The organism is Bradyrhizobium sp. BRP56, from assembly GCF_020194035.1.
Lineage (GTDB): Bacteria > Pseudomonadota > Alphaproteobacteria > Rhizobiales > Xanthobacteraceae > Bradyrhizobium > Bradyrhizobium australafricanum.
This window is the reverse complement of sequence record NZ_JADYVV010000005.1, coordinates 115344-172795: the sequence shown is the minus strand read 5'-3', so window position 1 is coordinate 172795 and position 57452 is coordinate 115344. Positions and strand designations below refer to the sequence as shown.

The 57452-nt window shown below is 61.0% G+C and carries 54 protein-coding genes and 3 pseudogenes (1 of these 57 only partly in view); 10 read left to right on the top strand and 47 right to left on the bottom strand.

The features are described 5' to 3' along the window. Positions 1–196 precede the first annotated feature (196 nt). From I6F38_RS06175 to I6F38_RS06165, 3 genes are all read right to left on the bottom strand, one after another. Positions 197–376, bottom strand: coding sequence for a hypothetical protein (locus I6F38_RS06175; RefSeq protein WP_069277449.1), 180 nt, complete (start codon positions 374–376; stop codon positions 197–199). Beyond that, positions 373–690 (bottom strand): hypothetical protein, encoded by a 318-nt coding sequence (locus I6F38_RS06170; RefSeq protein WP_141713415.1) that lies wholly within the window; start codon positions 688–690, stop codon positions 373–375. The genes I6F38_RS06175 and I6F38_RS06170 overlap by 4 nt, the downstream gene beginning before the upstream one ends. A 398-nt stretch (positions 691–1088) precedes the next feature. Further along, positions 1089–1544 carry an Hsp20 family protein gene (locus I6F38_RS06165; RefSeq protein ID WP_028344369.1) on the bottom strand — a complete coding sequence of 152 codons (456 nt, stop codon included), beginning with the start codon at positions 1542–1544 and terminating at the stop codon, positions 1089–1091. Between the two features lie 1179 nt (positions 1545–2723). Here I6F38_RS06165 and I6F38_RS06155 point away from each other — a divergent pair. From I6F38_RS06155 to I6F38_RS06145, 3 genes are all read left to right on the top strand, one after another. Then, positions 2724–3173 carry an Hsp20 family protein gene (locus tag I6F38_RS06155; protein WP_028344419.1) on the top strand — a complete coding sequence of 150 codons (450 nt, stop codon included), beginning with the start codon at positions 2724–2726 and terminating at the stop codon, positions 3171–3173. An 84-nt stretch (positions 3174–3257) separates the two neighbouring features. Continuing rightward, positions 3258–3755, top strand: coding sequence for an Hsp20/alpha crystallin family protein (locus I6F38_RS06150; RefSeq protein ID WP_026193316.1), 498 nt, complete (start codon positions 3258–3260; stop codon positions 3753–3755). 19 nt (positions 3756–3774) lie between these two features. Next, entirely contained in the window at positions 3775–4383 is a 609-nt protein-coding gene (locus tag I6F38_RS06145) for a hypothetical protein (RefSeq protein ID WP_225159453.1), read from the top strand. A 1588-nt stretch (positions 4384–5971) separates the two neighbouring features. On the opposite strand, the gene I6F38_RS06140 is transcribed toward I6F38_RS06145, so the two are convergent. The 18 genes from I6F38_RS06140 to I6F38_RS06055 all read right to left on the bottom strand — a co-directional run bounded on the left by I6F38_RS06140 (position 5972) and on the right by I6F38_RS06055 (position 23769). Next, on the bottom strand, positions 5972–6439 hold the full coding sequence (locus I6F38_RS06140; RefSeq protein ID WP_225159452.1) for a heme-binding protein: 468 nt from the start codon (positions 6437–6439) through the stop codon (positions 5972–5974). Next, a complete protein-coding gene (locus I6F38_RS06135; protein ID WP_225159451.1) occupies positions 6436–7635 on the bottom strand; it encodes an amidase in 1200 nt (399 codons plus the stop codon). The genes I6F38_RS06140 and I6F38_RS06135 overlap by 4 nt, the downstream gene beginning before the upstream one ends. A 55-nt stretch (positions 7636–7690) precedes the next feature. After that, positions 7691–9304, bottom strand: a complete 1614-nt coding sequence (locus tag I6F38_RS06130) for an ABC transporter substrate-binding protein (RefSeq protein WP_225159450.1) — start codon at positions 9302–9304, stop codon at positions 7691–7693. A gap of 45 nt (positions 9305–9349) precedes the next feature. Next, a complete protein-coding gene (locus tag I6F38_RS06125) occupies positions 9350–10804 on the bottom strand; it encodes an amidase (RefSeq protein ID WP_225159449.1) in 1455 nt (484 codons plus the stop codon). Beyond that, entirely contained in the window at positions 10794–11837 is a 1044-nt protein-coding gene (locus I6F38_RS06120) for an ABC transporter ATP-binding protein (RefSeq protein WP_225159448.1), read from the bottom strand. The genes I6F38_RS06125 and I6F38_RS06120 overlap by 11 nt, the downstream gene beginning before the upstream one ends. Beyond that, positions 11783–12745, bottom strand: a complete 963-nt coding sequence (locus tag I6F38_RS06115) for an ABC transporter ATP-binding protein (protein ID WP_028344976.1) — start codon at positions 12743–12745, stop codon at positions 11783–11785. Before I6F38_RS06115 ends, I6F38_RS06120 begins: the two co-directional genes overlap by 55 nt. Continuing rightward, positions 12745–13596: an ABC transporter permease gene (locus I6F38_RS06110; protein ID WP_069277456.1), complete on the bottom strand. Its 852-nt coding sequence runs from the start codon at positions 13594–13596 to the stop codon at positions 12745–12747. The genes I6F38_RS06115 and I6F38_RS06110 overlap by 1 nt, the downstream gene beginning before the upstream one ends. Before the next feature lie 3 nt (positions 13597–13599). Further along, on the bottom strand, positions 13600–14616 hold the full coding sequence (locus I6F38_RS06105; RefSeq protein WP_028344978.1) for an ABC transporter permease: 1017 nt from the start codon (positions 14614–14616) through the stop codon (positions 13600–13602). A 299-nt stretch (positions 14617–14915) separates the two neighbouring features. Next, positions 14916–15491 (bottom strand): cupin domain-containing protein, encoded by a 576-nt coding sequence (locus I6F38_RS06100; RefSeq protein ID WP_225159470.1) that lies wholly within the window; start codon positions 15489–15491, stop codon positions 14916–14918. 774 nt (positions 15492–16265) lie between these two features. Continuing rightward, on the bottom strand, positions 16266–16478 hold the full coding sequence (locus I6F38_RS06095) for a tautomerase family protein (RefSeq protein ID WP_028344980.1): 213 nt from the start codon (positions 16476–16478) through the stop codon (positions 16266–16268). An 18-nt stretch (positions 16479–16496) separates the two neighbouring features. After that, entirely contained in the window at positions 16497–16727 is a 231-nt protein-coding gene (locus tag I6F38_RS06090; RefSeq protein WP_069277457.1) for a tautomerase family protein, read from the bottom strand. A gap of 26 nt (positions 16728–16753) precedes the next feature. Further along, on the bottom strand, positions 16754–18178 hold the full coding sequence (locus I6F38_RS06085) for an MmgE/PrpD family protein (protein WP_081334694.1): 1425 nt from the start codon (positions 18176–18178) through the stop codon (positions 16754–16756). A 30-nt stretch (positions 18179–18208) separates the two neighbouring features. After that, positions 18209–19762: a sodium/solute symporter gene (locus I6F38_RS06080; RefSeq protein ID WP_196238265.1), complete on the bottom strand. Its 1554-nt coding sequence runs from the start codon at positions 19760–19762 to the stop codon at positions 18209–18211. 55 nt (positions 19763–19817) lie between these two features. Then, positions 19818–20099 (bottom strand): hypothetical protein, encoded by a 282-nt coding sequence (locus I6F38_RS06075; RefSeq protein WP_069277460.1) that lies wholly within the window; start codon positions 20097–20099, stop codon positions 19818–19820. A gap of 189 nt (positions 20100–20288) precedes the next feature. After that, positions 20289–20858, bottom strand: a complete 570-nt coding sequence (locus I6F38_RS44200) for a GNAT family N-acetyltransferase (RefSeq protein ID WP_081334696.1) — start codon at positions 20856–20858, stop codon at positions 20289–20291. A 38-nt stretch (positions 20859–20896) separates the two neighbouring features. Beyond that, positions 20897–21880, bottom strand: coding sequence for a nitronate monooxygenase (locus I6F38_RS06065; protein WP_225159447.1), 984 nt, complete (start codon positions 21878–21880; stop codon positions 20897–20899). A gap of 244 nt (positions 21881–22124) precedes the next feature. Beyond that, positions 22125–22547, bottom strand: coding sequence for a VOC family protein (locus I6F38_RS06060; RefSeq protein WP_069277462.1), 423 nt, complete (start codon positions 22545–22547; stop codon positions 22125–22127). Positions 22548–22881: 334 nt separating this feature from the next. After that, positions 22882–23769, bottom strand: coding sequence for a LysR family transcriptional regulator (locus tag I6F38_RS06055; RefSeq protein WP_225159445.1), 888 nt, complete (start codon positions 23767–23769; stop codon positions 22882–22884). A gap of 100 nt (positions 23770–23869) precedes the next feature. On the opposite strand from I6F38_RS06055, the gene I6F38_RS06050 reads away from it, so the two are divergent. After that, positions 23870–25369: a CoA-acylating methylmalonate-semialdehyde dehydrogenase gene (locus I6F38_RS06050; protein ID WP_225159442.1), complete on the top strand. Its 1500-nt coding sequence runs from the start codon at positions 23870–23872 to the stop codon at positions 25367–25369. 273 nt (positions 25370–25642) lie between these two features. Here I6F38_RS06050 and I6F38_RS06045 read toward each other — a convergent pair whose 3' ends face one another. From I6F38_RS06045 to I6F38_RS06030, 4 genes are all read right to left on the bottom strand, one after another. Then, positions 25643–26533 carry a LysR family transcriptional regulator gene (locus I6F38_RS06045; RefSeq protein ID WP_035634220.1) on the bottom strand — a complete coding sequence of 297 codons (891 nt, stop codon included), beginning with the start codon at positions 26531–26533 and terminating at the stop codon, positions 25643–25645. Positions 26534–26874: 341 nt separating this feature from the next. After that, positions 26875–27912, bottom strand: coding sequence for an esterase (locus I6F38_RS06040; protein ID WP_225159441.1), 1038 nt, complete (start codon positions 27910–27912; stop codon positions 26875–26877). Between the two features lie 92 nt (positions 27913–28004). Further along, positions 28005–29156: a mandelate racemase/muconate lactonizing enzyme family protein gene (locus I6F38_RS06035; protein WP_225159439.1), complete on the bottom strand. Its 1152-nt coding sequence runs from the start codon at positions 29154–29156 to the stop codon at positions 28005–28007. 109 nt (positions 29157–29265) lie between these two features. Continuing rightward, a complete protein-coding gene (locus I6F38_RS06030) occupies positions 29266–30573 on the bottom strand; it encodes an MFS transporter (protein ID WP_225159438.1) in 1308 nt (435 codons plus the stop codon). Positions 30574–30988: 415 nt separating this feature from the next. Between I6F38_RS06030 and I6F38_RS06025 the strand changes: the two genes are divergently transcribed. Beyond that, positions 30989–31594 (top strand): glutathione S-transferase N-terminal domain-containing protein, encoded by a 606-nt coding sequence (locus I6F38_RS06025; RefSeq protein ID WP_225159437.1) that lies wholly within the window; start codon positions 30989–30991, stop codon positions 31592–31594. Positions 31595–31638: 44 nt separating this feature from the next. Here I6F38_RS06025 and I6F38_RS06020 read toward each other — a convergent pair. From I6F38_RS06020 to I6F38_RS06005, 4 genes and pseudogenes are all read right to left on the bottom strand, one after another. Further along, positions 31639–31878: pseudogene (locus I6F38_RS06020) on the bottom strand (LysR substrate-binding domain-containing protein); the annotation flags it as partial. A gap of 231 nt (positions 31879–32109) precedes the next feature. Continuing rightward, positions 32110–32277: an AraC family transcriptional regulator gene (locus tag I6F38_RS06015; protein WP_225159436.1), complete on the bottom strand. Its 168-nt coding sequence runs from the start codon at positions 32275–32277 to the stop codon at positions 32110–32112. A gap of 143 nt (positions 32278–32420) precedes the next feature. Further along, positions 32421–32909 (bottom strand): annotated as a pseudogene (locus I6F38_RS06010) (tyrosine-type recombinase/integrase). A 277-nt stretch (positions 32910–33186) separates the two neighbouring features. Beyond that, a complete protein-coding gene (locus I6F38_RS06005; RefSeq protein WP_069277465.1) occupies positions 33187–34161 on the bottom strand; it encodes an AraC family transcriptional regulator in 975 nt (324 codons plus the stop codon). 961 nt (positions 34162–35122) lie between these two features. On the opposite strand from I6F38_RS06005, the gene I6F38_RS06000 reads away from it, so the two are divergent. Then, complete coding sequence (locus I6F38_RS06000) at positions 35123–35653, top strand: hypothetical protein (protein ID WP_225159435.1); 531 nt, start codon at positions 35123–35125, stop codon at positions 35651–35653. Between the two features lie 217 nt (positions 35654–35870). On the opposite strand, the gene I6F38_RS05995 is transcribed toward I6F38_RS06000, so the two are convergent. The 4 genes and pseudogenes from I6F38_RS05995 to I6F38_RS05980 form a co-directional block, all read right to left on the bottom strand. Next, positions 35871–36551: a cupin domain-containing protein gene (locus I6F38_RS05995; RefSeq protein ID WP_225159434.1), complete on the bottom strand. Its 681-nt coding sequence runs from the start codon at positions 36549–36551 to the stop codon at positions 35871–35873. A 91-nt stretch (positions 36552–36642) separates the two neighbouring features. Beyond that, on the bottom strand, positions 36643–37953 hold the full coding sequence (locus I6F38_RS05990) for a tetratricopeptide repeat protein (protein WP_225159433.1): 1311 nt from the start codon (positions 37951–37953) through the stop codon (positions 36643–36645). Beyond that, positions 37950–38825: a glycine reductase gene (locus tag I6F38_RS05985; RefSeq protein WP_225159432.1), complete on the bottom strand. Its 876-nt coding sequence runs from the start codon at positions 38823–38825 to the stop codon at positions 37950–37952. The genes I6F38_RS05990 and I6F38_RS05985 overlap by 4 nt, the downstream gene beginning before the upstream one ends. A gap of 19 nt (positions 38826–38844) precedes the next feature. Continuing rightward, positions 38845–40021, bottom strand: a pseudogene (locus I6F38_RS05980) (MFS transporter). Positions 40022–40055: 34 nt separating this feature from the next. Here I6F38_RS05980 and I6F38_RS05975 point away from each other — a divergent pair. After that, a complete protein-coding gene (locus tag I6F38_RS05975; RefSeq protein WP_346657092.1) occupies positions 40056–41081 on the top strand; it encodes a helix-turn-helix transcriptional regulator in 1026 nt (341 codons plus the stop codon). 134 nt (positions 41082–41215) lie between these two features. Here I6F38_RS05975 and aspT (I6F38_RS05970) read toward each other — a convergent pair whose 3' ends face one another. Together aspT (I6F38_RS05970) and aspT (I6F38_RS05965) are read right to left on the bottom strand one after the other, a co-directional pair. Further along, entirely contained in the window at positions 41216–42910 is a 1695-nt protein-coding gene (gene aspT / locus I6F38_RS05970; RefSeq protein ID WP_225159467.1) for an aspartate-alanine antiporter, read from the bottom strand. A 26-nt stretch (positions 42911–42936) separates the two neighbouring features. After that, positions 42937–44628, bottom strand: coding sequence for an aspartate-alanine antiporter (aspT, locus tag I6F38_RS05965; protein WP_225159431.1), 1692 nt, complete (start codon positions 44626–44628; stop codon positions 42937–42939). Between the two features lie 354 nt (positions 44629–44982). On the opposite strand from aspT (I6F38_RS05965), the gene aspD reads away from it, so the two are divergent. Next, the gene (aspD, locus tag I6F38_RS05960) at positions 44983–46608 is read left to right on the top strand and encodes an aspartate 4-decarboxylase (protein ID WP_225159430.1); all 1626 of its coding nucleotides are present in this window, start codon (positions 44983–44985) and stop codon (positions 46606–46608) included. A gap of 103 nt (positions 46609–46711) precedes the next feature. On the opposite strand, the gene I6F38_RS05955 is transcribed toward aspD, so the two are convergent. From I6F38_RS05955 to I6F38_RS05900, 12 genes are all read right to left on the bottom strand, one after another. Further along, entirely contained in the window at positions 46712–47449 is a 738-nt protein-coding gene (locus tag I6F38_RS05955; protein ID WP_225159429.1) for an outer membrane beta-barrel protein, read from the bottom strand. Between the two features lie 212 nt (positions 47450–47661). Next, positions 47662–47892, bottom strand: a complete 231-nt coding sequence (locus I6F38_RS05950) for a hypothetical protein (protein ID WP_028344998.1) — start codon at positions 47890–47892, stop codon at positions 47662–47664. 244 nt (positions 47893–48136) lie between these two features. Continuing rightward, a complete protein-coding gene (locus tag I6F38_RS05945) occupies positions 48137–48430 on the bottom strand; it encodes an HdeA/HdeB family chaperone (protein ID WP_225159428.1) in 294 nt (97 codons plus the stop codon). A gap of 23 nt (positions 48431–48453) precedes the next feature. Next, entirely contained in the window at positions 48454–48750 is a 297-nt protein-coding gene (locus I6F38_RS05940; RefSeq protein ID WP_168856810.1) for an HdeA/HdeB family chaperone, read from the bottom strand. A 53-nt stretch (positions 48751–48803) separates the two neighbouring features. After that, positions 48804–49232, bottom strand: a complete 429-nt coding sequence (locus tag I6F38_RS05935; RefSeq protein ID WP_225159427.1) for a universal stress protein — start codon at positions 49230–49232, stop codon at positions 48804–48806. A gap of 177 nt (positions 49233–49409) precedes the next feature. Then, complete coding sequence (locus I6F38_RS05930) at positions 49410–49832, bottom strand: hypothetical protein (protein ID WP_225159426.1); 423 nt, start codon at positions 49830–49832, stop codon at positions 49410–49412. A gap of 29 nt (positions 49833–49861) precedes the next feature. After that, on the bottom strand, positions 49862–50794 hold the full coding sequence (locus I6F38_RS05925; protein WP_225159425.1) for a DUF2950 domain-containing protein: 933 nt from the start codon (positions 50792–50794) through the stop codon (positions 49862–49864). Continuing rightward, a complete protein-coding gene (locus I6F38_RS05920; protein ID WP_225159424.1) occupies positions 50791–52518 on the bottom strand; it encodes a DUF3300 domain-containing protein in 1728 nt (575 codons plus the stop codon). The genes I6F38_RS05925 and I6F38_RS05920 overlap by 4 nt, the downstream gene beginning before the upstream one ends. A 99-nt stretch (positions 52519–52617) precedes the next feature. Further along, entirely contained in the window at positions 52618–53928 is a 1311-nt protein-coding gene (locus tag I6F38_RS05915; RefSeq protein ID WP_225159423.1) for a TAXI family TRAP transporter solute-binding subunit, read from the bottom strand. 91 nt (positions 53929–54019) lie between these two features. Continuing rightward, entirely contained in the window at positions 54020–54433 is a 414-nt protein-coding gene (locus I6F38_RS05910; RefSeq protein WP_225159422.1) for a hypothetical protein, read from the bottom strand. A 24-nt stretch (positions 54434–54457) separates the two neighbouring features. Next, on the bottom strand, positions 54458–55690 hold the full coding sequence (locus tag I6F38_RS05905) for a biotin/lipoyl-binding protein (RefSeq protein WP_225159421.1): 1233 nt from the start codon (positions 55688–55690) through the stop codon (positions 54458–54460). Next, entirely contained in the window at positions 55683–56120 is a 438-nt protein-coding gene (locus I6F38_RS05900; protein ID WP_225159420.1) for a hypothetical protein, read from the bottom strand. The genes I6F38_RS05905 and I6F38_RS05900 overlap by 8 nt, the downstream gene beginning before the upstream one ends. 156 nt (positions 56121–56276) lie before the next feature. On the opposite strand from I6F38_RS05900, the gene I6F38_RS05895 reads away from it, so the two are divergent. Together I6F38_RS05895 and ppk2 are read left to right on the top strand one after the other, a co-directional pair. Continuing rightward, positions 56277–56732 carry a hypothetical protein gene (locus tag I6F38_RS05895; protein ID WP_225159419.1) on the top strand — a complete coding sequence of 152 codons (456 nt, stop codon included), beginning with the start codon at positions 56277–56279 and terminating at the stop codon, positions 56730–56732. A 22-nt stretch (positions 56733–56754) separates the two neighbouring features. Next, positions 56755–57452, top strand: the 5' portion of a protein-coding gene (ppk2, locus tag I6F38_RS05890; protein WP_225159418.1) for a polyphosphate kinase 2. It continues 103 nt past the right edge of the window; the window shows 698 of its 801 coding nt (coding positions 1–698); it begins with the start codon at positions 56755–56757; its stop codon lies off the right edge, out of view.

Sequence of the window (57452 nt, the reverse complement as noted above, 5' to 3'; positions counted from 1 at the left end):
CCCGCCGCCGTCAGAACGGGGAGCATGTTATGTTTTCGACGTAGCCCATCTGGGTGAGATTCTGAACGTCAGCCGGACCGAGCGGGTTGACGATAAAGCGCCTGGCTCTGATGTCCCGCAAGACCCAGCGAAGTCGGATGGCTTCGTCCAGGGGCAAGCTCTTCAATTCACCCATGCGGCCATGTCATCCGTTCTGTCACGCTGCGCGAGCGGGTTGCTCAGGCTGCCGACGCTTGTCCAGCAGCAGCTGCTCTTCGTTGATGCGTTGGCGAAAGCGCTCGCGCTCCCGTTCCGAGGTCGCGGTAGCCAGGAGATACTGGTATTGGTCGATGATCTTCTCGCTGCCGCGAATAAGTGTCATTTGAAGGTCGATCATGGATGGCCTTTTCCCGATGTTCTGGCCGTCGGGATAGACGTCAGACACGTACCGATGGGGGGTACGTCAGACGCCACGCGTTGCACGGCTTCGAGCTCCTCGCCGATGCGCCTTTCGATGAACTGACGCTCCAAGTCGGAAAGCTGCGTTTTCGGGAGTCGCCGATAACGCCAGATGTTGTTACGATGCGATCGAAGTTGCTCGAGCCGCTGATCGATCAATCTGGAGTGTCGCTTCTCCATCGGGCCGTATCTTGAGGACCAGCGGGCTTCAATCCTGTCCACGACTTGCTTGGGCAGCGTGATGTCGGTCATGGCAACCTCCTATGCGGCAACAGGACGCGCCGTCGAGCGCAGACGGGCTGACTTTCCTCCCGGCAGTGGGCGTAGATCGCCGTCCAGACTGCGAAGTGCAGCCAGGATCGCGTCGACGCGAAGGGACGCTGACAATCCCTTCGACGACACAAGGTAAGATTGGATGGAATGGCAGCGACGGAAGCTCGGCGCGCCAGAATGGCTCGCCCCTCAGCCATGATCAGTGGGGGATCCGAGAATACATCCCGGGGACGTTCGAACCGTCGCTCGTTTGGGATCAATGACTTCAAAGCGTCCAGATTCGTATACGCGGTCGCCGGCCGCATGGTTGCCTCCGTTCTGTAGACGATATCGATGTGAAGGCTGCGTGCCGGATTGCCGACACACGGCTAGGCCGGTTAGGCAACAGATTCGAGCTGTCGGGGCGCCTTCGTCGACGCTGCATTGATCGCGATCCGCCGCGGCTTCATGGCCTCGGGAATCTCGCGCGCAAGCTCGATCTTGAGAAGCCCGTTGTCGAATGCAGCACCCTTTACCTGAACGTAGTCGGCCAGGCTGAACTGCCGCTTGAACCTCCGGGTCGAGATCCCCTGGTATAGGTATTCGCGCTCGGCCTTTTCGAGCTTGTCGCCTTCGATCGTGAGGACGTTCTGCTCGGCCGTCACCGAAATCGCGTCAGGTGCGAAGCCTGCGACCGCAAGCGCAATCTGATAGCGGTCCTCGGCCAGCTGCTCAATATTGTAGGGAGGATAGTTGTCGTCGCCACCGGCCCGGTTGGCCATTTCGGCAAGATCGAAAAGACGATCGAAGCCGATAGTGGAGCGGAAAAGAGGGGAGAGGTCGCATGTGCGCATAGCCAAATCCTCCAGAGAGCAAGATGGATATGAACGGCACCGGGACACAACCGGCGCCCGTCTCGTCTGGGGCCCTAATGGGCGCCCCGACACCGCCCCAAAGCGGGCTGGCGCGGCAAAAATTATGCGGCGGAGTGACGGCGTCAAGAGCCGCTCAGAAAAAATTTGCGATCTGCCGGCGGTCCGACCCGCCAATGGTGAGCGAGCGGAAGCATCGCGGAGTCGAGGCGCGCCTGCTCTCCGATGAACCGAAGACCTTGGACGAACCTGCGCAGGAGCGCGGCGTTTCGCGCGAGCGGATCCGTCAGATCGAAGCGCGTGCCGTCGAGCTGATCAGAGCGCGGTCCAAGCCCGTTCCGCCGAAACCCAAGCTCCGTCCAGCCTTAGAGCCGCGGCGGCACGCTCTCGAACAATGGAGCCACCTGTGCATTCTCATTTCAACCTCCTGAGCCTGCCGTAGGCTCTGAAGCCGCTTTCATTTGGTGCACCGTCAGCGTTGTAGGGGTGTCCTCGTTCCGGTGATCGCTTGCGATGCAATCGCTCAGCGCATGACTTCCGCAAGTATCGCAAATAGATGGGGTGGCGCATCCGGCGTTCGCAAGAGATCGGCGGGACTTGAAACGTTAGAGGCTAGCTGCAAGCAAGGGTTGCGCGCCGGCTGCGCAACCGATCTCGCATGGCGCGTGCCTTCGTGATAAGCCCGTTTGCACGGCAGCCGACTCCAGAGCAAATGGAAATACCGCAATGGGGCCGGCACGCCATCAGACGGCCTCCCACGACGAGTGATTTACCGTGGACGGCGCCGTTCTCTCGTTGTCTTGATCCGGATCAAGAAATCCAGGTCCCCGCGGCCACAGTGCAAACTTCTCCGGCCCCCGCGATGTCCCCGTATTGAGCGGTCTCCCGACCCGGCGCAGATGGCGGGCGTGCCTCGCGAGCCAACTGCCCGAACTCGGTTCCGGTGCGCGGGCCGGAATAACCCGACTAAAACCAAGCCAAAAAATTTTTGCGAACGCTCTTGAAACTGATCGCCGTTTTTCTAATTGGATTTTTGCCGCTTTACGGGCGGTGCCGGGCGCCAGGTTGGGCTCGGCAAAGCAACCAGGGCGCCGGACAGGTGTCTTGCACCGATCGTCTTGCGCTCCTTCGTATCCATCTTGCTCTCTGGAGGACTTGGCTATGAGGACATACGATTTCACTCCCCTGTGGCGTTCGAGTATTGGATTCGACCGCCTCATCGATCTGCTCGACGAAACCCAGCATCGGTCCGAAGACAACTACCCGCCCTACAATATCGAGCGGCTCGGAGAGGACCGCTACCAGATCTCGGTCGCACTGGCCGGCTTCAACCAGGACGAGATTTCGGTGACGGCTGAGCAGAACGTGCTGACCGTGGAAGGCCGCAAGGGCGACAAGGACCAGCACGAATACCTCTATCAGGGTATCTCGGCGCGTCCGTTCAAGCGACAGTTCAACCTCGCCGACTACGTGCAGGTCAAGTCGGCAATGGTCGAGAACGGTCTGCTGCGGATCGAGCTCGTGCGCGAAATCCCCGAGGCCATGAAGCCTCGGCGTATTGCCATCGGAAGTGGCGCTCCTGGCGGACAAATCACGCAGAAGGCGGCCTGAGCCCGCTTCCTATTGGGCCAAAACACGCACGGACGGTAACCGTCCGTGCGCTGACCAGCTGCATGTCAAGTTAAGGAGGATATCATGGGTATTCGGGATCTCGTTCCCTGGGGCAAAGGGCAAGAACTCTCAACCGGACGAGAGGCATTCGATCCGTTTCTCACGCTTCACCGTGAGATGAACCGTCTGTTCGATGACGCCTTTCGCGGCTTCGGCTCATTCGGTCGCATCAACGCTCCGTTGATGGAGGGCCAGTTTAGTTGGCCACGCCTTGAACTGAATGAAACCGATAAGGAGGTTACGGTTTCCGCCGAGCTTCCAGGCCTCAGCGAAAAGGATGTCCAGGTTGAAATCGCCAATGGCATCCTGTCAATCCGGGGTGAAAGGAAAGCCGAACGCAGCGACGATTCCAAGTTCGTCAGCGAGCGATACTACGGCTCTTTCGAGCGCCAGATTCCGCTTGATGGCGTCGAGGAAGATAAGGCAAAGGCCGACTTCAAGAACGGCGTCCTCACCGTGACGCTGCCGAGGTCCGAGCAGTCAAGGTCGAACGTCAAGCGTATCGCGATCAACAGCAACTAACGTCAGAGGTCGGCGGCGTATGACCGTCGCCGACCTCTATATTCAAGCCTTTAGCAACGCGTCTCTGGACGAAAGGAGAAACAGGAGACACGCCATGAGCCAAGCCAATCGTAATGCCAACCTCAATGAGCCGATTTTCCATCCAGTATCTCACTATAATTCACCTGGCGATGTATTGAATGACGCGCGGCTCTCGACAGACGAGAAGCGGGTCATCCTATCGTCCTGGGCATCGGATATGTACGTCATCGAATCCCAGCCGGCTCTTCGGGAGGTGCCCGGCATTCCGCATCGGTTGCGCCTTGCCGATATCCTGGCGGCGCTGAAGCGGCTGGACGACGAGGAGGATCCGCCGCCGCGCGGTGGAATGGCGATGCAGCTGCCTCGAGTGAGCAAGCCGGTGCGCGCCGTTTGCGATTCCGAACGACATGCTGCGACGAAGCGGCATCGGCCGTTGAGAGTATCCCACGCGGATGCTCGGTGGACTCGCGAAGCAAATGTACGGCGGTACCGACGGCTGTTGGACACTCAACTGACTGACGCAGAACGCAACTTCATCAGGCGGCGTCTTGTCGAGGAATTAAAGGGCTTGATCGCCTCCAGGAGCGAGCGTCGTCACACAAACTGAGCCTCGGGGATCGGGCGTGTACGATTAAAACTGTCGATGGAGGCAGGAAAAGATGGCAGCAGATCCGTTAGCTCAAGCGAAGATGGGTGTGGAGGCCCTTGCACTGTGTATCGCAGGTGTCTTGTGCGAACGTGACCCATCGCTTTTGCCCGTATTCCAAGAAAGTGCGAGGACGCTTCATCGCATTCTCGATGATCGTGGAGATCATGAGGCCGCAGCAATGATCGGCGCATTTGGTCGAGCATTAATCAAACGTCCTCCAATCCCAAATTGACAATGGTGACCATAGCAATGTCCCATCGCTTGAATTCGCCGAATGAGACGTTATGGAAGAAGTCGGCCGATGGCCGATAGCGCCAGCTGGGTATGACGTTAGTGCCACGTGCCTTCGATCCCGGACTAGTTCGTTTAGCAACGAGCCATAGCCCGTATCTCGGGCGTCGTGTCAGCAAATGACTTCGCGGGATCTCCTCGCCAATTCTCGAGCCGGATGCTCGGCCAGTGTGAAGCCCATGGCGACGACGTAACTCAGTTTTGCGCGCTCGGAGGGCGGTCCCATTTGCTGCGATTTCAATGATTTGCCTCGCTTTGTGGACCATAGGGTACATTTCGAGGCCAAAAGTACCTTTCAGAAATGCTACCCACTCAATCATTGGGACAGCGTATCGTCGTTGATTTGCCAGCACAATTCTCCAAGTCTGACGGACAAATGCCGACGGTATACCCGCCGCAATTTTGTGGTCTTGAATTCACAAAAAAATTTGAGCCATTCGCGCTCTTGGCGAATTCGCCATCTATCGGAGTCAACCGACTGATCAACTCTGCCAGCGTGGTCAAGACTGCCATTACGGCCTTGGTTGGGCGTATGTTCAAATACCGTCAGAGATCGGGAGCGCGCCGCTCCGGCCGTTCGATGCCCGCAGCTGCCGTCGCGGCCATGCCGCGACCGGAATGCGACCAGTTGGGGTGGGCTACCTTCAAGTTTTCGGCTGAGGACCGCGAACCCTGACTAAAGATCTTGGCTCTCGATTGGAGGGCCCCTTTTTCGGCGGAACGGGTGTCTGGCCAACCCCGTTGAAGTAACTCGGCCTTTCTTTCGCCTCGAACAAATTGCTACGGTGTTCGCAACGGTCCCCTCCGCGCCATCTGAACCGTAGCTTTCCACTGCAATTGCGATGCGACTACACCGCGAGCACCCCGGCGCGTTACATGGTGCCAGCCGTCTACTTCAACCGCTAATTTGTTTAATCTGGCGAGCTCATTGGTTACGGCAACGACCATGTTGAGCTGCTTCGTCAAGCGGCGCGACATGTAGACCGGGTCCTCGAGGTGAACATCCCGGTGACTAGCCGATCGAGTTGCCGGCCAAGTTCCAACTAGCGATCAATCTCAAGACCGCCGAAGCGATCGGGCTCGAGGGGCCGCCAACGTTCATGGCTAGCGCCGACGAAGTCGTACAATGAGCGATTAACGGAGCGGATTTGGTTCCGCTTGTGGGCCCTTAGCTGTCTTCAGCCGCGCCGAGAGCGGACGAAAGTCGTGCTGCGCCTGTAAACTACACGAATGATTCAGATCCTCGGCTGAGGCGTCATCCCCTGATGATCCCGGTATCCTCCGCTCCCATCGGCTTGAAATCGGGGCACATGTCTGCGCGCGGGATCGCAGCGGCACCGGCTCGAGCCACGGCGAGATCCTGCATGCCCGACCCGGAGCCCGCCACTGCGCCAAGAATGAATCCATCGACGCGGATGGGCAAACCACCGATCAGATTGGTCCAACGACTTTCGTGCGCCAAGGTGACCTGAATCTCCACATCTGCGTGAGCGCCGCCGGTCGGCACGCCGGACAGCGCCGACGTTCGCGCTTTGTTGATGGATGACGTAACGCTCAGTCCTTTCGAGCCGTCCATGCGTCCGAACGCCAAGAGATTGCCGCCGGTATCGACCACCGCGATACACATCGGTTGCCCGATACGGTTAGCCTCCGTGATGGCCGCGTGGAGCACCTTGAGCGCACCATCGAGCGTGAGCGTCCTTGTGTCCCTGACGTCAGTCATCGGGGCTCCTGGAACAGTCCTACCGAGAATTCCCGGGCCAGGGTGCGTGCCGCAGCAATAAGCGGTGCATCACCGCCACGCCAGCCGATAAGAGACAGCCCGACCGGAATAGAGCCTGACGTTGCGACGGGCAGGTTGACCTGGGGCAAGCCGGTCAAGCCGGCGATACCTGTCAGATCCACGATCCCCTGCACTGCTGCACGGATCTCCGACAGGCGTGCATCGCGACTGATCGGCAGAATGGGGGAGGTCGGCAGGCACAGCATGCGCCGGCCATCGAGCAGATCGTCGAGCCGCTTCGACGCGCTCGCGCGAAAAGCCTTGGCGGCCGCGAGATCGGCCGGTGGCGTGCGGCCGTCGTCGGCAAAAGCGCCAGCGACCTCCGAGGAGAACCGCGGATTCACCCGGTCGACCCAATCGCGAAAAGTCGCCTGAAATTCCCATCTCTGCAGGATACGCTGATGCCGCGCCCAATCGCGAAGCTCTCCTCGGGTCAAGGGTGACAAAGTGGTCGCAGTCGCAAGACGTAACCGATCAACGATCGACTGCAGGGCGCCCTGCACTTGCGCGTCGGCGATGGCAAAGCAGTCGGACGCAATCACAATTTCCGTTGGCAAGGCGTCGGGCGCTTGCTCTGCGAGCAGCACCGCGCCGACCCGCGCGAATGTCATCGCGTCGCGGGTGAAATAGCCGACGGTGTCGAATGACGGCGCCTGGATCATCATGCCAGTAACGGAGATCCGACCGTGCGTCGGCCGCAGCCCGTAGAGCCCGCAGAAACTGGACGGCACGCGCACCGAGCCGCCGGAATCAGTCCCTAACGCAATATCCACTAGACCGCCGGCAACAGCTGAGGCGGAGCCGCTCGACGAGCCGCCTGGGACGCGGTCCGGCGCACGCGGGTTAAGTGGCGTGCCATAGAATCTGTTGATGCCGAGCAATCCGAGCGAGATTTCATCGGTGATGGTCTTGCCAGTCAACGCGGCGCCCGCGCCCAGCAGACAGTCGACCGCGCAGGCGTCAGCCTTAGCCACCTCATGCGTGGCGGCCCAGTCCGGATTGCCGCAGCCGGTCACGGTGCCCGCGACGTCGAACAGATCCTTGACTGCAAAGGTCAGACCCGACAACGGGCCTGATCGGTGCGGAGCGCGCTGGAGGATGGGACCTGGAACAAAGGCGCCGAGCGTGTCTTGCACGGTGTTTCTCCGAATGAAAGGCAAGCGCGCCCCATCGAGCGCGCTTGCCGTCGCCTCATTCCTTGTAGAGCTTGCGGAAGTCGGGATGCGTGTGGAACCAGTATTCAAAGCCCTTGACGTTCTTCTGCACCGCATAGTCCGCAAAGCGGGTGTAGAGCGGAATGCGCGGCAGATCGGTCATGACGATGTCCACCATCTTGGTCAGGCTGGTCTTGTAGATCTCGGGATCCCGGGTGAAGCGCGCTTCGTCGATCACCTTGTCGAGGCTCGGATTGACGTAGTTGGCGGTGTTGAACACCGAGTTGTTGCCGCCATGGAAAGTCCAGAAGAAAAAGTAGTCGGGGTAGTCGAGCCAGCCGTAGAATTCTGCGATGACCATCGGCATCGTCTTGCTCGCCATCTGGGCGAACCAGTTCGAGCCAGGCACCTTCTCGATCGTGAGTTCGACGCCAATCGTCTTCAGCGCCTCCTGGATCAGGATGGCAGTCGGCTCACGCACGGTCGATTCCGACAGATCGATCGACAGCGTGGTCTTGAAGCCGTTAGGGAAGCCGGCCTCGGTCAGCAACTGCTTGGCCTTGGCCAGATCCTGGCCATGCTTGATCGGAACCGGCCACGTTGCATCCGGATAGGATTTATCCGGGTCGCCGCCGAACATCGGCTTGGCGCGGTTATAGAGCGCGGAGCTCACGATCTCCTTGTAGGGGATGGCGTAGGAGATCGCCTCGCGCACCTTGGGATTGTCAAACGGCGCGATCTTGACGTTCATGTCGACGAACACGAGGTCGTTCTGCACGGGCACGCCGATGATCGCGACCTTCCCCTGCTCTGCCAGCTCCGCATAGTCCTTCGGGGGCAAGCCGACCGACATGTCGACGTCGCCCTTTTCCAGCAACGCACGGCGCGTACCGGCCGAAGCGATCTGCCGATAGATCACGCGCTTGAGCTGGGGTAACGGGCCGGACTTCCAGGCGTCGAACCGGGTGAAGACGGTCTGCTGACCGGGTGACCAAGACTCGACCTTGTAAGCACCACCGCCGCAATCATTGCGTGATACCCACTCGAATGCCCAAGGGTCCTGTGGCGTTGCATGCTTCTTGGCGAGCTCTGAATTGATGATGACGGGCACGGGAACGACGAGGTCGGGCATCGTCAGTTTGTTGAACTGGTCGAAGGTCGCTTTGAAGGTGTGATCGTCGATCACCGTGAACTGTTCAGGCTTGACCAGCGATCCCGCCGCCATTTGCACCGCCGGAAAGCCGCCGGCGGCGATAGCGCGGTCGAACGACCATTTGACGTCCTTGGCCGTGACTGGGCTGCCGTCGTGGAACGTGGCATCCTTGCGCAGATGGAAGATGTAGGTCTTGCCGTCCTCGGCGGCTTCCCAGCTTTCGGCCAGCTCGGGGGTCATGACCTTGGCATCGTAGGACACAGTGCCATCCGCCAGCTTCTTCTCGCCATGGCTGACGAGCCGGTCGTAGGCCTGCCATACCACCATGCGGCTGTGATCGTTGGCCGTCGGCACCATCGTGTCGAGGCCGTTCGGGCCCATCTCGGACACGATGACCATTGTGTCCTTGGCGATTTCAGCCGCGAGCGCGGGAGCGCCGGGCAATGCAGCGGACGCTGTGAGCAGCGCCGCTGTGAGAAGTCTACGATCGAGCTTCATGTCGTGCATCCTCCTGGATATGTGAGTGGGAACGTGACGGCAGCATCAGAGACCGAGGTCACCCAGCAGCTTCGGCCATTGGTGAGCCCATGGACGCGCTTGTTCGAACGCTCCAGACGCTGCGAGCACGGTGCGGTCCGCCAGATGGCGGCCGATGATCTGCATGCCAACCGGCAAGCCGGTTTTGGTGAAGCCAGCGGGAATGGTCGCTGCCGGCTGACCGGTCAGGTTGCAGATGAACGTGAAGCAGAGCCAGTCGCCGGTCGTGACCATCTTCTCTTCGATGATCTCGGGGCCCTGCATGTAGAGCGGGAACGCCGGCACTGCGAGCGTCGGCGTGATCAGGAGGTCGTAGTTGGCCATGAACCGCCACATGCGGTTGCAGACCATCTGCCGCATCATCTTGGCGTCGGTGAATTCTTCCGCCGTCCACTGCCGCTCCAGCAGGGCGACGAGGTGCGGCGACATTTCTTTTTCGCGCCCTTTCATCATGCGGCGCATGCCGGTGAGATCAGTGTCGCCGGCAACGATGGTCCAGAATTGCGGGAACGGATCGTCCCATCCGGGACTGGCGCGCTCGACTGTGCAGCCGAGGTCGGTCTCGAACACGCGCACCGCCTCGGAGACGACGCGGCGCACCTCCGGGTCGACCGGCGCATAGCCCCAGTCTTCGCTATAGGCGATGCGAAGGCCCTTGATGCTTTCCTTGGTGGCGGCGACATAGTCGAAGTCGGCGGCCGGAATCGAATAGCGATCGCGCGGGTCGGGTCCGGTGATCACCTTGAGCATCAGCGCCGAGTCGGCCACGGTCCGGCTCATCGGGCCGACGTGTTCGAGCGATTCCCAGCTCGACACACCGGGATAGCGCTCATCGCGGCAACCCGGGTAGAGCGGCACCCGGCCCATCGAGGCCTTGATCCCGTACAGCCCGCAAAGCGCCGACGGAATCCGGATCGATCCGCCGCCATCCGAACCGATCGCAAACGGCGCGACGCCCGCCGCAACCGAAGCACCCGAGCCGGCGCTCGATCCGCCGGATGTCATGTCGAGATTCCAGGGATTGCGCGTCGCCGGGAAAACCGGGTTGTGACCGACGCCGCTGTAACCGAACTCAGGCACGTTGGTCTTGCCGATGATCACGGCGCCAGCGTCCTTCAGCCGCTCGACCACGATGTCGTCCTCATCAGGCACGAAGTCCCGATAGAGGGGCGAGCCCATCACGGTCAGGATGTCCTTGGTGGCGACGAGATCCTTGATTCCGATCGGCACGCCCGCCAGCAGGCCCGGATCCTTGCCGGCTGCGATCTTGGCATCGACTGCAGCTGCGGCGGCGCGCGCTACATCGGGCGTCGGCGTGCAGAAGGCATGGATGTGCGGTTCGACCTTCTCCATCCGGCGCAGAACGGCTTCAGTGACCTCAGCAGCGGAAAGCGTCTTGTCCCTGACTTTCGCCGCGACGGTCATGGCGTCCATACGGCAGATCTCGTTGTCAGCACTCATCGGTTTCTCCAGGCGGTGAAGGAGCAAAATGGCAGGCGGCGAAATGGTCCGGGCCAACCGCGCGAAGTGTCGGCATGGCCCTGCTGCAAATATCGGCCCCCTTCGGACAGCGGCCGTAGAAGCGACAGACGTTGGGATCCGGGTCGATTGGGCTGCTTGGACTTCCGTCGAGCCTGACCCGCGCTTCGCCGCGCCTCGCCGGATCCGGGATCGCGGCAACCAGTGCCTGCGTGTAGGGGTGACGCGGCGCAGTGAAGAGCGTCTCGGCCGGCGCGATTTCGACGATCTTGCCGAGATACATCACGACCACGCGCGAGCAGAGAAGCCGCACCACGTTGAGATCGTGCGACACGAACAAATAGCTCATCGACAGCCGCGCGCGCAGGTCGGCGAGCAACCGCAGGATCACGGCCTGGACCGACACGTCGAGCGCAGAGGTCGGCTCATCGAGGATTAACAGCGAGGGTTCGACTGCGACGGCACGCGCGATGCCGACGCGCGCGCGCTGGCCGCCCGACAACTGATGCGGGTAACGCTGCAGCAGCTCTTCCGGCAATCCGACCAGCGCGGCCGTGGCGCGCACGCGCTCGTCCAGCTCAGCGCCGTTGGTCATGCCGAGTAGCCGCTTCAACGGATCAGCGATCGCCTGAAAAGCGCGGAATGAGGGATTGAGGCTTTCTGTCGCGTCCTGGAACACGACTTGAATGCGCCGCCGCCTCGGCGAGGCCGCAAACTGCGCTTGCGTCACGGCGGTGAGATCCTCACCACCGATCAGGACCCGGCCGACCGTCGGATCGATCAGCCGGCCAAGCAGGCGAACCATGGTGGATTTGCCGCAGCCGGACTCGCCGACCAGGCCGACGCTTTCGCCGGCACCGATTGTTAGATCCACATCGTCGACCGCACGCAGCCGCGCGCCGCGCCCTCCCCGCTTGATCGGGTAAAACTTGGACAGTGATTTGACTTCGAGCAGCGGCGTCATGACAGCGGAAACCGGCAGCGCACGAGGTGCGCGGGAGACAATTCGGTCCATGACAGCTCCGCCTCGTCACAGATCGGCTGCCGCCGCTCACAGCGACCGCTGAAGCGGCACGGCGGCAACGCGCCGCGCAGATCGGGCAGATGACCGGGAATGGCGTTAAGGTCGTCGAGACGCGACTCCGGAACGGGCGTGGCGGCCAGCAACTGGCGTGTATAGGGATGTGCCGGATGCTGCAGGAGCGCCTCAGTCGTCCCGATCTCGACGATGTGCCCGGCATGCATGACCGCGATCCGGTCGCAATATTCGCCGGCAAGGCCGAGATCGTGCGTAATCAGCAGCGTCGACATCCGCGTCGACCGGCTCATCTCCCTGATGAGATCCATGATCACGGCTTGCGTCGTCACATCGAGCCCCGTCGTGGGCTCATCAGCGATCAGCACGGATGGCGTGCAGGCCAGCGCCATCGCGATCATCACGCGCTGGCACATCCCGCCCGAGAGCTCGAACGGATAGGCCTCTGCCCGACGTTCCGGATCGGGAATGCGGACACGCGCCAGGGCCGCTATGGCCGCCTTCCTGAGATCGCGGCTCGGCAAGCCGGCATGTTCTTGCAGCACATCCTCAATCTGCTTGCCGATCTTGCGGATCGGATTGAGCGCCGTACGGGGGCTCTGAAAAATCATCGCCATCTCGCGCCCGCGAATCTCGCGCATGGCCTCTGGCCGCGCAGCCAGAAGATCGATTCCGCCCATCGTGATGCTGCCCTTGGTGATTCGCGCGGCTTCATCGTTGAGGCCCATGACGGTGTAGGCGGTAACCGACTTTCCGGATCCGCTCTCACCGACCACGCCGACGATCTCGCCGCGCGTCACGGACAGGCTCACGCTGTCGAGTGCCCGCACCACTCCGTGACGGGTGCGGAATTCCAGGCAGAGGTCGTCGATCTCGAGCTGTGCCATCAGACGCGCTTCCTCGGATCGAGCAGGTCACGCAGTCCGTCGCCAAGCATATTGAACGAGAACACCGCAAGCACGAGCGCGGCGCCGGGAAACATGAAGGCCCACCACTCGCCGGAGATGATGTAGCTGGCGCCTTCCGACACCATGATGCCCCACTCCGGCGTCGGCGGCCGCACCCCGAGCCCGATGAAGGACAGGCCGGCGGCGTTGAGGATCGCCCAGCCCATGTTGAGCGAGGCCTGCACCATCATCGGCGGCAGAATGTTCGGCACGATGTGGTTGACGAGGACGCGCAGCGGTCCGTTGCCGCCCATGCGCGCCGCCTCGACATAGCCGAGCTCGCGCCGCACGTTGACCTCGGCGCGCGCGAAGCGGCAGTAGAACGGCAGGTTGATGATCATCGTGGCGATGATGATGTTGGCGACGCTGTTGCCGAGCGCCACCACGATGCCCATCGCCAGCACGAACAGCGGGAACGCCATAATGGTGTCCATGGCGCGGCCAATGATGCGGTCGGTCCAGCCGCCGAAATAGCCGGCCATAGAGCCCAGCGCGAGGCCCACTACGAACGACAGCGCTACCGCCGAAACCGCCATGCCGAGGTCGAGGCGTGTCGCCACGATGACGCGGCTGAGGATGTCTCGGCCGAGCGCATCGGTGCCGAACGGATGCAGCGCGCTGGGTCGCGCCAGCTTGGTGGTGGCGGAGGTCAGCAGCGGATCATAGGGCGCGATATAGGGGCCAAAGATCGCGAACAGCGCGAGCAGCGCCAGAATGATCACGGCGACCACTGTCAGGCGATTTTCGCCGAAGGCATAACCGGTGTTGCGGGCGAGCGTAACGAGACTCATCGCTCAGCCCTCGTACCGGACGCGGGGGTCGACCAGCGTCGCGAAGATGTCGACAGCGAGATTGAGCAGAACGTAGAGCACCGCCATCATCAGGACGAAGCCCTGCACCGCGGCGTAATCGGAGGCGATCACGGCCGACACCGCATAGGCACCGACGCCCTGCCAGCCGAACACCTGTTCGATCAGGACGTTCGAGCCCAGCAGGAACGAGAACACCATGCCAAGCACGCTGCTCACGGGCAGCAGCACGTTGCGGAATGCGTAGGTCATCAGGATCTTACGGACCGGCAGTCCGCTGGCGCGCGCGGTGCGGATGAAGTCGCTGCCCAGCGCCTCCAGCATCGCAGCGCGCGTGATGCGCGCGATCGGCGCCAGCGCGAACAGGCCTAGTGATATCGCGGGCAGAATCAGCTGGGACAAGGCCGCGCGCAGCACCGGCCAGTCACCCGCAATGAGGGCGTCGATGGTGTAGGCGCCGGTGACGCGTGGCGGCGGCGAGAAGGCGATTTCGTTGAGGCGGCCGAGCGGCTGCGGCGCCCAGCCGAGCAAGAAATAGAAGATGTAGACGAACAGCAGGCCAACGAAGAAGGTCGGGAACGCAGCACTCACGGTGACCAGCCCGCGGCAGGCGTGATCGACCCCGCCGTTGATCCGGGTCGCGGCCCACACGCCCATTGGGATGGCGATGCCGATCGCAAACAGCAGCGCAAAGGATGACAACTCGAGCGACGCTGGCAATCGTTCGACCAGATCGGTCAGCACCGGTTGGCCGGTAGTGAGCGAACGGCCGAGATTGCCGTGCGCGAGGTCAATCACATAGTGCAGGAACTGCACTGGCAACGGACGGTCGAGTCCAAGCGTGGCGCGGATGTTTTCGATCGATGCGGCGTTCGCGGCGGGCCCAGCGAAGAACGCCGCGGGGTCGCCGGGCAGCGCGTGCGAGATGAAGAACGTGAGAACGACAACTCCGATCAGGCTCGGGATGGTGCCCAGCAAACGTTTCCAAACGAAAGCCATCAGCGGTTCGCCTGCCGTTACTCACCGAAGCGACGGCATCGCTGCCGGAGCGCATCAACGTGATCGGGCCCCATCGATGTCAGATGCAGCCGGGGGCAATCGACATGCATCACAGTCATGCAAAAGGTTAAGCAAGCGTTATGCCAGCTCGGTCATTCCGGTGATCGAGCTGGCAAGTTCTCGAATTGGAGATTTTTTGGGATGCAACGCCGTCGCGCTCGCGCTAAAAAAGAAGCGACGTTGAGCCATCGCTGCTTCAGTTTTCGCCACATGCATCCAATTCATGCACTGGCGCGATCACCTCAGTGGACCTGCGGCGTGTTGACCCAGACGATCCGCGCTTCGTCCTGCCCGACATTGCGATAATTGTTGGTCAGATAAGCCTTGAAGAAGAAGGAGTCGCCGGCCGTCATCAGATATGTGGTGTCGTCGACGGTGAGTTCGATGGTTCCGGACACGAGGTAGCCGACGGCTTCGCCCTGATGGGTGATGAGGTCGACCTTCCCGCCGCCCGGGGCGACCACATGAATGTTGCCCTCGAGCAAATTGCCCGCGGCGATCGGCACCAATCGCTCATAGGTCACACCGGTGCCGCCGCGCAGTGCGTCTACCGGCACCTTGAGCCGGTCCTCGGGCTTCTGCACCAGCTTGTAGTCATCGATCTTTAGGCCAAAAAACGAGGCCATGTCTCGGTCGAGCGCGTGGACCATCTTGTCGAGCATGGGCAGCGACGGCATGACCTTGCCGGCCTCGATCTTGGAAATCATGCTCTCGTCACATCCGACGACCTGCGCCAGGTCTCTCATGCGCAGCCCCTTGGACAACCGGGCACACCGGAGGCGCGGTCCAATCTTCAAGGCGTTGTTTTCGGACGTCACGTTACGTTCCCAGCGATGCAAGCGGGCCAATACTATGCATATAAATCACATGATTTACCAGCACGTCGCGGCAAATCCAGAGCAATTTTGGAGAAGCCGCCCCCTCGCCCGCATAAAGGCCGCCTTGGCCGAAAACGAGAGTTTGTTAGGATTTATGCTCCGCGGGACTTCGGGTCTCGCCAGCATCGATGCATGGCCTCGGGTGTACCGGCGTAATGTCGAACTCCCGCGCGGCAAGGCCTGACAGCACGTGCGTGGGAACGTCCATCTCATGGACGATTGGTTGAGGCTCACTGCGAATAGTTTTCGGTGCAGAACCGGTCGAGCGGCGGTGCCGCCGTTTTCTATGTTAGACGACCGCGCTAGGAAAGCCCGCTACTAGCCCGTTCCCTGCACTGCCAACCTGCAGCAAAGCCACAAGTCATAACGCTAAGAAGAGTTGGAAATGAAGGGACGCTTACCCTTGCTGCACTTCGAACGGTTGAATGCAGAGTAGAAGCAGTGGGGCGGAGAGAGTGGGACGCTCTTCCCCTGCGCCGCGATTGCGCCGAAACCCGCCGAAAACAAGGATTCTCGAAAAGCTCGGCCGGATATTGTGACCACCGCCGTGTACCACCTATCGTCTACTACGCGATTGCTTGCTCACGGCTAGCTCCCTGAACCAGGAGCGATCCCCGGAAGAATACGACAACGAGCGACACGGGTACACCGCGATGTCGCTCGTTGACTGGTTCGGTCGAGATATGAGCAATCAAACTGATGCGGCCTGACGCCCTAAGTGCCGACAGGCTCCGCCTTGCCGGCTTCCTCACCGTGAATACGCCCGGATATGCTCATGTTTTCGGGGGCGTGCTCGGTCAGAAGCACGTTGATGATCTTGGGGTCTGAACCGATGGACTGGTTGGTCACCTTGACGATATCCCGGATCAGCTGTGTTTTCCTGGCTTTCGTCAGGCCGCTCGGAATGTGGCACTGGATGAATGGCACTTCTCTATCCTCCGTCGTTTACTTGAGCTTCGCGATCAGCTCTTTGTCGTTGGCTGCGCCCTCGACGAATTCGGGCAGGTGTTGTCCGTGTTCGACGAAATTGATTCCGCGCCCCTCGCGAATCACAAAGAAGATATCGTCGGGGCGCTCCCCGGTGGCCTCGCTGACCACTCGAAGCAACGCGGCGGATAGCGCTCTCTTCTGCTCATCGCTTCGACCGAAGCGCATGTCGCACGAGATCATCGACATTATTTCTCTCCCTTGGTAATTGCTCGTTACTGGATGCCCGGATGGCTGGCTCTGAAGACAGCCTTTGGGCTTGCTCGCCCCAGCAATCCCATCAGGTACTCGATGGAATTTTGATCGATGTTCGCGACGGCTTCGATGATATTGTTGCGCAGCTCGGAATCGGCGAAGGGTTCGCTGAGCCAATGGAACTTCTCCACGGTCCGCCCCCAGGACAGCGGCTTCGCAAGACCTCCCTCATATCCGAGTTGCTCGCGTACCAGAGTTCGTCCGTCGACCGTCTCGACCGTAAGGCGCGCGTTGAGTTCGTGCGGATAGCGCGACGTGAATACGTCGTCGGGCCTCACTTCTACGCGCCGCAACAACTCATGCGCGTCGGCGGCTCGGACCCGCTCGGCCTCGAGCTGATCAGGTCCGACCTTGTCGTCGAGAAAGGCCGCGGCGATCAGGTACTTCAGATTGTAATCCGCCTGCTCCTTCGTTTGCGGATCATCCTTTGGACCGAACGCGCCGCCTCCGGCAATGTCATACCCGGTCTGGAAGATGTCGCAGCGAACGTGCTTGACGTCCTTGGCGCCCAATCCGTTGTCGCGCTTGAGCTTGAGAACAGCCTCGAGGACCGGCTGCCCATGAATAAGCGAACAGAACTTCTTCATGACCGTCAGCTTTACGACATCGAGCGAGTCGTCGGACCAATCGATGTCGATGTTCTGGTCGAACATACGAAGCAGGCCATTCGGCCCTTCGAACAGTCCGGATGGTCCCGTAAAGCCGCGCTTCGCCAACGATGCGGCATAGACGGCTCGCATTCCGGTCATGCCAGGAGAGAAGCCCTTCCACTGCGACACGGGTTCGACGTGAACACAAGTGAGCGAGATGTTATCCACCGTTGCGATCGAGATGGCATTGGCGATCTGATGGTCGGTAAGACCGAACAGCTTTCCAGCTCCGGCAGCCGACGACATGGCTAGCTGGATGGCATGGTTGAAACCCTTTGCCATCACGGGAACGACCGCCGTGATGCGGCACTGGATCTCGTAAGCCACGGCAAGCGCCAGCATGAAATCCTCGCCTGAGGCCTTCACATGCTCCGCAGCGGCAAGGATCGCGCCGAAGTTATCGCTAGGGTGGCAGAGACCACCCGGCGACATGTAGCTGTCGAGCAGATCGACATAGCGAACGAGACCGGAGTTGTAGAGTGCCGCTTGGTCCGGCGCCGTCCTCCCGCCGCCTATCAGGGTGCAGCTGCCGCCGGAACGATATTCGGCGAACTGGTCACGAAGTGCCGTGAAGGGGGCTCCCGGAAGCGCCGAGATAGCGCAGCCGAGGCTATCCAGGATGTTGCGTTTGAAGACCTTTCGCGTATCGGCCTTCAACGACTTCTTGGATGCGCGTGAAGCGAACGCGGCGATCGCGTCAACGGTCGGAGTTGCGGTCGTATTCTTGGTAAGCATGGTGTTTCCCCGTGTTGGCTTTATTGGTGCTCAGTTCACCAGGTCGACGGAAGCCAAATCCATCACCGGTCGCTTGAGGATTGAGACGACGAAACAGACGAGGAAGGCCGCTGGCACGGTCAGAATTGCCGGGGAGTCGTAGGGAAACGGAGCCAAACCGAGGCCCAACACCTTCGTCCAAACAGTCGGCCCCATGACGGTCAGCGTCACCGAGGAGAGCAGGCCAAACGCACCTCCCGCAAGAGCTCCCGCGGTCGAGAGCCTTGGCCAATATATTGCCAGGATCAAGAGCGGGAAGTTTGCGCTGGCGGCTATCGACGTCGCCATTGCGATGAGATAGGCGACGTTCTGTCCTTCGAACGCGATTGCCAGAACAACGGCGATGACGCCCAGTATCGCCGCGGTGAAACGCACGGTGATCAACTTCGACCGTTCGTCGAGCGGCCGTCCTCTCAGCCCTGCAATGAGATCGTTGGTGGCAGCGGAAGCGCCGGCAATGAGCAGCCCGCATACAACGGCAAGGATTGTGGCGAAGGCAACTGCTGTAACAAAGCCCATCAACGCTGAGCCACCGACGATTTCTGCAAGATGGATCGCCACCATGTTCGTTCCCCCCAACACGCTGCCGTCGGGCGCCAGGTGCCTAGAGGCGTCGCGCAGAAGCGAAATGCTGCCGAAGCCGATTGGGAGAAGCATGATGAAGAACAACCCGATCAGGCATGTCGCGTAGAAGACCGAGAGTCTTGCCGCCCGCTCGTCACGCACCGTAAGGAAGCGCATCAGGATATGGGGCAACCCTGCCGTGCCGAACAGAACACCGATTGCAAGAGAGGTCGTCGCAATCCCGTCGCGAGCGAATCCGCGGATATTGAGAATCTGCTGACCAGATGGGTGCGCGCCCGACGCTCGGTGCAGCAGCTCGCCCAGATCAAGTCCAAATCTCGACAGGCACAGTGTGGCGATGACGGCACCGCTGATCAGCATCAAGACGGCTTTGATGATCTGCACCCAGGTCGCTCCTCGCATGCCGCCAAAGATCGCGAGTACGATCATCAGAGCGCCACCGCCGAGGACGGCGGCGCGATAGGATATGCCTACCAACAACCCCAGGAGCTCTCCCGCTCCGACCAGTTGCGCCACCAGATAGAAGCAGATGATTGTCAGAGAGCAGGCCGCAGAGAGAACCCGAATCGGCCGTTCGTTCAGCTTGTGCGCCAAGACATCGGCCAGCGAATAGCGCCCTAGTCTGCGTAGCGGTTCAGCAACAAGAAACAGCACGACCGGCCAGCTTGCGAGATATGTCGCGGCCAAGAAGAACCCGTCGAGGCCTGAAGCGTAGATCGCGCCCGTCAGCCCCAAGAACGCGCCGGCGGACATATAGTCGCCGGCGATGGCAAAACCGTTTTGCGTCGCAGTCACTGAATTCGATGCGGCGAGGTATTCATCGGTCGAACTCGTTTGACGAGCAGCCCAAGCACACACGGCCAGGGTGATCGCCAGGAAGATTCCAAAAAACGCGAATGTTGTTGCCTGTGAGCCCACCACGGCTGAGCCGGCGGCTTGCGCTTCGTTGGCGCCCGTCAATATCGCTATCAGGCCAATCGAGACGCAAGAGAAAGGCGATATAACCTTAGACATATCAATTGGCCCGGCGGACGAACACAAAGATTGCAGTTGTCGCGATGGACGCCAGCATGCAGCCGATGATCAAGAGGATCGAAGGGGTAGAGATGCCCGTAGCCTGGACGGATGCCGCGGCGGATCGTGAAGCGGACAGCAGCGAGATGAAGCAAGCGAAATAGATAATGATAACGGCACCACACAGCCAAAACCGGAGGCCATTGCCGTCGACGGCCATTTGTGAAGGACTGCACGCATCCACCTTTAGCATTTCAAAATCTCCCAACAGAACCATGATCATTGTTGAAAGATTGTGTCCGTCGCCCCCCTCGCAACAAACGAAATGAAGTGAGAGGGCCATCTAGCGTAATGATCGTTCCCCATCAGTTTCTGCGCGTCATGCCATGATTTTATGCAGATACCGCGCAGTGCGGTGTCAATCTGTGTTCCTGGGCATCAATGTGATCTGTGATTGCGGTCGGACAAATCACTATTTATCGTCACAGTCGACAATGATCGCGCCAAGGTCGTAAGGCTCTGCCTTCCCGATCATCTTTTCGCATCTCACAAGTTGCCAGTCGGCGTGATGGTTCAGCGTGAGAAACTCCAGCTTGCGCGCTAGAGCGAGCGCCGCGCCATTTGATCGGAACGTGTCGCCGTAGAGGCAGACTGCGCCGCGCTCCCTGGCTCGACCCTCTAACCATCGCACCAGGGCCTGTCCTATCCCCCGTCCCTGCCAGGCATCGGATACGGATAGCGCAAACTCCATCGCGTTGGTCGAACCCTGATAGCCGCAATTGAGCTCCGCAATCACAACCTGCCGCGCCGCCCCGGGTTCGTGTAGCAACAGCACAAACCTATCGGCCCGCCACTTCGTGGCGGCGCTCGCCTCGACCAACGAGGCAATGCTCGCCGGTGTGAGGAAACGACAGAAGCGGGAGGTGTCGCTGAGCGATTTGAAATAATCGCGAAACGCATCGACACCTACCGCCGCTGCGGTCCTGAGCGTCAGACGATGATCCTCTCCGAACCGCAGAGAGAGCCCTGGAATTGGAATCACCGAACTTCACTTTTGGCACGAACGCCGCGACCTGAAGGTCACGCTGCGGTTTCCATTGGCGCCGCGTACTTGTTCAGCTGCACCCATGCTTCGTGAGTCACGCGCCGGACAACGTCCGCAGCGCGAGGCAAGTCGCCGATAAGCCTAATCGATTCGCCGACCGTGACGTTAGCTACGTCATAGTCGCCCTGCTCCGCCGCTGCTTCGACCTTCACGAGTTCGCTCTCCTGCAGCGAGCGGAGCTCTGCTTCCCGGCCGTGCCATTTCTCGATAAATTCGTTCTTCATCAAACGGCCGGTATAGCCGTCAGGCCACGCCTTCTTTCTGACGATGTCGTAGACGCTTGTGCGAATCGTTTCATCCCCGGTCGCTGCGACGACCTTGGCTTTGGCATTGGGATGGATAAGAGACTCCTGCGTCGCCCAGAACCTGCTTCCCAATAATGCCCCCTCGGCACCAAGCATTAGTGCTGCCGCCAAGCCGCGGCCATCCGCGATCCCGCCGGCGGCAACCACGAAGACGTTCGGCGCGTGCTTGCTCAACGCATCGACGACAGTCGGAACAAAAGGAAGCGTTGAGCGGGCGATCTGGCCGTGTCCACCCACCTCCGTGCCTTGCGCAACGACGATATCGGCCCCGACATCCGCCGCCTGGAGCGCCTGTTCCACGGTGTGAACCTGACAGATCAGCGGCACGCCAGCCTTTTTGATGCGCGGTGCAAATGGAGCGGGGTCCGCGAAGGACAGCATGATCACGCGCGGGTGGCGCTCTATTGCAAAGTCCAGGAGATCGGGCTGCTGCGCCATCGACCAGGTAATGAAGCCACAACCGACATCGCTACGCGTCACTTTGGCGGACTCAGCTTCGAGCCACGCTCGCTCTCCATAGCCTCCTCCCAATAGGCCGAGGCCTCCGGCTTCCGCGACGGCTTGGGCCAGATCCGCGCCCGCTGCCGGCGTCATCGGCGCGAGAATGATCGGGTGGCTGATTCCGAAAAATTGCGTAAGTCTTGTCTTGATCACTGTCGCTTCCTCTTGTTCGCGGGGGATGCTTTTTCCTTGAATTGGGCCAAAAACGCTCGTGTAGGAAAACGATTAGAAGTGATCGTGCCTATCTGCCTTTCAGATATCGGGCCGCAGGCTTGCTGGCCGATCGATCCAGCGGGGGCGTAGGCGGGCTCTGCGCCGGCCGACTTCCGGGCTAGCCCTATCGACCTTCGCACCGGCGCACCTGCCCGGCTTTCACAAGCGAAGGCGCAAGTTTGGCCTAGCGATTGGCTGGATCGCAAGCGAACTCCAGACGCACGCCGCCAGGCTCCTGAATCATGAAATGCGTCTTCGGACCATTTCCTAGCAACTCGGGCGCAAATTCGACAATGACTGCCGGGCAGGCCGCAACGCGTTCGTAGAGACTCTGAAGCCCAGTCAGAGAGCCGACCTTAAGCGCGAGATGATGCAGACCAAGGTTCCGCTTGCGGTCGAACGACACACAAGTGTCGGGCTGCTGCACTTGCCAAAGCGTAACCCTTGCGTGACCGTCCGATACGAAGACAGCTGGATAGCTCGGATTTCCACCGACGACTTTCCACCCGAGACAATCGCAGAAGAAGCGCCGCGTCGTTTCGAGCTCGCGCACCGTGAGCCCAACATGATCGACGCCGATTGTCGTTTCGGGAGTTTGGTTGGTCATTTGATCTTCATCCTGATGATTGCGTGCTCGGGCGCGGTATTGCCTCGGCCGCGCGGGGTTGATCCTTGAAATCCCAATGGCTGCAACACGGAAACGACGCTTCAATGACTTGGCTTGACGCCAGAATGCCTGCGGTTTCCGCCCCGGCCACCTCTCAGAGGTTCTAAATCCGCCGCAGCATTAAGGTAGTTGGCCGCCGCTTAAAGCGATTTATGGAGATATACCTATCATTTTCATTGATGGCGCTTGGACTTCGTTCCGCGGCCCGGGCAGCTCAAGCGCGAGGGCGTGATAAAGGCCATTTCGCGAAGGCGCGCGCCAACGACGGTGATTGTCAGCCGACTTGGAAAGATGCTTTCGCCACCTTAACTGCGCCGGCGATAAAGCGGTGAACTTCCCGAACGCGCTGCGTCTCATGCGTGTCGGGATGCGATGTGATCCAATAACTTCGAACAAAGCGAATGGCGGGAAGCAGGCGAGTCAATTCGGGAAAGCGAACGGCGGCGTAGTCGTGCAGGATGCCCACGCCGTGACCGTTACGAACGGCCTCCATTTGCGCAACAACACTTCCGCATTCGTAGCGGCGCGACATAAGACGTCCGAGCGACGATGCGTAGTCCAGGGCACGGCTGTAAGCGAAGTCCTCGACATGGGTAACAAATAAGCGGCCAGCCAGGTCGGCTTGAGTGACGATCGGACCTTCGCGCGCGACATAGCTCTGAGCAGCGTAGACGCTCAGTGTGTAGTCCGTCAGTTTCGACAGGATGAGGCGGCCTTGTTTTGGTCGATCGAGGGTGATGGCGATGTCGGCCTCCCGGCGAGACAACGAGAAAGTGCGTGGAAGCGGCACCAATTGGATGACTAACCCGTGATGTCGGGCCGCCAGCGCGCCCAACTGCTCTGCGAGAAAGTAATTGCCGAGGCCATCCGGGGCACCCACTCGGACGGTACCGGTTATCGCTTCCGTGCCCGCCCCGATCGTTGAGCCGACCTTGAGAAATTCACTTTCCGCGCGTTCCGCGGCTCCGACCAAAGCCTCCCCTGCTGGCGTCAGCGTACAACCGGACGTGTGCCGCTCGAGCAGCCTGGCATTGAGACTCTTCTCCAATGCAGTGAGCTGACGGGCGACGGTTGCGTGATTCAGTTTCAGGTGCTTCGACGCCTTCAGGATCTGCCCTGCTCGCGCCACTTCGAGAAAAATCCGAATTCGCTCCCAATCCATCGACTACACTTTCTGCACAACGAAGCCGCACATTCTGTGATTGATGCGCAATTTTAGAAGAAACACATTGAGCCGATCAAGCACCGTAGGGAGAAGATCCATGTCCGCGACTATCGTAAATTTTATCAACGGCAAGTTGGCGCCATCCCGAAGCAAGCGAACCTCGCCGGTGTTCAATCCTGCGACGGGTGAGCAGACGGGAACGCTTGGCCTGGCGTCAGCCGAAGACGTCAATGCGGCCGTGTCAGCGGCCCGCAAGGCTTTTCCAGGTTGGGCAAACACCACACCGCTCCGGCGCGCGCGCATCCTTAACCGTTTCCTCCGCATCCTCGAAGATAGAATAGACCAACTCGCCGAGGTCATCACCGCGGAGCACGGAAAGGTGCTCTCGGATGCCAGGGGCGAAATTCAGCGCGGCATGGAAGTCGTTGAGTTCGCGACCGGCGCGCCGCAGCTTCTCAAGGGTGAGATGACGGAAGACGTAGGCACGCGAGTGGACAGCCACTCGGTCCGGCAGCCCCTTGGGGTGGTCACCGGCATTACACCATTCAATTTTCCGGCCATGGTTCCGATGTGGATGTTCCCGGTCGCGCTTGCCTGCGGCAACACCTTTGTGCTCAAGCCGTCGGAGCGAGATCCATCCGCCTCGCTCATCATGGCCGAATGGCTGAAGGAAGCGGGCCTTCCGGATGGGGTTTTCAACGTCGTTCAAGGTGACAAGGAGGTCGTGGACGCGCTCATCACGAACCCCGACGTGGTTGCTGTGAGCTTCGTCGGTTCGACGCCGATCGCTCGCTACATCTACGAGACCGCCACTTCGCACGGCAAGCGCTGCCAGGCACTCGGCGGCGCGAAGAACCACATGATCGTCATGCCGGATGCCGATATGGATCAAGCCGTAGACGCGCTGATGGGCGCAGCCTATGGCTCCGCTGGCGAGCGCTGCATGGCCATATCGGTTGCCGTGCCGGTCGGCAAGACAACGGCCGAGAGGCTGATCGAGAAGCTGGCTCCGAAGGTGCGCGCGCTGAACATCGGTCCGGGCACCGATCCGGAGGCGGAAATGGGCCCGCTGGTGACCAAGCAGCACCTTGAAAAGGTGCGCAGCTATATCGATGCAGGCGTCGCCGAGGGTGCCAAGCTGGTGGTGGACGGCCGCGACTTCAGGCGTCAGGGATACGAGAAGGGTTACTTTGTCGGCGGCACGCTATTCGACAATGTGACGAAGGACATGAAGATCTATCGCGAAGAGATCTTCGGTCCGGTGCTCGCTGTCAGTCGCGCGGCATCCTATGACGATGCTGCGGGCCTGATCAACAGCCATGAACTCGCCAACGGCACCGCGATCTTCACCAGAGACGGTGACGCAGCGAGAGAATTTGCGCACCAGATTCAGGTTGGAATGGTCGGAATCAACGTCCCGATTCCAGTTCCGATGGCCTTCCATTCCTTCGGCGGCTGGAAAGCGTCCCTTTTCGGCGACCATCATATGCATGGTCCTGAGGGCGTGCGATTCTACACCAAGCTGAAGACGATCACGACGCGGTGGCCGACTGGAATCCGCGCTGGCGCCGAATTCGTCATGCCGACCATGAGCTGATGAGTAGGACTGGGGGGACGCCGTCATCGGCGTCCCTCCTTCTGCGAGAGCGGCCTTACAGGAAGCACTCTTCGGTCTTGCGCGTCGTGCGGCCAAGATCAGAAATTCCGGTGCAACGACGATCATTTCAGGTTTGTCATAGACCTCCATTGGCCATCTGCGACGTTGCCGTCAGTTCGACGGCACTTGTCCCTTTCTGGTAGGCACGACCAGAGTCCTCGTACCAACGAGGCAAAAACAAAGTTGCCTCATCCAGGTCGACATACGGACCAACTATTCCGCGGCCTGAAGTGTCGGGAATCTCTCGGAGGTCAGACAGTTCAAAAAAGCTGACATGGCGCTTGACACATAGGTGTCCCTTCTGCGGATCAACTCCGTCTCTACGATCGCGTCTTCGGGGGCCAGTTCATGTATCGACACGCGCCCATCACGCCAGGCGGAAGCAACCACTCCTTTCGGCAACAAGGAAATACCCACTCCAGCGGCAATGCATCCCAATATGGCGTCGACGGAGCCGAACTCCAGCGGTTGGGTCACAAGGAGACCGCGACTCGCCAGGAATGTGTCCAATCGCAGCCGATAGGAGCATCCAATTCGAAACACGATTGTCTGCAAATTCTGCAGGAAGCCAAGATCTTCCAAGGAACGGAGCGATCTAGGAGCGACCAGCACGAGCTCTTCCCGAAACACCGGGGTATGCAAGAGGTCGGGATGGCCAATCGGGCCTGCGACAAAGGCGGAATCTAGACGGCAATCGAGAACGTCCGAGACGAGACTGCAGGTGGTGCCTGTGGTGACGACCAATCTAACCAAGGGATAGGTACGAGCAAAGTTCGCGAGAACCGTTGGCAGTCGCAACGCCGCCGTCGTTTCGAGGGTCCCGATTTCCAGCTCTCCGTTTGGAGAGCCGTCGTCTAGCGCAGCTGTCTTGGCATCGGAAAGCAGCTTCGACAATTTGGGCGAAAAAGGAAGCAGGCGTCGCCCTGCAGGAGTGAGTTGCACTCCGCGAGCTTGGCGTTGGAATAGTTGGACGCCTAGCTCCAACTCGAGATTACGGATCTTGGCTGTCACGTTCGATTGGACCGTGTTCAGCTCCAGCGCTGCACGGTTCATGCTACCCAACCGAGCTACCGCTTCGAAAACTTTGAGATCGCTAACATCCATTGGGAACTCCCTTTGAGGGCAATGCTCCGACTGAGCGAAGTAAAGCACTGCAAGGAGCAATCTGTAAATGGCATTAGTATCAAACACTTATCAATAATCTAGATGACCATATCTATCCAAAAGATAGCTCAGGACAAATCGAACGCACTCGTAGCTGACGCGGGCCGAAACCGGCAAGCGCCAGCTCCACAAGGACACTAAGACCACCGCCGAATTATCGTGCGGTCAAACGAGCCGAGCATTCTCGGCTTCACCAATCTCAGGCATACGCTGCGTGGATTTCGACACTGCCCCAATCTCTCAAGAGCCAATTGTGTCGACGTCAGGCGGCGTCAGCGACTTCACTTGACGTGCTTGGCCGTCCAATCGATCAACCAATCGGCGACCTGCAGATTGTTCTTGTCCTGCATCAGCATATGCGAGTTGCCGTGTATGCCTACATCAGGAAGGGAGACGACTTCGGCCTGAACACCAGCCTCTTTTGCCGCGCCCACAAACGCTTTGCAGCCCTGGAGCCTCTTGGACCAGGCTTCGGATTTCTCAACGAAGTCTCCGAAGAGGACGAGAATCGGAATCCCCTTGAGGCTCGACATGTTGAAGTCTGTGCCGGGGCATGCGCCTGGCTCGATCGAAATGATGCCCGCGATGCCCTTGGGATTCATCGCTGCGGTCTGGAAGGGATAGATTCCGGACTGGGAGTGACTGATCAGGATCGTGCTCTTGATACGCTGCGACAGCTCGGCAAGAGCCTTGACGGTGGGCACCGGCGGAGCCATCGAATAGTTCCAGTCGGGCACCATCTGCTTCCAAAACTCATCTTGCGCCTCGATCGGGAACTGCAGACCGGGGAACGCAGTCGGATATTCCGGCCCAAAGCGAAACAGAGGCCACGCCCCTTCCCGGCCGGCCGATATGAAAGCGGGCAGCGAATCCGGAGGCAGCTTGCGGGTCTTCACCGAGTTCACGGCAACGGGACTGGCAGCCGACCTGCCGCGCCAGGATTGGTCGACGACATAGACACTGAAGCCGCGGCGGAGGAAATACTCGTCCCAGCCCATCCGTCCATCCGGCGCGGTTTCCCAGCTTTTGCCGGTCAGACAGCAGCCGTGGATCAGCGTGATCGCATAAGGCTTGGGGTGCAGAGGCATTTGATAACGAACGTACATCTGGTCCACCTCGACGGTGCCCTGCGAGATGAATTGCGGGATCGTCGACAGCGCATCGCTCTTTATCTCGCGTCCTCCGACGAAGAAGCTTCCTTGACGTTCAATCGTCAGCGGTCCGTAGTTTTTTGCTTCCGCGGCGAGTCCGGCCGTCGAAGTGGCTAGGGTCGATACGAATTGAGAAAGCATGAGGGTCACTATGAATCGGTTCAACACGGATGGCTCCCAGATCGGACGGCGCAATTATTTGGGTTGAAGCGTCGGCACCGGTTCACTCCGGAACCAACGCGACTTTCAGCTGCGTTCTACTACTTCGAAGCTCGGTATTCCGCGCGCGTCACGAGCCAGTCCGCGCTGGCCTTAAGGTCGGGTTCAACGCCCAGTCCCGGCGCTTCGGGAAGCGGGAATACGCCGTCCTTCACTCGCGGGAACGGCTGCGCGAGCGCTTCACGCAACGGGTTCTCCATGACGTCATGTTCCAGCATTCCGGGGCCGCCCACGGCGGAGAGGACCTGCGCGGCCGCGAGCAAGCCGATGCCACTCCCCAGCCAATGCGGGCAATATGACCGGCCCGAGGCCACCGCGCGCCGCCCCACTGCGAAAGCGCCGGTGACGCCACCCCATTTCAACATGTCGGGCTGTACGATCCCATGATGACCGTTGTTGATCAACGTAGCGAAGGCGTCATACCCCATCACGTTCTCTCCGCCGGCGAGAGGGACCGGAGACAGCAAGGCCAACTCAGCCCACTCCGATTGAGGCCTGTCAGCAGGGATTGGCTCCTCGATCCACTCAAGACCGAACGCCCCCAACCGAGGCACTGATCGCCGCGCCTCCGACAGGTCCCAACCCTGGTTCGCGTCAACCATCAACCGCTCGCCCGGTCGAAGGTCGCGAGCGAGCGTTGAAACGACGCGCGAGTCCATCTCGGCGCCGAACGCCACCTTGACCTTGAATGCACGGAAACCAGCTTCGCGACAACGCGCGACAGTCTCGCACGCGGTATCTGGGTTGAGGCCACTCGCGTATGCACCGACCGTGCTCGAAGTTTGGCCGCTGCTCAATAGGCTACGCAGCGTCTTCTTCTCACGCCTGGCCGTAAGGTCCCACAACGCGAGATCCAGACCGCCAAGGCACGCGGCAAACGGTCCAGGTTCTGCTCCCTGGATAGCCCATCGATGGGTACGAACAGTCAGTGTGTGCCAAGCATCGGCGGGATCGACATAACTACCGGACAGCGCCGCCGGACAGATAACCGTCTCGAACAATCGTATCTTATTGTCGGCACTGAAGGGAGGAAAATTGCACCAGATCTCACCCCAACCGTGCACCCCGTCGCGATCCTCGACACGAATGAGCAGCACGCTTCGCCGCGGGATGCTGCCGAAAGAGGTCTTTACCGGCTCGCTCACCTCTGCACGAAAGAGGAATGCCTCGATGCGTGCGATATTGATGCTCATGTGTGATTTCCTTTCAGCTAACTGCGCCAGGCCCGGCGCGATTATTTTCCGAGCGGGGCTTCGAGGACACATTCCGAATTACCAACGCGTCCTGTTCCGATGGCCGCCTTCACGCGCGCTTGAGTCCGGTCGACGGTTTCTGCCCATTGGTGAACCGCGCATTGACGACAAAACGTGTCAACGCCGCAGCTATCAATGTGAGCACCGCGAGGAAATAAAGACCTGCCTGGTAGCTCTGCGTCGAGTCCTTGATCCAACCTAGCGCGTACGGACCGACGAATCCGCCGAGGTTTCCAATCGAGTTTATCAAGGCTATACCAGCTGCTGCGGCGTTCCCGGTCATGAACGTCGATGGCAACGGCCAGAATGGCGGCTTCGCACCGTAGATTCCAATAGCAGCGACAGCCACAACTCCAACCGTAAGAAGGGATCCCGTCAAAAGTCCCGCTCCGAACAGGCCAACCGCCGTCAGAGCGAGCGCGACAAACAGCGTCCAGCGACGCTCATTGTACTTGTCGGAAATGTAGCCAAACCCAAGAATGCCGAGCGTCCCAAAAATATAGGGCACGGAGGTCACAATGCCGGTCTGCATGTCGGTGAGACCGAGACCTTTGAGCATCTGCGGCAAGAAAAACGCCAAGCCGAGATTCGCCGTGGTATTGGCAAACCAAATGAACGCGAGTGCGAGCGTTCGAGGATCCGTCATCGCCTGCAGCGTGTCGGAGCCGTGGTTTGCTGCGACTGCGCCGTCATCTTCGTCGACTGCTCCTTGAAGCGCTGAGCGCTCTTCTCCCGTCAGCCAGGTCGCGTCACGGGGTCGATCGGGCATGATGGCCAAAAAAACAAATCCGAACAGAAACGTCGGCACTCCCTGAAGGATAAATAGCCATTGCCACCCTCGCAGGCCAAGGACCCCGTCCATGCTCAGCAATCCCGTCGAGAGCGGTCCACCAAGCGCCAAGGAGACGGGCACCGCCACGATAAACGCCGCAACAATTCGAGCCCGGTACTCCTGTGGAAACCAGAACGTCAGATAGAGGATGACGCCCGGAAAGAAGCCGGCTTCCGCGACGCCCAACAAGAAGCGAACAATAATGAAGCTGGTTGGTCCCTGCACGAAAGCCATGCAGGCAGAGATGATCCCCCAGGAGATCATGATGCGCGAAATCCATTTCCGGGCGCCAAATTTTGCAAGAGCAAGATTGCTTGGGACTTCGAAGACAAAGTAGCTGAGAAAGAAGACGCCAGCGCCGAGCCCGAAAATGTAAGGCGAGATGCCGATGTCTGCGTTCATCTTGAGGGCTGCGAAGCCGACATTGATGCGGTCAAGGTATGCCAGGACGTAAGAGACGAAGAGGACTGGAATAAGCCGCACGGAGACTTTCTTGATTAAAGCGTCAGAGACGGTCCTGGACATACTCGCTCCCAAATAAGCTCTTTCGTTTTCGCCTCTCTCGCACCCATCGACGACGCGTCTTTATGGTTTCGCCGGCAGCGGTGCAGGCGAAGTTAAATGCCGCGGCCCGCCGTGTCGCCACGTTGGAAAGCTGTTCGCATTTGCCTTGGCGTCACCAATCAGCGCGGCATTTTTGCTATCGCGCCGTCGAGTGACGTTCAGGTCTGCGTCCCGCCATCCGCCCGGAACACTCGGCGCAACCGAGTCGTTGGCTGTCGATTGAAACAACAGCTAAGGTGTGGCGCTGCGTTCGAGTAATGAATCTTTTCGATATGGGTATCTGCCTTGAAGATTTATTGTACGAGCTTGCTGTCACGCCTGCCGTGTGCGATTGGCGCTTCCTTAACTAGACGGTCAGCAAGAAAGAAGACGAACGATGATGACTTTCCGCATATCGGCAACCTCGCCTTACGCTCGCAAGGTCAGGATCGCTGTATCTGTCCTTGGGCTTGAAGATCAGGTGAAGGTGAGCCTTGCGGACACTTACGATCCAGCCGATCAGATTCGGACAGAGAATCCGCTCGGGAAAGTGCCTACATTGTTGTTGGATGACGGCAGGACAATCTACGATTCACTGGTCATTCTCGAATTCCTCAATGACCTTGGCGGCGGAGAGGCGCTCATTCCAAGAGGCTCGGCACGCATTGACGTGCTTGTTGCTCACGCTCTCGCGTCGGGGATGACTGATGCTGCGCTGCTGCGCGTGTATGAAAAACGTTGGCGACCGGCGGAGATGCATAGCGAGAAATGGCTTGCGCACCATGCGGGAAAGATGGAGCGAGCTCTGGATGCGATGGAGGCGGCGCCATTCGACTGGTCCGACAGGCCGCACATCGGCGCAATTGCGAAGGCTTGCGGGCTGGGGTTTCTGGACCTGCGATTTGGAGGAGAATGGCGCAAAATCAGGCCAAAGCTCGTGGCTCGGCTGGACGATTTCTCCAGGCGCGTGCCTGCCTTCGAGGCAACCGCCTTTGGCGGGTAATCACCAACTGGCCAACTGTTGTCGAGCTCGATCTCGGCCTTGAGCCAATCGTGAAAGGCTCGCAGGCCGGGGGCTCTTGCCCGACCGGGCCGGAAAATTAGATACCACGCTTCGATCTTCGGCACGGTCAGCACAAAGGGGGCTACCAGGCGTCCTGCGGCTATGTCCGCCTCGACATAAGCTCGCATGGCAAGAACTGCTCCGAGCCCGTCACCGGCGGCTTGAAGCGCTAAACCGTAATAGTCAAACACAGGTCCGGGAGCGAGCCCCGGGGGCGGAGTGGCGGCTTCGCGCCAACGATCTTTCTCTTATTCCACGGTACACGCTTGGCGTCTCATTGAATCCTCGGGCATCGGTCATGGTGACCTCCTCAGTCGATGAGGCCAGTCATTCTCGGCCGAGAAACCTGCTCAGCCTATGTCCGCTTACAGACAATTGGAGGCGACCTTCGGTCTACCTGGGTTCTCGACAGCGGTGAAAATGACCCAACTCGGACATGGTCGACTAGCACAGAGTCATTCCAGAGCTGGCGATGATTTACTTCTTCGCCATGAACCCGGCGGTACGCCAACATGTTTCTTGAAGGCGCGGTTGAAGGCCGCCTCGGATTCGTAACCGACCTCTGCTCCCACTTGTGCAACGCTGATCCCTGGGGTGGCCAGATGTCGGACTGCGAGTTGCATGCGCCAGTAACGTTCCAGTATTTGGAGCATAGGCGAGACCTTCGTACCGCCCCGGGAGGCAAAACTTCGCTCGCGAACGTCTGCTGTTGGCGCGAGGCAGCGGAGGCAGGTCGGGCAGAGTATGTCCGCTCTGCCCGGGCACTTCAGACGTCAACCTGTTCCGCTTTGGCTAGGGCGTCATCAACCTCAATGCCGAGATATCGGACGGTGCTTTCAATCCTGGTATGACCGAGCAAGAGTTGGGCGGCTCTCAAGTTGCCCGTCCGCCTATAGCTCAGGGTTGCCTTTGTTCGGCGTAGTGAGTGCGTCCCAAACAAATTGTACCTGCGGCAGCCCGCGAACAGATAGTCACCTGCCCTTTTCCGGTCGTCTTAAGATAGTCATCGGCGGCTTGCCGCGTTGTCTCGGTCAGTTCGAACTGGACTGGTCGACCGGTCTTCTTCTGCCGAACGATTGCGCAAGCCGCTCGGCGCGACATCATCAACTTTTAGCACCACGACGTCGCAACTGCGGAGCTTACTATCGATGGCGAGATTGAACAGAGCAAGGTCCCGAATGCGCTCCTCGACTTATAGCTTCGTTCGAATGGACCACACGTGATTAGGCCTGAGCGGCGGCTTCGCTCCCACGATCTTTCCCTTATTTCAGGGTACGTGCTTGGGTATGACTTCTTCAGTAGTGCTTGAGACGTCAGCCATGTTGACCTCCTCGGTTAGCGAGGCGTGCCATTCTGGAGCCGGCAAGCCTATGATTCACGTCGGCTTTCGGACAAGTCGAGACATAAATTGGGTATCTTCAACCGGCCAAGGGACACTTTTGATCCGAAGCGGCCATGCTCTAGAATGTGCGAAGCCCACAAAATGCCCGCTCTTCAGCGGCATCGCCGGCGCACTGTAAGGGGTCGCAGGATCACTTCTGCTTCCCCATGGTTGCGGCGCGCACGCCTGATGGCGTCTCGCCGAAGCGCTGGCGGAACATGCGATTGAAATAAGAGACATCACCAAAGCCTACTGCAAACGCAATTTCGATGATGGCCAAATGCAGATAGTTTGGGTCCGTCAACATCGCGAAAGCACGCTCAAGCCGGCATCCCGCAAGGTGCTCGGTGAACGACTTTCCCGTCTCCTCGAGCAATTTTTGTACGTATCGCCGCGACATGCCAAGCGCCCTAGCGACATTGTCCAGGTCAAAATTGGGATTGCTGAAGTGTTGCGCGACCTCCTCCAGGATCGCCTGCCGCTTCGCTGCCTTCACACCGCGCTCAGTAACAATGTTGGCAGCTTCGGCGTTCGGCCCTAGCGTTGCAGCCGCGAGATCGAGGAGATGTAGACCGGCGGCGGAGATCAGTTTTGATGACGGAGGTTCTTTGAAGGATGCGAGCGACCGCAGATAGCGGTGGAGAAGCGTAAGCGCCGGTCCCGGACATACCGGTCGACCTGATAAATCTTGCGGTTGCGCAACCAGGGACTTTAGGGCAGCGGCCTGCACGGTCACGAAACTGACACTGCCGCCACGTGGTCCAAATATTCGCAGTGGCCTTCCCCGATCGACCAAACAAGCAGAGCCCGCGCCATAGACATGTTCCTGGCCAGCATTTGCAAATTGCACCGGTCCAGCCTCGATGATGTTCAGTCCGAATTGGTCACGGCTATCCTTGAGATGATTTTTCTGACGGATAAACTCGACCGGCGTCGTGACAAGGCGGCAAACGCCAACCGCGCCAAGCGGCAAGTAGGTAACGTCGATCCGCGGGCGGCCACCGCTGTGGTCTATCACGTCCAACGCGAGGTTCAGCCGCGCAAATTCCTCACGGAACGTCGAGAACCGCGAGCGCTCCGGCAGCATCTCGGTCGACCACCGCAAAAGGTGAGATGACGTTGGCATCTCGACCTCCCGTCTTGGGGCTGCCCTTCAGAAATCATTACAAACGGCGCGTCAATTAGGCAATCGTAATCGATAAGGTCCGTGACTGGCACATAGCTGAAGATCTCAATGACCTTCGAGAATGCCGGCTCTGCGTGAGTGAACGCATTTCCAGCGCTCGGGATAAGGGCGAGTCACCACTTGGGAGGCCGCGCTTCTGACGGCACCGTAAGAATACGGACCCGGGATAAAGTGGCACAAATCGCACTTTCCTCGCGAGAAGCTCCAAACCTACACTAAAGTGGTCCCATTCGGTTTGGGGGCGCGCCAATGGCCGAGATAGTCTTCCGCGCCGGCATCATCGTGCCGGGGCTTTGCCCAATCGCGCTAGCTGCCGCTGCACTGCTGGTTTGAGAATTTTGGGCACCTGGCCCGCACGCGCCAAGCGGGCCAGTAGCAGGCCCCAGCAACGAGCCTTTCCCCTACACAGGCCCCCATGTTGCTGGGGCCACTCAATTAAAGAGGGCGCCTCAGCTGGCGGCCTCTTCAATTTGATGCGGTGCCACTTTGCCTCTTGACCCGTCGCGTCATTTCGTTCGATGCGGAATTTGATCGCTACCGGAGCACAGCGAGCTCTCGCGAGCCGTCAGCTCGGCAGCTTTATGGGTTCACGGCCTCGTTCCACGAAACTGGCCTCATTGCGCGCTTTTTTCTTTGATCATTGATTTGTTGGGAAGCGCTTCACCCGCCCAGAGCTACGAATTTTCCGAGTACGTGCGCACGTACCTCGAGGAAAGGAAACGTCTCGCATCGGCGTCAGTTGCGAAGAGACAAGGTCTTGAGCAGCAGATCGGAAAACTGAACAGGGAAATCGACCGACTGGTTGATGCGATAGCAAAAGGACTCGGCGACCCATCCATTCTTGGCCCAAGGTCGACGGCTTTGGGTGCCGAACGAAAGCGCATCTCGGAGGAGCTGCAGAATGCACCGCCGGCCGAAGGAAGTTGCGCTGCATCCGGCTATTCTGAAGCGATATGAGGAACAACTCGGCCGTCTTGAGGAAGCGCTAGCGAAGGGTGTCAGCGCGAGCGACGGAGAGGCCGCCGAAGCCATCAGGGACCTCGTCGAGACCGTCACCGTTTTCCGCGATCCAGAGCGGCCAGGCAGCGTAACTGTGGAGATCGCAGGCCGGCTAAATGCCCTGCTGGGCGAAAAGGCCTATCCGAACCGCGTCAAAGGAGTGTGGGGAAAGATAGTAGGGGGGGAACGCTACCAACCCACACTGCATCTGTTCTCAGTCAGACCACCAAAGCCGCGCGATGCTGATGCGGCGGCTCCGACAATTGAAATTGGTTCGTCAGCGAAAGTGCCCTGCCCTGCGAAAATTCATGTCGTGCATGTCCGCCTGTCTGACGGGGGCACCCCGTTCGAACCTGCTCACATTGCCCGCCGTGGGATTTTTCTTGATCTCCCGGTGCACACGTCGTGCACACGCCACCTTCTAATTGGTTGAAAAAATTGAACTCTCGCTCCAATCCATCATCGGGGCGACGGAAAATTTCCATGTCATCTCAATTGCCTAGCCGCAACATCGGTTCAATGCAACATGATGTTTCGGAGCGCTGCCCGGCCGAAACAGGCCCGGCCCAACCAAAATATCGAAAACAACCCCATGCAAAGTAGCTTCGCCATTGCAGGGAGCTCAACGGAGGCGGTCAGAACTGTACCGGCTACCCGGGAAGTCGACAGACATCCGGATGCAGCAGCGGCGCCTCCTTGATCCAGATTTTCGCGCCCTGCGGGCCCACCGTCGCCTTCAGGTCGACGCCGGCGGGTAGTCGACCCCAGCCCTGCGGCTGCAGCGTCTCGCCCCCGATCGTTAGTCCCCCCGATAGAACAAGGAACTCGAGCCCGCGCGCGTTCGCAAGGCTGATCGTCTCACCCGGTCGCCAGTCTTCAAGGCGGACCTCTTCGTCGCCGTCCTTAAATAGAAGGCTGACGCTGCTTGCACCGGGGCGCGGCGCAATCTGTTGGCCCTCACCTGGCTGACGCACGACCTGGGTCCAGTCCTCGTCCCGGAACTGCCAGAGCCGCACGAAGATGGTGCAGCCGTCCTTCGAGGCGGGAACATGTGACGTTCCCGGAGGGTTGCGGAAGTAGCTGCCCGCGGGATACTCGCCATGCTCATCCTGAAAGGTACCTTCAAGGACGACAATCTCTTCTCCCCCGCCATGCGTATGACGCGGGAAGGCGCTGCCGGGAGCGTAACGCACGATCGAGGTGGCGCGCGCGACTTCGCCGCCAATGCGGAACAGCATGCGCCGATCCACGCCGGCCGACGGACTGGCCACCCAGTCCAGCTTCGAGGCGTGAACGATAACAGGCTTTGACAGATCATCGTTGATGCGCATCGTTACTCTCCCTCAGGCTGCGCTATCCGAAACCCACCGCTTCTCCATTTCGGATCTCTTGACCAGTGCAGGTCCCTAAACCAGGACACGTTCAGATGCCCGCGAGCGGAACGCCACTCGCCGCATTCTGCGGTCGTCGTGACGCGATCAGCCGCCGCGCCTCTTCGGCTCGACCACTGCGCAGCAAGGCGCAAGTCACGGAATATTCCAGCAGGTCGCGCTGGGCGCGGCTGCCTCCAACCCTTTCATGGGTTGCCAGGACGGGCCTTAGCTCATCGACGACCCGTGTCCAGTCGCCCTTGGCCAAACCATCGAAGCCGCGCGCGATGGGCACCACCATGTCCGCGGCGGGTCCCTTCGGGTTCTCTATGATCCTCGCTAAGGCCTCCGCATCGCCGGCCATTGCAAAGGCGAGCGCGCTGTGCATGTCGGCAAAGATGATCCCCGAGTTGGGAAACCACTTCGCCGCATACTGGCTGATCTCGCTCCACAGTTCCGGATACCGCGGCTCGCCCGCCATCTCGGCGCGTGCAAGGAACGAGGCGCAATCGGTGAGGACATTGATTTGCGGCCCCCACGAGCCGCCCGGATGCAGCGCCTCACGATAGATTTGCCAGGCTTGATCCCGCCTGCCGGTCTCCAGCGACCACAGGGCAAGATGCCAACTGATATGGCAATGCAGTTGCGCCTCGCGTGGGTAAGCGGCGTTCCATTGATCGAGATAAACCAGCCCCTCCTCGCGCTGTCCCTTCTCATAGAACAGATGGGCCTTGATATGCGCAGCGTGAGCGTTGCGGGGACAACCACGAAGTGCGGTCTCGATATTCCTGAAACCACTGTCGAGCCTGTGCAGCTCGATTTCGGCAAATGCGAGCACGGTTCGAAACCACCAGTCATCGCCGTAATGGGTTGCAAGCGGCTCCAGCATCGCCAGTTGCTCAACCTCGCGGCCTGACTTGCCCGAGAAGCCGATCAAGCCGAAGACACCGGTGGCCGGTGCCAGCACCATGGCATCGCGCGGCCACTGCTTCATATGTTCGGCGATCGCCGAAACCGCCGCAGCGCCTTGACCACTCAGGATCTTGGCAAAGATCGCAATATGACCTTGCTCGCGCGAAGTCGTAGCCGGCGCTAGCGCGACCGCACGTTCGAGCGGCGCTTTGACTTCGTTGCCTCGACCGAGCAGCTGCAGGGTTCGCGCAAGCGCGATGTGCGCCAGAGCGAAACCTTCGTCGGCGGCGATCGCGTCGCGGAATGCCTGGTCAATTCCCGATCCGGCCGAGAGCAGCTTGTCGACGCCAGCGACATATGCGTCGCGGGCGGCGGCAGAGCTTGTGCTCAAGGGGTTACCGTACCGGTCTTCAAGAACGCGCACCCGATTTCCCATCGAACTCTCGGTCATTTTAATGACACTCCCTCCATGGAAACCTGCTTGGCCTTGGCTTGCCGCCGGCGGCGCTCGTCACCCAGCTTGAGCAGCCGCTCTCGATCCTCTGGATTTACTCTTCCATACCGGGGCCGCCAAAGGGAACCCTCCTCCTTCCACGCAAATGGCGCTTTCACAGTCGTTCGCGGCGCCGTCGCCGTGTCAAAAAGGGCGAGCGCCTGGCGCATGATTTCGCGCTGCATGTCCGGTCGCCAGGGATGCCCGCAAGGATTGCCCAGCGGGAAATCCGTGAAATAGAACCGTGGCACGCCGCAGTGCTCCACGACATCCTGCGCCGAGCCGACAATGACCGTCGGAATGCCGTTCGCTTCGAGATGCCGGGCCACCAAGCTTACGGTCTGATGACACACGGGGCAAAGGGGGCAAAGGATCGCAGCATCAGCCCCGTCTTTTCGAACCCTTGCCAGGATTTCAGGTGCATCCTCCGCGTTCGTTTTCCGTTGGCTGTATTCTGTCGGCACGCCGTGAAAGTGCCGGGTCAGTCCGACGAGGGCGCCTTCGCCGACCAGTCCGAAAGCGGCTTCTACCGGCAGGAAGCTGCCCGGGTCGTTGGTGTGGGTCGACTCCTTGTCCCACGCAACGTTGTCGGTAAACAGCTTCCTCGGCGGCGGCGAAACCACACCCGACCATACTCGTTTGACGCCGTCAAAATCTGGCGGACTGGCCGTGGTAATCAGTGCGATACGCAGGTCCGATGATGGTTTGGCAGGTTTGGTGAAAGGGACATCATCAAACCTCGCCCAGACATAGTCGTTGTCGTAACCAAGGGCACGGTAATATTGGCGCGTTCGCTCCATATATTGAACTGGGGTTTCCGCTACGCTCATGTGAATTCTCCTCGAGACGCTAGCTTGGTCGTGCGGCGGGCCGGTATGAAAAGCCGATGAGGGCCAGCAACGCGGCGACGAGTGGTGCGAACGACAGCATCAGGACGGTCGACCAGCCGAAGGACGACAGCAGCCCGCCTGAAAGGAAGGAGCCGACGGTCATCGTGCCGAAGACCACGAAGTCATTGAGCGACTGAACGCGCGCCTTTTCCTCGGGGCGATGGCACTCCAGAACCATCGCGGAGGCGCCGATGAAGCCGAAGTTCCAGCCGATCCCGAGCAGGCTCAGCGTCGCCCAGAAATGCACGACATCGATCCCGAGCAGGCCCACCGACGAAGAGGCCGCAATCAGCACCAGCCCGACCGCGACGATCGCGGATGCACCGAAGCGCGTGATCAGGCGGCCGGTCCAGAAACTCGGGGCGTACATCGCGATGACGTGCCACTGCAGACCGAGATTGGCCGATTCCTGAGGCAGCCCGCAGAGCTTCATCGCCAGCGGGGCTGCGGTCATGAGGAAATTCATGAGCAGGTAGGAAACGACCCCGCAGATCACGGCCAGGATAAAGCGCGGCTGCCGGGCAATCACAGCGAGCGGCCTTCCGGCGTTGAGATGCGTTGCAGTCAGTGGAGGAAGCTCGACGCCCGCCAGAATGACCGCGGAGAGCGCGGCAACCGCCGCCTGGCCGACAAACGTCGCGGCAAAGAGGTACGGTGCCCACAGGTTCATGGTGTGCGTCACAAGCTGTGGACCGATCACACCGGCGAACACACCGCCAGCCATCACGGCGGAGAGCGCGCGCGGACGCCGTTCAGGTGCTGCGCAATCGGCCGCCGCAAAGCGGAAAGAGAGCACCACGGCCGCATAGACGCCGCCAAAGAAGGTCCCGGCGCAGAATAGCGGGAACGACGCGTTGAGTACCGCCAGGAGCGCAATCAAGCCCCGCGAGGACGCCGCTGCCTGCACCGAACAGAAATGTCGTGCGCCGGCCATAGCGCTGCGCGACAACGCCCGCCGGCAGTGTGCACAGAGCCATGCCGACGACAAAAACCGAGACCGGCAGCGTCGCAAGTGCCTTGGTGGGCGCCAGCATGTCGCCGACCACGGCCCCGGTTGCGTAGACGACCGTGGAGTTGGCGCCTGCGAAAGCCTGGGCGACAGCCAGCCTTGCGACATTGTTGCGCTCTAGGCGAATGGCGGTCGGCGCCTCATGGCTGGGAACGGAAAAATTGAAGTTCACGCTGCGGCTTGCTCCGCCGTTAGATGTCCGTCGACGGGACGTCGCCGATCAGACCAGTGGCCGATCCACCGGGCCGTGGATCACCGCGTCGGAGTTAAGGAGAAATCGCTGGACTTTTCCTCCTACAGATTGCCAATTTATGTCGATGAAACGTCACATTTCGCCAAGGAACGCCGGCTGGAAGACGGTCAATGCCCCGCAGGGCCTCGGATCACCGAAGCCTTTGATCGTTCGGGTGCAGTCTCTTCCCGCGAGGAGCTACTTCGCCGAACACAGTCACAGCTGGAATCAGCTGGTCTACGCGATCTCAGGCGCGCTCACCGTGAAGGCGGATGGACGGCGCGTCGTCATTTCTCCGGAACAGGCCGTCTGGCTGCCGGCCGGTACGAAGCATTCGGTCGGCTCGCTGATGGGAGCGGAATTCCGGAGCCTCTGGGTCGCCAATGCTGCCAGCCAAGGCATGACTTCGCGCACGACCGTCATCCATGTGTCCCCGCTCCTGCGGACGCTCATCGTGGAAGCCGCGTCGCTGAAAAGCGAGGATCGTCGCTACGCCGACCGCGTTATCGCGCTCATCCTCGATCAGTTGCGGCGGGCGACGCCGATCTCGGCAGCGTTACCTTGGCCCACCCACCCGGGCCTGCTGGCCCTCTGTGAAACCCTCTACGCCGATCCAGCGAATCCTCGCCGCGCCGAGAGATGGGGGCGCGAGATCGGCATGTCGCCGCGAACCTTGACGCGGCACTTCGAGCGCGAAGTCGGCATGAGCTTGCGTGCATGGCGTCAGCGTCTGCGCCTGCTCAAGGCTATCGAATTGTTGGGCAGCGACCTGCCGATCACAGAGATCGCGTTGCGGCTGGGTTACTCATCGGCCTCCGCATTCATATTCATGTTTCGCTCTGAAATGCGCGTTAGTCCCCTGCAACATCGGCGCAGTCTGGGCCACGCGGCCAGCAGAGGGACTTCATCAAGGCATCGATCCGGATCTCGAGATTCGCCCCGCCGGGCGCGCTGACCCTTCAGCCGCAGGGACTCGTTGGAAACCGCGGTTCGGTTCGGAACAGGCGGAATACGGTCGTCCGGACCAGGGGGACGCTCGCTTGTGCGCCGCTCTCAATGGCGAGGTAGACGCGAGCCGTCCCTGCCCCGTCATCCAGCAAAAACGACGACCATGATCGATCCCCAGGTCGTCAGCAGAATATTGGAGATCGGATAGGCGGGCGTGTAGCCAAGCACCACCACGGAGCTGCCCGAACGCTCCTGAATGGCCGCCATCGCGGCCGTCACAGTCTGTGCGCCGGTCAATGCACCGAGCAAGAGGATCGGGTTCATGCGCAGCACGAAATGGCCGAAGCAGAAGCCGACGATCTGCGGCAACAGGGTGACGATCATGCCGCCCAGCAGCAGCCCGATGCCCGACTCGCGTATCGCGGAAAGGAAGATCGGCCCGGCATGAATCCCGGTCAGGCCGACGAACGCCGCCAGTCCGAGCGACGTCATCAGGCTGATGGCGCCGTCGGGGATCCGGCCGAAATACGGCAGACGTGTGCGGAGATAGCCGACCAGAAGTCCGGCGAGCAGCGTGCCGACGCTGGTGCTCAGCGAGATGGTGATGCCGCCAACCGAAAAGCTTATGAGAACGCCAAGCAGGCCGCCGAGGAAAATCGCAAGCCCCAGCACCACGAAATCGATCGCGGTGCTCGGCGCAACGATGACGCCGATGCTCTTGGCCGCGTTCTGCACCACGGTTTCAGGACCCACGATGCTCAGCAGATCGCCGCGCTCCAGAACCGTGCCTGCAGCGATCGGAAGCGCTTCACCGCCCCGGCTCACGGAACGCAGATAAAGGCCGCGCGTCCAGTCTTGTTCCGACGCCTGTTGGAGGCTGCTGCCTGCGAGCTTCGCGCTGATCAGGAACACGTCCGCCGCGACCACGGGGATATCGAGGAGTTCCCGGTCCTCCACCTCCTCCCCGCGCGGTCCGATCAGCTCGACGATGATCTGGCGCGGCGCCGACAGCGCGACGACATCGCCTGCCGCGAGCACCGTTGCAGGCTCCGCCTCCAGGATGCGCTCGCCGCGACGGATACGGTGGATGAATACACGTTGCCCGGGCACGCTCGCTTCGGCGGCCGCAACTGTCAGTCCGATGATCGCAGCGTGAGCGTCCAGCCGGTAGGCGCGCAGTTCGAACTTGCGCCAGGCCGACGCGAGGCCGGGCTTGGCGCGCGTGATGCCCAGGGCCTGTTCCAGTTTGAGCGCTTCCGTCTTCAGATCGATCCTCAGCAGCGCCGGAACGACAATCGTGCAGAATGTGATCACGCCGGCATAGCCGAAGATGTAGCAGACCGCATCCGCGACCGCGATGTGCGAGACAAACAACGCGCGCTGTGCCTCGGACACAGGCAGGGAATTGACCGCGTCGGTCGCCGTACCCATTGCAGCGCTCTGGCTGAGCGCGCCCGACAGGAGCCCGGCGGCAAAGCCGGGGTCGAGCCGCAGCACGCGTGCCACGACGATCGCCGCCGCAAGACCGGTGAGGCTCACGACGATGGCCATCAGCATCGGCCTCAGCCCGTCGCGCTTCATCGCCAGCACGAATTGCGGACCGACCGAATAGCCGACCCCGAACAGGAACAGCAGGAACAGAAACGATTTGGTCATGCTCGAGACGGGTACATGCGCGAAATCGCCGACCGCGAGTCCTGCGAACAGCGCGCCCGTCACCGGGCCGAGGCTGAAAGCGCCGATCTTGAAGCTCCCGATCCAGTAGCCCGCCGCGATCACCAGGAACAGCGCGAGCTCCGGATAACGAACGAGAAATTGCGCCAGCCAGCTCAACATCGTCTCAACACGGTCCCGGGCCGCGACTATGTCATCATCATCACCAGCACCATGCCCCAGATCGTCAGCAGCGTGTTTCCGACCGCGTAGGTGACGGTGTAGCCGAGGCCGGGAATCTGGCTTTTCGCGCGGTCGTTGATCATGCCGAGCGAAGCGGTCGTGGTGCGCGCGCCGGAGCAGCATCCGAGCAGGATCGCGTCGTGGAAGCGGAACACGTATTTGCCGACGAACATCGCCAGGATCAGTGGCACGGTGGTCACGACGACGCCCCAAAGGAACAGGCTGAAGCCGAGCTTTTGCAGGCCGGCGACAAATCCCGGGCCCGAGGAGATTCCGACCACGGCAATGAAGACGTTCAGGCCGACCGAGTTCATGAACCACACGGTGGGTGACGGGATGCGGCCGAAGGTCGGATGCACGGACCGGAGCCAGCCGAAGAACAAACCGGAGATCAGCGCGCCGCCGGAGGTGGACAGCGTGAGCGGCACGCTTCCGATCTTGTAGACGAACGCGCCGACAAGAGCGCCGATCGCGATCGCGGCGCCGATGAACGCGACGTCGGCAACGTCGGTCGCGCGATCCGGCCGGCCCAGCAGCTTTGTGGTGGCGGCGACATCGGACGTGCGGCCGACCAGGGTGAGGATGTCGCCCCGATTGATCTTGGTGTTCGGCAGGATCGGAATCTCGGTCGCGATCGCGCCCCGGGCGATCCTGCGCAGGAATACACCGCGAGCGCCCGGTTCCTTCGCCAGTTGCTCCAGCGTCTTGCCGTCGACGTCCTTGCTGGTGACGTAGACATCGACGCCTTCGATCGGCACGGCCAGCAGCTCGCGATCGTCAACCTCCTCGGCCTGCTCGCCGATCAGCTGCACCAGCACATCGCGGCGCCCGGCGACGGCGACGACATCGCCGGCATGAATCACGGTGTGGGAGGTTGCCTCCACGATCTTCCCGCTTTGCCGGAGCCGGAGAACGAAGATGCGATGATCGGGAATCAGCGCCTCGGCCTGCTCGACCGTCTTGCCGACGACCGGCCCACGCTCGCTGACGCGGTAGGCACGCAAATCGAACTGGTGCCAGGCCGTGCCCGGGCCGCCCAGCTCCTTCTTGCCGCCATGCTCCTCCTCATATTTCTTGCATGCGGTCTCGAGATCGATCCCGAGCAGCGCGGGCCCGAGCAGCGCCAGCACGATCGCCGACCCAACCGTGCCGAAAATATAGGTCACGGCATAGGCGACCGGCATGGCATCGAGCAGCTTCTTGGCTTCGTCGGCGGGCAGACCAAGGCGATTGATGGCGTCGGTCGCGAGGCCCATCGACGCGGAAATCGTCTGCGAGCCGGCATAGAGCCCGATGGCCGATCCGACGTCGTAACCGGCGAGCTTGGCGCCGAGATACGCAGACAGCAGACAGAAGACGCAGACCACCGCCGCGAAAACCGCCTGCGGGACGCCGTCCTGCGCGATGCCGCGCACGAATTGCGGTCCGACACCGTAACCGATTGCAAACAGGAACATCAGAAAGAAGAACGGCTTCAGCGGCCCTGATATGGTGATCCCGATCTGGCCGATGATGACAGCGGCGACCAGTGTCGCGGTGACCGCGCCCAGTCCAAGCCCCTTATAGGTGAAGGAACCGAAATAGTAGCCCAGGGCCAGCGAGAGGAAGATCGCAATTTCGGGATAGGTGCGGAGCGTCTGGAAGAGCCAATCGATCATGATGTCACCCGTTCATGCTGTCCCGGGGCTTCGGCGTGCGCCCGCTTCGATCTCGTGCGGGGGTGCCGAAAAGGGCGAGCAACCGTATCGGTCGACATCAGACGGCGGTTGGCGAGCTGGATGTTGATCTATGTCAACTGCCGCTGCGAGAGCCTCGCGATTTCATGATCTTGCCGACACTACGCATGCGCCGCGCACTTGCATCGTGAGCGGCGATCCGTCGCAGCGATCGCATCGCCTGTTGACTTAGATCAAGGCTCGTAACCGGTCGCCGATCATGCTGCGCGCGATTGCGCAGGCAACAGAGCCTGTCGCCTCCATTCCAACAGCCTGCATCGCCCCCGGGAGTGTCAAATGGCCGATCTTCTGACCCTGAAGAAATTCGAGGCGTTGAGCCCCTTCGAGATCAAGGACGAACTGATCAACCTCGCCAAGAGCAATTCGAAGCGGAGCCAGATGCCCTTCCTGAATGCCGGGCGGGGCAATCCAAACTGGGTGGCCACGACGCCGCGCGAAGGCTTCTTCCTGCTGGGACAATTCGCCATCACCGAGAGCAAGCGGGTGATGGAACATCCGGCGGGCATCGGCGGCATGCCCCAGGCAAACGGCATTGCCGCGCGGTTCGAGGCCTGGCTCAAGCAGCACAAGGACATGCCGGGCGCGAGCTTCCTGACCGAGATGCTGCCCTTTGCGGTCAAGAAATTCGGCTTCGCCCCCGACGCCTTCGTCCACGAACTGGTCGATTCGATCATCGGCGACAATTACCCGGTGCCGGACCGCATGCTGGTGCACAACGAAAAGATCGTGCACGAATACCTGATGTGGGCGGTTTGCGGCGAGCCCCGGCCGGCCGGGAAATTCGACATCTATGCGGTCGAGGGCGGCACGGCGGCGATGTGCTACCTCTTCAAGTCGCTGAAGGCCAACCGGCTGCTGGTGCCCGGCGATACGATCGCGCTGGCGACGCCGATTTTCACGCCTTACATCGAGATGACGCACCTGGAAGACTACGACCTGAAGGTCGTTCAGATCAGGGCTCCGCAGGAGAACAAGTTCCAGTTCACCGACGAGGAAATCAAGAAGCTGGAGGATCCGAAGATCAAGGCCTTCTTCGTGGTCAATCCGTCCAACCCTCCGGGGATGGCGTTGAGCAAGGAGACGGTTGCCAAGCTGGCCAATCTGGTCAAGACCAAGCGCCCCGACCTGATGATCCTCACCGACGACGTCTACGGCACCTTCGTGCACGGCTTCCGTTCGCTGCTGGGCGAGCTGCCGCACAACACCATCGGCGTCTACTCCTATTCGAAGTATTTCGGCTGCACGGGATGGCGGTTGGGGGCCATCGCCATCAACGAGGACAACATCTTCGACAAGATGATCGCCAAGCTTCCGGACGACGCCGTCAAGGCGCTCGACAAGCGCTACGGGCCGCTTACGCTCGAACCGCGCAAGCTCAAGCTGATCGACCGCATCGTCGCCGACAGCCGCGACGTGGCGCTCAATCACACCGCGGGATTGTCGTTGCCGCAGCAGGTGATGATGAGCCTGTTCTCGCTCGCGGAGATGATGGACGTGAACAAGGCCTATCAGGCTGCCTGCATGGAGATCGTCAACAAGCGCCTGTGGTCGATGCTCGACGGCCTCGGGCTGGCCGACAAGCTCAGCCCGAATCCGAACTATGATGCCTACTACGCCCTGATTGATTTCGAGTTCTGGGCCCGAAAGAACATCGGCGACGATGCGGTTGAATATCTGAAGAAGACCGTCCATCCGCTGGACCTGGCGTTCAGGCTGGCCGAAGCCCACGGGATCGTGCTGCTGAACGGCGGCGGCTTCGATGCGCCCGAATGGTCGCTTCGCGTCTCGCTCGCGAACCTGCCTGACGATGTCTATGACGACATCGGGCGCGGCGTTCGGACCATCGCCAGAGGCTATCGCGACGCCTACGAAGCAGCGAAGGGCGGAGCCGCAAAGCGCTGACAGCGGCGCTTGCCGCGCATCGAGCGTCTGATCCGGCAGTGCTGAAGCAAAGCAAGAGCCCCGGCGATGGTGCCGGGGCTCAATTTACATGGGATCGCGAAGATCAGTATCTCGCGACGACCGGCCCGCCGAACCGATAGTTCAGGCGTATCGTCAAGAGATCCACGTCTTGTCCGATCCGGTTGGCAGCACCCGCCACGATGGGATTGACCACCGAGAACGTGTTGTTCGCATCGCCCATGAACAGGCGGTCATATTCGAGCCCGACGGACCAGTTCGGGGTGAAGCCGTATTCGAAGCCGACGCCGACCGTACCGCCCCAACGGGTCGACGTTGCCGACGCCACCCCAATTCCGCCCACCGTGGTCCAGATGTCGTAGCGATTGCTGGTGACCGCGGCACCGCCCTTCACGTAGAACAGCGCGGCATCCCAGGCCCAGCCGAGCTGGCCGGTGAAGAGACCCAGCCCGTCGGTCTTCGTTGTCGTCGAGAACCTCGGATCGACCAGGCTGAGGCGCGAACTCTTGAGGTCCGCCCAATCACCCTGTCCTTCCAGGCCGAAGACAAACTGCCCTGCCTGCCAGCGATAGCCGAGTTGTCCGCCGAAAACGCCACCGGAGCGCGAGCTGCACCCGTCGGCCACGACACCTCCCAGGGCGGGGAGGAAATCCCAGCAGGTGCGGCTCTCACCCCAACCGCCATTCGCACCGATATAGAAGCCGGTCCAGTTGTAGACCGGCGGAGGGACCGGCACAGGCGCCGCCTTGACGGCCATGTCTGCCGACAACGCCGGCGTCGCCATGCCGACAATAGCGGCGACAGTAAGCAAAAATCTCTTCATGGAATGATCTCCGGGTCTCTTCGCGTTAATCGAGAAAAGCAGTCCTTGCGCTCGCCCAATCGGGGCAGTGGTCGAAGCCTAGATGTGAGTCACGAAAAGCCACGTGCCAAAATGGCAACACCCAAGGGCAAACGAACACCGTGCTCGGGCTCTGCGTTCAACTTCGGTGCAGCACGAAGCTCGTTATGTCGAAGGGGAAGCGCCGAGCCGGCTCACTGTTCAACGAGCCAATCGGCGATGTTCTGCGAGGGGATCAATTGCCTGGGGAGGTGCGGATTGATGGTGCCGGCAAACACGACCAGCCCTTCGTCCAGTTTTGACCGTGCGAACGCCTTGGCTTCCGATTCGCTGGCAAATGTCCTGGTCTCGCGAGGACTGCGCGCCCTTCGAGCCAGCAGACCACGTCGGCGAATCTCATAAGTGACATACCAGATGGCCGACACCGCGACACCGGGCAAGAGCAAACAGCCTTAGCGACACACCATCTGGGCGGTGGCCGCGCCTTGACCTTGGTCAAGGGCCCGGACCGTAAAAATACGGGCGCCGCGGCCCGAGTTGAGGGAGAAGCGATTCGATCGGAAGCGCGAGTGAACCACAAGCCTGCCGACCGTTGGCATCGCCGGCTTCACCGCCGCCCCGAGAAGGACAGGATGCCGTCCGCTGCCTGCGCGTTCGCAACGACGATGATCAGCGCCAGTTCTTTTGCATCGCATTCATAACGGTGTCCGCCTTGTGCGACTTGCAGTACTTGCCGATGACCTTGCCGTTTCGCTCGACGTAGCGAAAATCGACGACGGTCAGGTTCTTCGATGCGCTGAAATAGCCCGACATCCAGGAGCTGATCAGCGTTTGTCTTTCCTGGTCCGACTCCAGCAGTTGCTTGCAGGTAATGAGGGAGAGATCGACGACGACTTGCGCTTTGGCCACGACGCACGTGGCGAGCAGTGCAACGGTCGCAACGGCAAGAATCGATGGTTTCATTGTTATCTTCCAACCCTGTTTGATCACTGGCCGGCCGTAGAGCGCTCAAGGCCAGCCATCACGGTCTGAGTGGGATTAATCGCGCACCACGCCTTCACGCTTGCGACATTTCGCGCATACGCGTTGAGATCGACAAAGACGTATCCCTTCTTTTGATTGAACCAGCCGCTCATCCAGGCAGAAAATACGGAAGAATCGCCCGGGGACATGGCGAGGTATTGCGAGCAAGTTATCCGCGCCATATCGATGCTCGTCTGCGCTTGCAGCGGACCCGACAACGCCGCACCGGCAAGAGCCAGGCACACAGTGATTTTGTTCATTCGATTTCTCCCAAGCTCCGTGCACAGTGATTTCTATCCAGCGATCTGCGCCCTCACTGACAGACAAGGACCGGAGTCTTTGCTTGCGTCAGCACCTTGTTTGTCACACTGCCGATGAGAAGCTTGGAGAGCCCGCTCCGCCCGTGCGATGACATAACGATGAGATCGCAGCCCTTATCCGCGGCTGCTGCGATGATGGCTTGATGGGGTTGCCCGCTCTCGGCCTGGCTTGTCTCGCAGGGAACGCCGGCCTCCCTGGCCGCGTGTGCGGCACGATCCAGCGCGCTCGTGGCCTCTTCCTTGCGTATCTCGGCAAATCTCGCGAGCAGATCACGGTACCGCCCTCCTATTTCCGAGAGCGGCTCAACGACGAAGATGACTGATACTTTGGCTCCGACGGATTTCGCCAGTGCCAACCCGTGCTTCACCCCTTGCTCCGCCAGTTCCGACCCATCTGTCGGAATGAGAACGTGCCGGTACATGCTTCCACCTCCCGGTTATCTGGATGACGTATCGCCGCCCGCCGAATGCAGGCTGAACCTGAGCCTCGGACCCGTCCTTGAGATAGATCAATCCATCGCTCAGTGCCGCACCCCGGACGCTGGTCGTCGCGCGGCGGAGGCACCTTCCACCTGAGGCAGGGCGAATCGAGCCCGAGCTCAGCGCAGCGAGATCGTAAGCCCGCCCAGATTGGCAGCGAATTCCAATCCTGCCTTCGGCCCCTTGAGCATCAGAACCACGCCGTGTTCATTTCGCAGGCTCACCCCGCCTACGCCACCAGCCCATGCGCCACCGGCTCCGACCAGCGCGTAGCTGCCGGCGAAATCGTTGACGTCCCTGATGCCTGAGGCGGTGCCCTCCAGCCAGGTCACCGACGCACCGGCGGTCACGCCGAGGCTGAAGCCGGACGCGATGAACCGATAGTGCCGCCCGCGATAGGTCAACGTGCCGCTGCCGCCGCCGCCGCCCACGACGAGCGCCGCCTTCACGAACTTGACCTGGACGTGGCCGACGGCCTGCGCGAAGCATGGCGCGACCAAGAGGACCATCGCGACAAGCGCCAGTATGACGGAACGGATCATGGATCGCGTCACTGCAGCCCCCTCCTCGCTCAGGGATTTGTCGGATCCACTTTCTTCCAGGTCTGATCCGGATCGAAAGCGATCATGCGCTTGGCGAGGAAATCGGTGCGTGAACCGAGATCCTTCTGATAGACCGTGCCTGCGTGGTTGACCAGGAAGGTCATGACGCCGGAATTGCCGTACTCGGCGGGATAGGCGACCAGCGCGAATCCACCGATCATCTTGCCCTTCACGACATAGTTCAGCGCGCCGCCCGGGGCGTCGGAGCCCTGTGCCTTCAGGATCCGATAGTAGTAGCCGTGGTACGGCATGCTCTGCTCGCCGACCTTGTAGCCTTCCGCGGCGGCCTGGGCGGCCAGTTCGCCGAGCGGGCTTGGATCCTTGTCGTCGCGCCAGAACAACCCGTCCGTCTTGCCCGGCCTGCTGACGATGCGCTGGGCATAGGCGCCCACACCCTCGCCGCGATCCTTCTCTGCGTATTCGTTCTGCGCGTCGACATAGGCAAGAGAGGTCTGGATCGCGGCCAGCTCATTGCGGCCGATCCTGCGGTAGAGGATTTCGCGCCGCCCCGCGGCCGCGTCGAAACTCCAGCCGTCATTGTTGTTGACGAGCGGGATCGGGAACGGGAAATCGTCCCTCCCCAGAATCAAGGTGGCCTTCTTGTTGCCGTCAGCCTTGATCGAATGCTTGGCGTCGTAGGCAGAAAGAAAGCTCTCTCGCGCATTGGCGTCGGCGACATCGTCGCCCGACTCGATGATATCGGCGGCATCGCGGCCCAGCACCTTCAGCATCGCCCGGCTGGTGCCGGCCTTGACGGCGGTTGCCAAGGCAGACGCCGCGTCTTCCGGATTGGGGAAGCCTTGCTGCGCGCGCGCAGGAGACAGCAACAGGGCGAGTGCGATTGCCGCGGCCACGCCGATGGAGGCAATACGATCCAGTCGCGAGTACGAGGGGCCTGTCATCGTGATGCCTCCGACGGGGATGGAATCTTCGCGCCGGCGGCAAGCCAATCGTTGTAGCTGCGGAACTTGAGTCCGAGCTTGTCGTAATAGACCCTGAGATAGCCGTCGGCGCCACGCGTCACCGCCGCCGGCATGACCTGCTCGACCTCCTGCGCCATCACGCCGACATAGGCTTTGCTGCTACCGAGATAGCTGAAGCGATAGTAGCCGAGGCCGTTGGCGAGATGTCCGAGCAGTTCGATATCGTGCTTGAGCGCGATGTCGGAGCGTCGTCCACCGCCGCCGCCGCCGCGGAAGCCGCCACCTCCGCCACCACCGCGGAAGCCGCCTCCGCCGCCGCCCTGGAAGCCGCCCCCGCCACGGCCGGCAAAACTTGCGCCGCCGCCGCCGCGCGGCATGCTGGCCATGCTCGATCGCCCGCGCGCCGATGCCGCCGCAGCTGCCCGCCCGGACGATACGTTCATGGCGCCACCGCGACTGCCACCGCCACGATTCGCCGCAGCTGCGCGGTTACCGGCATTGCCGCGGTTGGCGGCCTTGGCGCGATCGCCGCCGCCCTTGGCCTTGTTGCCGGCACCGGCGCGGTCGCCGCCCTTGGCGCGATCGGCGGCACCGGCACGGTCACCGCCTTTGCCGCGATCGCCCGCACGGTCTCCGCCGCGGTCGCCTCCACGGTCTCCAGCCCGATCTCCCGCTCGATCTCCGGCGCGATCACCGCGGTCTCCTGCCCGGTCACCGGCGCGATCTGCGCCCGGGCGATCGCCGCCGGGCTTGAGAACCTGCTGACCATCGCGGCCGCGAAAATCCATCCGATCGCTGGCACCGGCCCGATTGGCGTTGCCGCCGAAGCGCTGCTGGACGTTGCTGTTGTTGTAGCGGACACCCTGGCGATGCGCCGGATTATGCTGCCAGCTGTTCCCGATATTGTTGACCCGGTTGAAATTGTTCACATAGACGTTGCGATTGCCCCAGTTGAAGCCGCCGCCCCAATAATTACCCCAGCGTCCGATCGCCCATCCGGCGCCGAAGGCAAGACCTGCCGCGATCACCCCGGCGCCGATATAGGACGGATAGCCGAAATAGTACGGCGGATAGTCTGCATAGGGCCACGCGCCATAGACCGTCGCGGGATCGTAATAGGGCACGTAGACGGTGTTCGGATCGGTCTGCTCGATGACGATGACCTGCTTGCTCTCCTGGGTCTGGACGCTGACCTTCTGCTGCTTGGTCGTCACCAGCTTGTTGTTGGCCTGCGCCTTGCTGCGCAGCCGCTGGATCGCATCCATGACGTCGGGCTGCTGCGCCAGCACGGCATCGCCCAGATTCTTCGTCCAATCGATCTTGTCGCTCATCATCGCGAGCACGTCGGCGGTGCTCGCGAGCGCCTTCACGCTGTCATCCCAGGCCTGCTTGTCGACCTCGGCCTTCAGCGCATCCCCTTTCAGGCTCTTGCGCTCCTTGAGCCAGCGATCGGCCTGCACGACCTCGAGCGGATAGGTCGATGCCGCCAGCACGTTGGCGAGCAGCGAGTCCGGGTAAAGCGCGACCGGCGCCACCAGGGCTTCCAGCTGTTCCGGCTTCAGGAGCTGATCGGCAGGCTGCGTTGTTGCCGCGGCCGGCTGGCCGGCCTGGGCCGGCGGCTTGTCGGCGGTCTGCGCGAATGCGGCAACGGACGTCACCGACACCAGCAAAACCGCCAGCAGAGTCTTGCCCCAACGAAACATCGCGACCTCCATCGACACCAACGGTCAACAGCATCGGCCACGGTCCCGGCCCCTCCTTGATCAAGATCAAGGAAACTGCCCTTCCGTTCGACTTTCGGTTCAGCTTTCGACTTGACCCGGCTGTCGCGACGCAAGGTGGATGCGGCGATCGTGAATCAGGTTCTCGAGCCGATGGGCCGCAACGTTCACCGCCGTGACGGCGCGCTCGGCCTTGTCGTCCGCGACCGGCTGGTCGCGCTGCGTTCGCAGCAGCTGGTCGATTTCGCGCTCGATCTCTGCCAGCTCCGACTCACGCCCGGCCGCCCGGACCCGAGGCCCCAGCGCGTAAAGCGTGTCGAGCGCCTCCTCGCGGCTCGGTGTCTCGACCGGTCGGAGGAATTTCCACGCTGCCGCAAGCACGGACGCAAGTCCACCGGCGATCATCGGCGCCAGGAAGATCGCATTGCCCCACTGGTCGAGAAAACTCTCCCTGGTCCCCTCATAGACCGCCGCCGCCCCCGGATGCACCGGGATGTAGGCGCCTGCGTCGGTATCGGGCGTCGCGATCTGGGAGAGCGCCGGCAGCTCGGCAAGCAGATCCCGACGCGCATTCATGATCGACTGCGTCAGGTCGCCGATCAGGTCATTCCCGAGCTTCTTCTGTGCCACCAGATAGAACGACGTCTGCAGCGTCGTCAGGTCGTCGGCAGGAACAGGCGGCGAGCCGCGCAAGGTCCCCTTCGGTACGTCGAAGCTTTCATAGGCGCGCTCTTTTTCGGCGATGGCTCCGGCGGACTCGATGGCGATCATCACCGGGCCGGCTCGCGTGGTGCGCGAGAAGACATTGCGCAGCAGCGAAAGATACTTTTCGGTCAAAGGTATGACGAGCAGGATCGCCCGCACTTCCTTGGCATCGAGCGCCCGGCGCGCGTCCGCGGGGGCGAGCGGCTTGAACGTCACGCCCGCGCGCGTCAGATCGTATTCGTCGGTCAGCACCTTGATCAGCTTCTGATTGGCTTCTGCGCCGATCACACCGATCGCGGCGCGTTTCAGCTCCGCCACGTCAGATATCGCAGCGCCGGGCGGCGCGACCAACAGGACGGTGGCGTGGGCCAACACGATAACGGCCTGGGCCTGCGAGAGATCGCCGACGTCTCCACGGACGACCGCAAGGTCCACCTTTCCGGACGCGAATGCCTTGGCGGACTCAAGCGGTCCCGGCGTCTGGACCAGGCTGAGCCGGACTGGCGCCTTCGACTGGGCGAACTTTCCTGCGATCGCCGAGACCAGCCTGCCGGCCTCGCCGTCCAGCGACCCGACTGCGATCGTCAAGGTCGTCGGCTGCTCGTACCAGCGATAGGCCAGCAAGCCTGCGCCGCCAACCAAAAGGACGAGGCCGGCCACCAGGGCGATGCGCAATGACCTCGGCAACCTGCTGGGATCCACGGCGCGCTACCCAATCGGTCCGGCGTCAGCCGACAACGGTCCGGCGGCGCTGAGCCGGCACGGGGAGCGGACGCCACTAGATCTTGCAACGATGATAGTTGACCTCCATCCCCTCGATGCCCGGGAACTGGCGCGTAATCGTATCGTCGTCGACGGCCTTAAGGAAGAACTGCACATTCGATACCATGATACCGGACGCGCAGCCGACGACGATGTTGATGGTCTGGCCGTCGTCCTTGCGCGATTTGATCTTGCAGTTCTCGAACTTGCTCCGGAGGCGATCGGGCTCGGCGATGAATCCGCCGCCATAGACGCCTGAGAAGTTCGTGAAGGTCAGCTGGTTCGCCCTGCCCTTGTGGGCGAACACCTTTCGGCATTGCTCGGCGCTCGTGGCCCAGGCACCCGTGAGATCGAAAGCGTGCGCGCAACCCGGAAATCCGAAGATCATGCCCGTCGCCACGATTGCGCGAAACTTACAGTCCGGTTTCATATGCTGTCTCCCTGTTCGCGCCCGTCAGTGACCGCTTAACACCAGCGTCTGGATCGGCAGCAGCAGGGCTTGAATCCGAAGCAGCAAGGCATGAACGAGTGCTGTCGCGTCGACGGCGTGCAGGGCAAGGCCTTTCAACGTGCCGGTTTTCGGATCGTCAATCACGTCATGATTGCTGGTGTAGGCATTGACGATGCAAGTGCTGCCTGGTGTCACGCCGTCAAGGCCGCCCTTGTAAAGCGGCTCCAGGAACACGAGGATCGAACCTGGCTTTTGCAGGCTCTGCGGGTCGATCAACAGCTCGCTGGCCCGAAACTGGCCGGCGGCGATGAAATCCTGCACGCTGGTGACGACCAGCGGAATGATCACCCAGGGTTTCGACATACAGGTGGCCTCCGCGACCATGCCGGGCTTCATCACCTGGGCCTCGATCTGCCCGAATCCCGCCTGCAACCTGTTGCGGCCCGCTTCCTCCGGTATCAGGATTCCGGCCGGCCGCATGATCTGGGCGACGAGGTCCCCGGGGCGAACGAGGAATTGCTCGACGCGGCCATTGACGCCGGCACGGACGAAAGTCTTGTCGAGATCCACCTGCGCCTGCGCTCGCGCGGCCTCGGCGCTCGCCTTCTCGGCCGGCAACAGCGTGGAGACCCGCAACGCCGCCGATTCCTTGGCGGCGCTGGCGGCATCGACGCCGGACTGCCGCTGATCAACCAGCACCTGCAGCTTCTCGATGTCACGTTGCGGCACAATGCCGGGATTGCGGCGCTGCAACTCGCTCTTCACCTCCAGCTCGTCCTTGGCCTGCTGCAAGGAGGCTTTCGCCTCCCCGATCTGAGCGTCCGCCTTGACGACGTCGGCCTGCGCCGCGATCAACGACGCATCGACCTCGGCGATCTTTCGCTTGGCGGTCTCGAGCGCGGCCTCCTGCTTCGAACTGTCGAGCCGGAACAGAACGTCGCCTTTCTTCACCGGCGCGGTGAAGTCGACATTGACCTCGACGACACGTCCGGAGCCTTCGGGCAGGATCGGCACTGTCCTGAAGTAGATCGCCGCCGAGGTTGTCGAAGGGTGAAAGTAGAAGATCATCGTGATCAGCGAGATCGTGAGCATCAGGCAGCCGGTGATCCCCCATCTCAGTTCATACCAGACAGAGAAGAACGTGATCTCCTTTCCGAACCGCTTGCCTTGCCGATAGCGGCGGTAGAGGTAATCCGGCAGGATCGTCACCAGCGAGCAGATCATCAGCTCAAGCATGGTTGTGCACCTCTTGCTTCGCGGGCGCCCGGACGTCGGGACTGCCGTTAGGTACGGATTCGGCTTCCGGTTCGGCAGCGCCCGGAGTGGCGTCTGCTATGCGCTCGACGGAATCGGCGATGCTGCGCATCGGCGTGCCGAAATCCGGCAGGTCGATGAGTGCCAGCAATAGGCCGGCGACCCAGAAGATATGCATGTGGGTGAAAAGCGATATCAGGCCGAGGACGGCGACGATCTCAAACTGAAGTTTCTGGCTCTTGTGCGCCATGCGCTCCGGCAGGCTGTGCAGCTTCCAGTACAGAGTGCCGACCCATAAGACGGTGGCGACAAGGAAAATGCCCATCACCACCATCAGGGTGTCCGACCCGTCGGCGCCGGGAATGAAAAACGGCAGATGGTGGGGGGCCGCCGGATGCATCTGTTCGCTCAAGCCAAGTCTCCCGGTCGCAATAACACCGCAAGCGAATCTTGATTGACACTGCTGACGATCCTATCGCGCTTGCTTGATCTGGATCAAGGAAGCCGGTCGGCTCATCCCTACCGTTCCGGGGGCAAGGTGGAAGATCGGGCTTAGGAGTCCCCAGCCATGCGAGACAAGATCGATGATCTGATCCCCAAGGCACACGAAATCCAGAAGCAGGCGGCGCTCAAGGAAGCGGAGAAAGCCGAGGAGCACGCCAAGCGTGCGGCTGCCATCGAAGCCGAGAAGCGCGCGTTGATCGAGCGGCTGAGCAAGCCCTCCGGGCTCAGCGAGGACGAGAAGGTCAAGCTGGCGTCGACGGTGATTCAGCGGGCGGTGCGCAACGGGTTGAGCGAAGTGCAAGTCTATCGCTTTCCCAATACGCTGTGCACCGACAAGGGGCGAGCCATCAATCAGATGGAGTCCGGCTGGGAGAAGACGCTGACGGGTATCCCTAAGGAAATATACCAGCTTTGGGCTGACTACCTGCAGCCGCGCGGCTACCGCATCCGCTATCAGATCGTCGATTACCCCGGCGGCATGCCCGGCGATATCGGAATCGTCATTGCCTGGGGCGACTAGTTGAAACGATGGACGGATATCCATGGCGAAAGACAAGCCCGCTGGGAAGATGAAGCGCAAGGACTATGAGGAAGAGCTGAACAAGCTGCAGATCCAGCTCTGCCATCTCCAGGAATGGGTGAAAGCGAACAATCTCAGGGTCATCATCCTGTTCGAGGGACGCGATGCGGCCGGCAAGGGCGGAACGATCAAGGCCTTGACCGAGAAGGTCAGCCCGCGCGTGTTTCGCGTGGTCGCCCTGCCCGCGCCCTCGGATCGTGAAAAGTCTCAACTTTTTATCCAGCGCTACATGCAGCAGTTTCCGGCGGCCGGCGAGATCGTGATCTTCGATCGCAGCTGGTACAATCGCGCAGGCGTCGAATATGTGATGGGGTTCTGCTCGCCGGCGGAGCACAAGCGGTTCCTCTCGCTCTGCCCGCAGATGGAGCAATACATCATCGAGGGCGGCATCATCCTGATCAAGCTGTGGCTCGAGGTCGGGATGGACGAGCAGGAGCGCCGCTTCAGGGCGCGGATCGACGATCCGCTGCGGCAGTGGAAGCTGAGCCCGATGGACACGGAATCCTACCGCCGCTGGTATGATTACTCCCGCGCGCGCGACCTGATGTTCAAGGCGACGAGCTCGAAGCACGCGCCCTGGAACGTCATCCGTTCCGACGACAAGCGGCGGGCGCGGCTGAACTGCATCGCGTTCCTGCTGAAGACGATTCCTCACGGACG

Excerpts from the sequence above, each read along its gene's own strand:
- I6F38_RS06130 (WP_225159450.1), bottom strand. The coding sequence starts at position 9,304 with ATGAAGCTCGATCGTAGACTTCTCACAGCGGCGCTGCTCACAGCGTCC.
- I6F38_RS06170 (WP_141713415.1), bottom strand. The coding sequence starts at position 690 with ATGACCGACATCACGCTGCCCAAGCAAGTCGTGGACAGGATTGAAGCC.
- I6F38_RS05945 (WP_225159428.1), bottom strand. The coding sequence starts at position 48,430 with ATGAAACCATCGATTCTTGCCGTTGCGACCGTTGCACTGCTCGCCACG.
- I6F38_RS06120 (WP_225159448.1), bottom strand. The coding sequence starts at position 11,837 with ATGGACCGAATTGTCTCCCGCGCACCTCGTGCGCTGCCGGTTTCCGCT.
- I6F38_RS06150 (WP_026193316.1), top strand. The coding sequence starts at position 3,258 with ATGGGTATTCGGGATCTCGTTCCCTGGGGCAAAGGGCAAGAACTCTCA.
- I6F38_RS05920 (WP_225159424.1), bottom strand. The coding sequence starts at position 52,518 with ATGTTTCGTTGGGGCAAGACTCTGCTGGCGGTTTTGCTGGTGTCGGTG.
- I6F38_RS06155 (WP_028344419.1), top strand. The coding sequence starts at position 2,724 with ATGAGGACATACGATTTCACTCCCCTGTGGCGTTCGAGTATTGGATTC.
- I6F38_RS06075 (WP_069277460.1), bottom strand. The coding sequence starts at position 20,099 with ATGATCATGGTTCTGTTGGGAGATTTTGAAATGCTAAAGGTGGATGCG.
- I6F38_RS06055 (WP_225159445.1), bottom strand. The coding sequence starts at position 23,769 with ATGGATTGGGAGCGAATTCGGATTTTTCTCGAAGTGGCGCGAGCAGGG.
- I6F38_RS06175 (WP_069277449.1), bottom strand. The coding sequence starts at position 376 with ATGATCGACCTTCAAATGACACTTATTCGCGGCAGCGAGAAGATCATC.
- I6F38_RS06090 (WP_069277457.1), bottom strand. The coding sequence starts at position 16,727 with ATGTCGATGATCTCGTGCGACATGCGCTTCGGTCGAAGCGATGAGCAG.
- I6F38_RS06115 (WP_028344976.1), bottom strand. The coding sequence starts at position 12,745 with ATGGCACAGCTCGAGATCGACGACCTCTGCCTGGAATTCCGCACCCGT.
- I6F38_RS06030 (WP_225159438.1), bottom strand. The coding sequence starts at position 30,573 with ATGTCCAGGACCGTCTCTGACGCTTTAATCAAGAAAGTCTCCGTGCGG.
- I6F38_RS06050 (WP_225159442.1), top strand. The coding sequence starts at position 23,870 with ATGTCCGCGACTATCGTAAATTTTATCAACGGCAAGTTGGCGCCATCC.
- I6F38_RS06000 (WP_225159435.1), top strand. The coding sequence starts at position 35,123 with ATGCACCGCCGGCCGAAGGAAGTTGCGCTGCATCCGGCTATTCTGAAG.
- I6F38_RS06025 (WP_225159437.1), top strand. The coding sequence starts at position 30,989 with ATGATGACTTTCCGCATATCGGCAACCTCGCCTTACGCTCGCAAGGTC.
- I6F38_RS06165 (WP_028344369.1), bottom strand. The coding sequence starts at position 1,544 with ATGCGCACATGCGACCTCTCCCCTCTTTTCCGCTCCACTATCGGCTTC.
- I6F38_RS05905 (WP_225159421.1), bottom strand. The coding sequence starts at position 55,690 with ATGCTTGAGCTGATGATCTGCTCGCTGGTGACGATCCTGCCGGATTAC.
- I6F38_RS06145 (WP_225159453.1), top strand. The coding sequence starts at position 3,775 with ATGACCGTCGCCGACCTCTATATTCAAGCCTTTAGCAACGCGTCTCTG.
- I6F38_RS06125 (WP_225159449.1), bottom strand. The coding sequence starts at position 10,804 with ATGAGTGCTGACAACGAGATCTGCCGTATGGACGCCATGACCGTCGCG.
- I6F38_RS05990 (WP_225159433.1), bottom strand. The coding sequence starts at position 37,953 with ATGACCGAGAGTTCGATGGGAAATCGGGTGCGCGTTCTTGAAGACCGG.
- I6F38_RS05910 (WP_225159422.1), bottom strand. The coding sequence starts at position 54,433 with ATGAAACCGGACTGTAAGTTTCGCGCAATCGTGGCGACGGGCATGATC.
- I6F38_RS06005 (WP_069277465.1), bottom strand. The coding sequence starts at position 34,161 with ATGCCAACGTCATCTCACCTTTTGCGGTGGTCGACCGAGATGCTGCCG.
- I6F38_RS06140 (WP_225159452.1), bottom strand. The coding sequence starts at position 6,439 with ATGACTGACGTCAGGGACACAAGGACGCTCACGCTCGATGGTGCGCTC.
- I6F38_RS05935 (WP_225159427.1), bottom strand. The coding sequence starts at position 49,232 with ATGTACCGGCACGTTCTCATTCCGACAGATGGGTCGGAACTGGCGGAG.
- I6F38_RS05985 (WP_225159432.1), bottom strand. The coding sequence starts at position 38,825 with ATGAGCGTAGCGGAAACCCCAGTTCAATATATGGAGCGAACGCGCCAA.
- I6F38_RS06110 (WP_069277456.1), bottom strand. The coding sequence starts at position 13,596 with ATGAGTCTCGTTACGCTCGCCCGCAACACCGGTTATGCCTTCGGCGAA.
- I6F38_RS06015 (WP_225159436.1), bottom strand. The coding sequence starts at position 32,277 with ATGCAACTCGCAGTCCGACATCTGGCCACCCCAGGGATCAGCGTTGCA.
- aspT (WP_225159431.1), bottom strand. The coding sequence starts at position 44,628 with ATGATCGATTGGCTCTTCCAGACGCTCCGCACCTATCCCGAAATTGCG.
- I6F38_RS06045 (WP_035634220.1), bottom strand. The coding sequence starts at position 26,533 with ATGGATGTTAGCGATCTCAAAGTTTTCGAAGCGGTAGCTCGGTTGGGT.
- I6F38_RS05955 (WP_225159429.1), bottom strand. The coding sequence starts at position 47,449 with ATGAAGAGATTTTTGCTTACTGTCGCCGCTATTGTCGGCATGGCGACG.
- I6F38_RS06060 (WP_069277462.1), bottom strand. The coding sequence starts at position 22,547 with ATGACCAACCAAACTCCCGAAACGACAATCGGCGTCGATCATGTTGGG.
- I6F38_RS06035 (WP_225159439.1), bottom strand. The coding sequence starts at position 29,156 with ATGAGCATCAATATCGCACGCATCGAGGCATTCCTCTTTCGTGCAGAG.
- I6F38_RS05895 (WP_225159419.1), top strand. The coding sequence starts at position 56,277 with ATGCGAGACAAGATCGATGATCTGATCCCCAAGGCACACGAAATCCAG.
- I6F38_RS05925 (WP_225159425.1), bottom strand. The coding sequence starts at position 50,794 with ATGACAGGCCCCTCGTACTCGCGACTGGATCGTATTGCCTCCATCGGC.
- I6F38_RS05930 (WP_225159426.1), bottom strand. The coding sequence starts at position 49,832 with ATGATCCGTTCCGTCATACTGGCGCTTGTCGCGATGGTCCTCTTGGTC.
- I6F38_RS05995 (WP_225159434.1), bottom strand. The coding sequence starts at position 36,551 with ATGCGCATCAACGATGATCTGTCAAAGCCTGTTATCGTTCACGCCTCG.
- I6F38_RS05940 (WP_168856810.1), bottom strand. The coding sequence starts at position 48,750 with ATGAACAAAATCACTGTGTGCCTGGCTCTTGCCGGTGCGGCGTTGTCG.
- I6F38_RS06085 (WP_081334694.1), bottom strand. The coding sequence starts at position 18,178 with ATGCTTACCAAGAATACGACCGCAACTCCGACCGTTGACGCGATCGCC.
- aspD (WP_225159430.1), top strand. The coding sequence starts at position 44,983 with ATGGCCGATCTTCTGACCCTGAAGAAATTCGAGGCGTTGAGCCCCTTC.
- aspT (WP_225159467.1), bottom strand. The coding sequence starts at position 42,910 with ATGTTGAGCTGGCTGGCGCAATTTCTCGTTCGTTATCCGGAGCTCGCG.